The sequence below is a fragment of the Paenibacillus sp. R-74696 genome (genome assembly GCF_055814915.1).
This window is the reverse complement of record NZ_JBPULM010000001.1, coordinates 1-55,698: the sequence shown is the minus strand read 5'-3', so window position 1 is coordinate 55,698 and position 55,698 is coordinate 1. Positions and strand designations below refer to the sequence as shown.

The 55,698-nt window shown below is 47.7% G+C and carries 68 protein-coding genes, 1 rRNA gene and 1 other annotated feature (1 of these 70 only partly in view); of the genes, 1 reads left to right on the top strand and 68 read right to left on the bottom strand.

Features of this window, described 5'->3' with window-relative positions:
- The 58 genes from ACSR9A_RS00345 to ACSR9A_RS00060 form a co-directional block, all read right to left on the bottom strand.
- On the bottom strand, positions 1-573 hold the 5' portion of the coding sequence (locus tag ACSR9A_RS00345; RefSeq protein WP_046234251.1) for a DNA-directed RNA polymerase subunit alpha. The gene continues 372 nt to the left of window position 1, outside the view; only the first 573 of its 945 coding nucleotides appear in the window; its start codon is at positions 571-573; its stop codon lies off the left edge, out of view.
- 126 nt (positions 574-699) lie between these two features.
- Positions 700-1,095 (bottom strand): 30S ribosomal protein S11, encoded by a 396-nt coding sequence (gene rpsK, locus ACSR9A_RS00340; RefSeq protein WP_046234250.1) that lies wholly within the window; start codon positions 1,093-1,095, stop codon positions 700-702.
- Positions 1,096-1,114: 19 nt separating this feature from the next.
- Positions 1,115-1,483 carry a 30S ribosomal protein S13 gene (gene rpsM / locus ACSR9A_RS00335; protein ID WP_341279774.1) on the bottom strand — a complete coding sequence of 123 codons (369 nt, stop codon included), beginning with the start codon at positions 1,481-1,483 and terminating at the stop codon, positions 1,115-1,117.
- Between the two features lie 18 nt (positions 1,484-1,501).
- Positions 1,502-1,615, bottom strand: coding sequence for a 50S ribosomal protein L36 (gene rpmJ / locus ACSR9A_RS00330; RefSeq protein ID WP_003333770.1), 114 nt, complete (start codon positions 1,613-1,615; stop codon positions 1,502-1,504).
- Positions 1,616-1,659: 44 nt separating this feature from the next.
- The gene (infA, locus tag ACSR9A_RS00325; protein ID WP_046234248.1) at positions 1,660-1,875 is read right to left on the bottom strand and encodes a translation initiation factor IF-1; all 216 of its coding nucleotides are present in this window, start codon (positions 1,873-1,875) and stop codon (positions 1,660-1,662) included.
- A 3-nt stretch (positions 1,876-1,878) separates the two neighbouring features.
- The gene (locus ACSR9A_RS00320; RefSeq protein WP_046234247.1) at positions 1,879-2,160 is read right to left on the bottom strand and encodes a KOW domain-containing RNA-binding protein; all 282 of its coding nucleotides are present in this window, start codon (positions 2,158-2,160) and stop codon (positions 1,879-1,881) included.
- Positions 2,161-2,167: 7 nt separating this feature from the next.
- Entirely contained in the window at positions 2,168-2,929 is a 762-nt protein-coding gene (gene map / locus ACSR9A_RS00315) for a type I methionyl aminopeptidase (RefSeq protein ID WP_473755041.1), read from the bottom strand.
- Positions 2,929-3,579: an adenylate kinase gene (locus tag ACSR9A_RS00310; RefSeq protein ID WP_473755040.1), complete on the bottom strand. Its 651-nt coding sequence runs from the start codon at positions 3,577-3,579 to the stop codon at positions 2,929-2,931. Before ACSR9A_RS00310 ends, map begins: the two co-directional genes overlap by 1 nt.
- A gap of 86 nt (positions 3,580-3,665) precedes the next feature.
- Positions 3,666-4,967: a preprotein translocase subunit SecY gene (secY, locus tag ACSR9A_RS00305; RefSeq protein WP_341279777.1), complete on the bottom strand. Its 1,302-nt coding sequence runs from the start codon at positions 4,965-4,967 to the stop codon at positions 3,666-3,668.
- The gene (rplO, locus tag ACSR9A_RS00300; RefSeq protein WP_046234243.1) at positions 4,968-5,408 is read right to left on the bottom strand and encodes a 50S ribosomal protein L15; all 441 of its coding nucleotides are present in this window, start codon (positions 5,406-5,408) and stop codon (positions 4,968-4,970) included.
- Between the two features lie 44 nt (positions 5,409-5,452).
- Positions 5,453-5,632, bottom strand: a complete 180-nt coding sequence (gene rpmD, locus ACSR9A_RS00295) for a 50S ribosomal protein L30 (RefSeq protein ID WP_046234242.1) — start codon at positions 5,630-5,632, stop codon at positions 5,453-5,455.
- 13 nt (positions 5,633-5,645) lie between these two features.
- A complete protein-coding gene (rpsE, locus tag ACSR9A_RS00290; protein WP_046234241.1) occupies positions 5,646-6,143 on the bottom strand; it encodes a 30S ribosomal protein S5 in 498 nt (165 codons plus the stop codon).
- A gap of 30 nt (positions 6,144-6,173) precedes the next feature.
- Entirely contained in the window at positions 6,174-6,542 is a 369-nt protein-coding gene (gene rplR / locus ACSR9A_RS00285; protein WP_473755039.1) for a 50S ribosomal protein L18, read from the bottom strand.
- A gap of 60 nt (positions 6,543-6,602) precedes the next feature.
- Positions 6,603-7,145 (bottom strand): 50S ribosomal protein L6, encoded by a 543-nt coding sequence (rplF, locus tag ACSR9A_RS00280; protein WP_473755038.1) that lies wholly within the window; start codon positions 7,143-7,145, stop codon positions 6,603-6,605.
- A 31-nt stretch (positions 7,146-7,176) separates the two neighbouring features.
- Positions 7,177-7,575: a 30S ribosomal protein S8 gene (gene rpsH, locus ACSR9A_RS00275; RefSeq protein WP_338553282.1), complete on the bottom strand. Its 399-nt coding sequence runs from the start codon at positions 7,573-7,575 to the stop codon at positions 7,177-7,179.
- A gap of 31 nt (positions 7,576-7,606) precedes the next feature.
- Positions 7,607-7,792 carry a type Z 30S ribosomal protein S14 gene (locus ACSR9A_RS00270; protein WP_006037933.1) on the bottom strand — a complete coding sequence of 62 codons (186 nt, stop codon included), beginning with the start codon at positions 7,790-7,792 and terminating at the stop codon, positions 7,607-7,609.
- Between the two features lie 26 nt (positions 7,793-7,818).
- On the bottom strand, positions 7,819-8,361 hold the full coding sequence (gene rplE, locus ACSR9A_RS00265; protein WP_046234237.1) for a 50S ribosomal protein L5: 543 nt from the start codon (positions 8,359-8,361) through the stop codon (positions 7,819-7,821).
- A 29-nt stretch (positions 8,362-8,390) separates the two neighbouring features.
- Positions 8,391-8,744 carry a 50S ribosomal protein L24 gene (gene rplX / locus ACSR9A_RS00260; protein WP_074905002.1) on the bottom strand — a complete coding sequence of 118 codons (354 nt, stop codon included), beginning with the start codon at positions 8,742-8,744 and terminating at the stop codon, positions 8,391-8,393.
- A gap of 58 nt (positions 8,745-8,802) precedes the next feature.
- Complete coding sequence (rplN, locus tag ACSR9A_RS00255) at positions 8,803-9,171, bottom strand: 50S ribosomal protein L14 (protein ID WP_046234236.1); 369 nt, start codon at positions 9,169-9,171, stop codon at positions 8,803-8,805.
- A 44-nt stretch (positions 9,172-9,215) separates the two neighbouring features.
- Positions 9,216-9,479 (bottom strand): 30S ribosomal protein S17, encoded by a 264-nt coding sequence (gene rpsQ / locus ACSR9A_RS00250; RefSeq protein ID WP_341279781.1) that lies wholly within the window; start codon positions 9,477-9,479, stop codon positions 9,216-9,218.
- Positions 9,480-9,533: 54 nt separating this feature from the next.
- Positions 9,534-9,734 (bottom strand): 50S ribosomal protein L29, encoded by a 201-nt coding sequence (gene rpmC, locus ACSR9A_RS00245; protein ID WP_046234234.1) that lies wholly within the window; start codon positions 9,732-9,734, stop codon positions 9,534-9,536.
- Positions 9,724-10,158, bottom strand: coding sequence for a 50S ribosomal protein L16 (rplP, locus tag ACSR9A_RS00240; protein ID WP_046234233.1), 435 nt, complete (start codon positions 10,156-10,158; stop codon positions 9,724-9,726). Before rplP ends, rpmC begins: the two co-directional genes overlap by 11 nt.
- Before the next feature lie 2 nt (positions 10,159-10,160).
- Positions 10,161-10,823: a 30S ribosomal protein S3 gene (rpsC, locus tag ACSR9A_RS00235; protein WP_046234232.1), complete on the bottom strand. Its 663-nt coding sequence runs from the start codon at positions 10,821-10,823 to the stop codon at positions 10,161-10,163.
- A 13-nt stretch (positions 10,824-10,836) separates the two neighbouring features.
- On the bottom strand, positions 10,837-11,172 hold the full coding sequence (gene rplV / locus ACSR9A_RS00230; RefSeq protein WP_046234231.1) for a 50S ribosomal protein L22: 336 nt from the start codon (positions 11,170-11,172) through the stop codon (positions 10,837-10,839).
- A gap of 42 nt (positions 11,173-11,214) precedes the next feature.
- Positions 11,215-11,493 carry a 30S ribosomal protein S19 gene (gene rpsS / locus ACSR9A_RS00225; protein WP_338553285.1) on the bottom strand — a complete coding sequence of 93 codons (279 nt, stop codon included), beginning with the start codon at positions 11,491-11,493 and terminating at the stop codon, positions 11,215-11,217.
- A gap of 64 nt (positions 11,494-11,557) precedes the next feature.
- Positions 11,558-12,388, bottom strand: coding sequence for a 50S ribosomal protein L2 (gene rplB, locus ACSR9A_RS00220; protein ID WP_341279782.1), 831 nt, complete (start codon positions 12,386-12,388; stop codon positions 11,558-11,560).
- 17 nt (positions 12,389-12,405) lie between these two features.
- Entirely contained in the window at positions 12,406-12,699 is a 294-nt protein-coding gene (rplW, locus tag ACSR9A_RS00215; protein ID WP_046234228.1) for a 50S ribosomal protein L23, read from the bottom strand.
- Positions 12,699-13,322 (bottom strand): 50S ribosomal protein L4, encoded by a 624-nt coding sequence (gene rplD / locus ACSR9A_RS00210; RefSeq protein WP_341279783.1) that lies wholly within the window; start codon positions 13,320-13,322, stop codon positions 12,699-12,701. Before rplD ends, rplW begins: the two co-directional genes overlap by 1 nt.
- A 27-nt stretch (positions 13,323-13,349) precedes the next feature.
- Positions 13,350-13,973, bottom strand: coding sequence for a 50S ribosomal protein L3 (gene rplC, locus ACSR9A_RS00205; RefSeq protein WP_341279784.1), 624 nt, complete (start codon positions 13,971-13,973; stop codon positions 13,350-13,352).
- Between the two features lie 46 nt (positions 13,974-14,019).
- Positions 14,020-14,328, bottom strand: a complete 309-nt coding sequence (gene rpsJ, locus ACSR9A_RS00200) for a 30S ribosomal protein S10 (RefSeq protein WP_046234225.1) — start codon at positions 14,326-14,328, stop codon at positions 14,020-14,022.
- A 484-nt stretch (positions 14,329-14,812) separates the two neighbouring features.
- Positions 14,813-15,607: an ABC transporter ATP-binding protein gene (locus ACSR9A_RS00195; RefSeq protein WP_341279785.1), complete on the bottom strand. Its 795-nt coding sequence runs from the start codon at positions 15,605-15,607 to the stop codon at positions 14,813-14,815.
- Complete coding sequence (locus tag ACSR9A_RS00190) at positions 15,607-16,524, bottom strand: ABC transporter permease (RefSeq protein ID WP_445933765.1); 918 nt, start codon at positions 16,522-16,524, stop codon at positions 15,607-15,609. Before ACSR9A_RS00190 ends, ACSR9A_RS00195 begins: the two co-directional genes overlap by 1 nt.
- A gap of 103 nt (positions 16,525-16,627) precedes the next feature.
- Entirely contained in the window at positions 16,628-17,689 is a 1,062-nt protein-coding gene (locus ACSR9A_RS00185; RefSeq protein WP_473755051.1) for an ABC transporter substrate-binding protein, read from the bottom strand.
- Between the two features lie 198 nt (positions 17,690-17,887).
- Positions 17,888-19,078: an elongation factor Tu gene (gene tuf / locus ACSR9A_RS00180; RefSeq protein ID WP_046234221.1), complete on the bottom strand. Its 1,191-nt coding sequence runs from the start codon at positions 19,076-19,078 to the stop codon at positions 17,888-17,890.
- A 116-nt stretch (positions 19,079-19,194) separates the two neighbouring features.
- On the bottom strand, positions 19,195-21,270 hold the full coding sequence (gene fusA, locus ACSR9A_RS00175) for an elongation factor G (RefSeq protein WP_473755037.1): 2,076 nt from the start codon (positions 21,268-21,270) through the stop codon (positions 19,195-19,197).
- A gap of 56 nt (positions 21,271-21,326) precedes the next feature.
- Positions 21,327-21,797, bottom strand: coding sequence for a 30S ribosomal protein S7 (gene rpsG, locus ACSR9A_RS00170; RefSeq protein WP_046234219.1), 471 nt, complete (start codon positions 21,795-21,797; stop codon positions 21,327-21,329).
- A gap of 51 nt (positions 21,798-21,848) precedes the next feature.
- Positions 21,849-22,268, bottom strand: coding sequence for a 30S ribosomal protein S12 (gene rpsL, locus ACSR9A_RS00165; protein ID WP_473755036.1), 420 nt, complete (start codon positions 22,266-22,268; stop codon positions 21,849-21,851).
- A 157-nt stretch (positions 22,269-22,425) separates the two neighbouring features.
- A complete protein-coding gene (locus ACSR9A_RS00160) occupies positions 22,426-22,656 on the bottom strand; it encodes a ribosomal L7Ae/L30e/S12e/Gadd45 family protein (RefSeq protein ID WP_341279788.1) in 231 nt (76 codons plus the stop codon).
- A gap of 218 nt (positions 22,657-22,874) precedes the next feature.
- On the bottom strand, positions 22,875-26,504 hold the full coding sequence (gene rpoC, locus ACSR9A_RS00155; RefSeq protein ID WP_341279789.1) for a DNA-directed RNA polymerase subunit beta': 3,630 nt from the start codon (positions 26,502-26,504) through the stop codon (positions 22,875-22,877).
- 90 nt (positions 26,505-26,594) lie between these two features.
- Positions 26,595-30,161, bottom strand: a complete 3,567-nt coding sequence (gene rpoB / locus ACSR9A_RS00150; RefSeq protein ID WP_473755035.1) for a DNA-directed RNA polymerase subunit beta — start codon at positions 30,159-30,161, stop codon at positions 26,595-26,597.
- A 310-nt stretch (positions 30,162-30,471) separates the two neighbouring features.
- A complete protein-coding gene (locus ACSR9A_RS00145; RefSeq protein ID WP_338553296.1) occupies positions 30,472-31,068 on the bottom strand; it encodes a class I SAM-dependent methyltransferase in 597 nt (198 codons plus the stop codon).
- A 215-nt stretch (positions 31,069-31,283) separates the two neighbouring features.
- The gene (gene rplL / locus ACSR9A_RS00140; RefSeq protein ID WP_046234213.1) at positions 31,284-31,643 is read right to left on the bottom strand and encodes a 50S ribosomal protein L7/L12; all 360 of its coding nucleotides are present in this window, start codon (positions 31,641-31,643) and stop codon (positions 31,284-31,286) included.
- An 81-nt stretch (positions 31,644-31,724) separates the two neighbouring features.
- A complete protein-coding gene (gene rplJ / locus ACSR9A_RS00135; RefSeq protein ID WP_341279791.1) occupies positions 31,725-32,228 on the bottom strand; it encodes a 50S ribosomal protein L10 in 504 nt (167 codons plus the stop codon).
- Positions 32,229-32,288: 60 nt separating this feature from the next.
- Positions 32,289-32,441: a sequence feature (ribosomal protein L10 leader region), on the bottom strand.
- Positions 32,442-32,457: 16 nt separating this feature from the next.
- The gene (gene rplA, locus ACSR9A_RS00130; protein WP_341279792.1) at positions 32,458-33,150 is read right to left on the bottom strand and encodes a 50S ribosomal protein L1; all 693 of its coding nucleotides are present in this window, start codon (positions 33,148-33,150) and stop codon (positions 32,458-32,460) included.
- A gap of 137 nt (positions 33,151-33,287) precedes the next feature.
- Entirely contained in the window at positions 33,288-33,713 is a 426-nt protein-coding gene (gene rplK / locus ACSR9A_RS00125) for a 50S ribosomal protein L11 (RefSeq protein ID WP_046234210.1), read from the bottom strand.
- A 101-nt stretch (positions 33,714-33,814) separates the two neighbouring features.
- Positions 33,815-34,348 (bottom strand): transcription termination/antitermination protein NusG, encoded by a 534-nt coding sequence (nusG, locus tag ACSR9A_RS00120; protein WP_046234209.1) that lies wholly within the window; start codon positions 34,346-34,348, stop codon positions 33,815-33,817.
- Positions 34,349-34,371: 23 nt separating this feature from the next.
- A complete protein-coding gene (secE, locus tag ACSR9A_RS00115; RefSeq protein WP_046234208.1) occupies positions 34,372-34,581 on the bottom strand; it encodes a preprotein translocase subunit SecE in 210 nt (69 codons plus the stop codon).
- Between the two features lie 18 nt (positions 34,582-34,599).
- Positions 34,600-34,749, bottom strand: a complete 150-nt coding sequence (gene rpmG, locus ACSR9A_RS00110; protein WP_015847242.1) for a 50S ribosomal protein L33 — start codon at positions 34,747-34,749, stop codon at positions 34,600-34,602.
- A 327-nt stretch (positions 34,750-35,076) separates the two neighbouring features.
- The gene (gene sigH / locus ACSR9A_RS00105) at positions 35,077-35,727 is read right to left on the bottom strand and encodes an RNA polymerase sporulation sigma factor SigH (protein ID WP_338553300.1); all 651 of its coding nucleotides are present in this window, start codon (positions 35,725-35,727) and stop codon (positions 35,077-35,079) included.
- Between the two features lie 190 nt (positions 35,728-35,917).
- Positions 35,918-36,442: an NYN domain-containing protein gene (locus ACSR9A_RS00100; RefSeq protein WP_473755034.1), complete on the bottom strand. Its 525-nt coding sequence runs from the start codon at positions 36,440-36,442 to the stop codon at positions 35,918-35,920.
- A 2-nt stretch (positions 36,443-36,444) separates the two neighbouring features.
- A complete protein-coding gene (gene rlmB / locus ACSR9A_RS00095) occupies positions 36,445-37,200 on the bottom strand; it encodes a 23S rRNA (guanosine(2251)-2'-O)-methyltransferase RlmB (RefSeq protein ID WP_046234205.1) in 756 nt (251 codons plus the stop codon).
- Positions 37,200-37,706 carry a Mini-ribonuclease 3 gene (locus ACSR9A_RS00090; protein ID WP_473755033.1) on the bottom strand — a complete coding sequence of 169 codons (507 nt, stop codon included), beginning with the start codon at positions 37,704-37,706 and terminating at the stop codon, positions 37,200-37,202. Before ACSR9A_RS00090 ends, rlmB begins: the two co-directional genes overlap by 1 nt.
- The gene (gene cysS, locus ACSR9A_RS00085; RefSeq protein ID WP_473755032.1) at positions 37,703-39,118 is read right to left on the bottom strand and encodes a cysteine--tRNA ligase; all 1,416 of its coding nucleotides are present in this window, start codon (positions 39,116-39,118) and stop codon (positions 37,703-37,705) included. The genes ACSR9A_RS00090 and cysS overlap by 4 nt, the downstream gene beginning before the upstream one ends.
- Positions 39,115-39,777 (bottom strand): serine O-acetyltransferase, encoded by a 663-nt coding sequence (cysE, locus tag ACSR9A_RS00080; RefSeq protein WP_473755031.1) that lies wholly within the window; start codon positions 39,775-39,777, stop codon positions 39,115-39,117. Before cysE ends, cysS begins: the two co-directional genes overlap by 4 nt.
- 654 nt (positions 39,778-40,431) lie before the next feature.
- Positions 40,432-41,898 carry a glutamate--tRNA ligase gene (gene gltX / locus ACSR9A_RS00075; protein WP_473755030.1) on the bottom strand — a complete coding sequence of 489 codons (1,467 nt, stop codon included), beginning with the start codon at positions 41,896-41,898 and terminating at the stop codon, positions 40,432-40,434.
- 934 nt (positions 41,899-42,832) lie between these two features.
- A complete protein-coding gene (gene ispF / locus ACSR9A_RS00070) occupies positions 42,833-43,315 on the bottom strand; it encodes a 2-C-methyl-D-erythritol 2,4-cyclodiphosphate synthase (RefSeq protein WP_338553308.1) in 483 nt (160 codons plus the stop codon).
- A gap of 2 nt (positions 43,316-43,317) precedes the next feature.
- The gene (gene ispD / locus ACSR9A_RS00065) at positions 43,318-44,022 is read right to left on the bottom strand and encodes a 2-C-methyl-D-erythritol 4-phosphate cytidylyltransferase (protein ID WP_473755029.1); all 705 of its coding nucleotides are present in this window, start codon (positions 44,020-44,022) and stop codon (positions 43,318-43,320) included.
- A 56-nt stretch (positions 44,023-44,078) separates the two neighbouring features.
- The gene (locus tag ACSR9A_RS00060) at positions 44,079-45,176 is read right to left on the bottom strand and encodes a PIN/TRAM domain-containing protein (RefSeq protein WP_341279802.1); all 1,098 of its coding nucleotides are present in this window, start codon (positions 45,174-45,176) and stop codon (positions 44,079-44,081) included.
- A gap of 149 nt (positions 45,177-45,325) precedes the next feature.
- On the opposite strand from ACSR9A_RS00060, the gene ACSR9A_RS00055 reads away from it, so the two are divergent.
- Entirely contained in the window at positions 45,326-45,721 is a 396-nt protein-coding gene (locus tag ACSR9A_RS00055; protein ID WP_338553311.1) for a DUF1573 domain-containing protein, read from the top strand.
- A 192-nt stretch (positions 45,722-45,913) separates the two neighbouring features.
- Here ACSR9A_RS00055 and pssA read toward each other — a convergent pair whose 3' ends face one another.
- From pssA to rrf, 10 genes are all read right to left on the bottom strand, one after another.
- Positions 45,914-46,660 (bottom strand): CDP-diacylglycerol--serine O-phosphatidyltransferase, encoded by a 747-nt coding sequence (gene pssA, locus ACSR9A_RS00050; RefSeq protein ID WP_341279804.1) that lies wholly within the window; start codon positions 46,658-46,660, stop codon positions 45,914-45,916.
- Positions 46,661-46,747: 87 nt separating this feature from the next.
- Entirely contained in the window at positions 46,748-47,824 is a 1,077-nt protein-coding gene (gene disA, locus ACSR9A_RS00045; RefSeq protein WP_473755050.1) for a DNA integrity scanning diadenylate cyclase DisA, read from the bottom strand.
- Positions 47,825-47,834: 10 nt separating this feature from the next.
- Positions 47,835-49,202, bottom strand: coding sequence for a DNA repair protein RadA (radA, locus tag ACSR9A_RS00040; protein WP_341279805.1), 1,368 nt, complete (start codon positions 49,200-49,202; stop codon positions 47,835-47,837).
- Positions 49,203-49,358: 156 nt separating this feature from the next.
- Complete coding sequence (locus ACSR9A_RS00035) at positions 49,359-49,709, bottom strand: antibiotic biosynthesis monooxygenase (RefSeq protein WP_473755028.1); 351 nt, start codon at positions 49,707-49,709, stop codon at positions 49,359-49,361.
- A gap of 16 nt (positions 49,710-49,725) precedes the next feature.
- Complete coding sequence (locus ACSR9A_RS00030) at positions 49,726-50,151, bottom strand: ankyrin repeat domain-containing protein (RefSeq protein ID WP_341279807.1); 426 nt, start codon at positions 50,149-50,151, stop codon at positions 49,726-49,728.
- 281 nt (positions 50,152-50,432) lie between these two features.
- Complete coding sequence (gene clpC / locus ACSR9A_RS00025) at positions 50,433-52,904, bottom strand: ATP-dependent protease ATP-binding subunit ClpC (protein WP_473755027.1); 2,472 nt, start codon at positions 52,902-52,904, stop codon at positions 50,433-50,435.
- A gap of 2 nt (positions 52,905-52,906) precedes the next feature.
- Positions 52,907-53,986 carry a protein-arginine kinase McsB gene (mcsB, locus tag ACSR9A_RS00020; protein WP_473755026.1) on the bottom strand — a complete coding sequence of 360 codons (1,080 nt, stop codon included), beginning with the start codon at positions 53,984-53,986 and terminating at the stop codon, positions 52,907-52,909.
- A 24-nt stretch (positions 53,987-54,010) separates the two neighbouring features.
- Positions 54,011-54,535 carry a protein-arginine kinase activator protein McsA gene (mcsA, locus tag ACSR9A_RS00015; protein WP_046234191.1) on the bottom strand — a complete coding sequence of 175 codons (525 nt, stop codon included), beginning with the start codon at positions 54,533-54,535 and terminating at the stop codon, positions 54,011-54,013.
- Positions 54,536-54,575: 40 nt separating this feature from the next.
- Positions 54,576-55,037 (bottom strand): CtsR family transcriptional regulator, encoded by a 462-nt coding sequence (locus ACSR9A_RS00010; protein WP_341279810.1) that lies wholly within the window; start codon positions 55,035-55,037, stop codon positions 54,576-54,578.
- Positions 55,038-55,527: 490 nt separating this feature from the next.
- A 5S ribosomal RNA gene (rrf, locus tag ACSR9A_RS00005) occupies positions 55,528-55,644 on the bottom strand.
- Positions 55,645-55,698 lie beyond the last annotated feature (54 nt).

The following is a 55,698-nucleotide window of genomic DNA, read 5'->3' as shown; positions in this document are numbered from 1 at the left end:
ATAGTTAGTCACTTGACCAACACGAGTATTCTCCACACTGTAATTTACACGTGTAATTGGCGTGTAAATCGAATCAACCGGGATGACTCCAATCGGTTGATCTTCCCTTTTGTTACGGTCCGCTTGCACATATCCGCGTCCCCGATTAGCAAAAACACGCATATGGAGCCGCGCGCCGGAGGCCAAGGTGGCGATGTGAAGATCAGGGTTCAAAATCTCGACATCGCTGTCAGCACGAATATCGCCCGCCGTAACGATTCCTTCGCCTTCAGCGTCGATTTCCAAAACCTTCTCTTCATCGGAGTGGATTTTCAACGAGAGGCCCTTCAGGTTCAGAATGATTTCAGTTACGTCTTCCATCACTCCTGGAACTGTAGAGAACTCGTGAAGCACTCCGTCGATCTGAACGGAAGTAACAGCTGCACCCGGCAAAGACGACAACAAAATTCGGCGAAGCGAATTTCCAAGCGTCGTGCCGTAGCCACGCTCGAGCGGCTCAACAATGAACCGTCCGTAAGTCCCATCCTCGTTCAAATCCACGGTCTCGATTTTCGGCTTTTCGATCTCAATCACTAATAGTACCCTCCTTCAAACGTCGCTCCGTTACCATACCGTATCTTAAGTCAAATCTCGTAGTATGCCAAACCTTCACAACCATTATTCACAAGTTGCTGTCATTTGATACCACAGTGGATCTAACTATACGCGACGACGTTTTGGTGGACGGCATCCGTTATGAGGCACTGGAGTAACGTCTTTAATCAGGTTAACTTCTAGACCTGCTGCTTGAAGCGAACGAATAGCTGCTTCACGACCAGCGCCTGGACCTTTAACCATAACCTCAACGGTTTTCATGCCATGTTCCATTGCTGCTTTAGCTGCAGTTTCAGCTGCCATTTGAGCTGCGAAAGGTGTGCTTTTACGCGAACCTCTGAAACCCATGTTACCGGAGCTTGCCCAAGAGATTGCATTGCCGTGAGGGTCCGTAATTGTAACAATCGTGTTATTGAAAGTCGAGCGAATGTGAGCGACGCCAGACTCAATATTTTTCCGATCACGACGTTTTGTACGAACGACTTTTTTCGGTTTTGCCATTATCCTATTTCACCTCTTCTTATTTCTTTTTGTTAGCTACAGTCCGACGAGGACCTTTACGCGTACGCGCATTTGTTTTCGTGCGTTGACCGCGAACAGGCAAACCACGACGGTGACGAACACCACGGTAACATCCGATTTCAATCAGACGTTTGATGTTAAGCGAAATTTCACGACGCAGGTCGCCTTCCACTTTAACGGATTTGTCAATTGCTTCACGAATTTTCGCAAGCTCATCTTCTGTCAAATCACGAACACGAGTGTCCGCGTTAACGCCAGTTGTGCTCAGAATTTTTTGTGAAGTCACTTTGCCAACACCGAAAATGTATGTCAGAGCGATTTCGACGCGCTTATCACGCGGCAAGTCTACACCAGCTATACGTGCCATAGGCCGTTATCCCTCCTTCTATCCTTGTTTTTGTTTGTGTTTCGGATTTTCACAAATCACCATAACGTTGCCTTTGCGACGAATGACTTTGCATTTTTCGCAAATCGGCTTAACCGAAGGTCTAACCTTCATTGTGATTACCTCCCGAATCTTTCGCTCGCAAACCGCAATGCGGCCTACTTACGATAGGTGATGCGCCCTTTTGTTAAATCATAAGGCGATAACTGTATAACCACCTTGTCTCCCGTCAGAATACGAATAAAGTGCATTCTGAGCTTACCGGAAACATGTGCGAGAATTTGATGACCGTTCTCCAGCTCCACCTTGAATGTGGCATTCGGCAACGGTTCGATCACCGTACCTTCGACCTCAATGATGTCTTCCTTAGCCAACCGTCATTCTCCTTTCGCATGTGCAAACTTCTGTATAACATAACGTAACTTGGTATTGGTCACCCTGCCTGATTCAAGCAAGCTGTTTACAACTTCGCTGCTTATAACAGGCTGTAACTCGAGATGCAGAACGTTCTTCTTCTTCGGCGAGTCAAAGCGCCGCTTATCGCCATCTACAATCATAACGAAACGTTCGTCAATGATGGATATGACGACCGCATAGCTGTCTTCATCCTTGCCCCGAAGCACTTTGACAATTTGGCCTACCTGCGGGAATTTATCCATCTCTGGCTCATTCCGCCTGTGGCTTCGAAAGCGTCAAAATTTCAAAACCATTCTCCGTTACGGCAACCGTATGCTCAAAATGAGCACACATCGAGCCGTCTTCCGTTACGACCGTCCAATTGTCTTCAAGCGTGCGGACATATCGTTCACCGATGTTCACCATAGGTTCGATGCAAAGCACCATTCCTGGCTCAAGCTTCGGTCCGCGACCTGGCAGGCCATAGTTCGGAATTTGTGGTTCCTCATGAAGCTTAGCTCCAATTCCATGACCAACAAACTCACGTACAACCGAGAAGCCAGCCGCTTCGACAACTTGCTGAACAGCATGGGATATCGTAAATAGCTTCTCATTCGGACGGATGAGATTCACGGCCGCATAAAGCGACTGTTCCGCTACATCCAGCAGCCTCTGTATTTCAGGCGTTACTGCGCCGACCGCGTAGGTCCATGCAGAGTCGCCATGATAGCCATTGTACTGCGCCCCGATATCAATACTAATAATATCGCCTTCGTTCAACTTCCGAGGTCCTGGAAAACCATGTACCAGCTCGTCATTTACAGAAGCGCAAATGCTGGCGGGAAAACCATTGTAACCTTTAAAAGAAGGCACGGCTCCTTGACTGCGAATGTAGTCTTCAGCTAGTTGATCAAGCTCAATGGTAGTAATACCCGGCTTCACCGACCTCGCCATCAACCGATGTGCATCCGCAACAATTCTGCCAGCTTCTCTCATATAGCGCAGCTCCGATTCGGATTTGCGTATAATCATTACAACGAACCTCGCAAGATGGAAGTAATGTCGGCTGTTACCGCATTAATTTCCTTCTCGCCATCGACTTCGCGAAGAAGACCTTTATCACTGTAATAATCAAGAAGTGGAGCAGTTTTGGAAATGTACTCATCAAGACGCGTTCCAACCTTCTCCTCCGTATCATCCGAACGCTGATACAATTCGCCGCCGTCTTTATCGCAGACGCCTTCTTGCTTCGGCGGATTGAACAGAATGTGATACGTCGTTCCGCATGTTTTGCAAATGCGTCTTCCAGTTAGGCGTGCCATGAGAAATCCACGATCAACCTTTAAATTAACGACATGGCTAATGCCTCGGTCAAGTTCCTTGAGCATGCCATCAAGCGCTTCGGCTTGTTGCAATGTCCGAGGAAAACCGTCCAGCAAAAACCCTTTATTACAATCGTCTAATGCAAGACGTTCTTTTACGATACCGTTCGTAATCTCATCGGGTACAAGCAGTCCTTTATCGACATACTCTTTCGCTTTGAGACCGAGCGCAGTGCCTTCTTTCATAGCAAGGCGGAATGCATCGCCTGTCGAGATGTGTGGTACACCAAACTCGGAAACGATTCGTTCAGCTTGCGTTCCTTTACCGGCTCCCGGAGGGCCCATGAATAAAATGTTCATTCGTGTTCCTCACTTTAAACACAATAGGCTCATGCGGGTCCGTACCATCGAAAGCGACGTCACGGAAGCCCGAACAGAACCTATTGTTATTTATTGATAAACCCTTTGTAATGGCGTTTGATCAACTGAGTTTCGATTTGCTTCATCGTATCAAGCGCAACGCCAATAACGATCAGAAGCGAAGTTCCGCCAAGTTGCACCGTACGCGGCAATCCTGCAAGTGATCCAAAGAGCACTGGCATTATCGAGATAACCGCTAGGAAAAGCGCGCCCGTCAATGTAATACGCGACATAACGCGAGTCAGATAAGAAGAAGTTGGCTTACCCGGGCGAATACCTGGGATATAACCACCATTCTTTTTCATTTGATCCGCCATTTGTACCGGATTAATTTGAACGAAGGTATAGAAGAAAGTGAATCCGATAATCAACAGTACATACAAGACCATACCAAGCGGTTTGTCATAATACATATTATTGATAATCCAGTTAGCCCATACCGATCCATTCCAGAACTGAGCAATCGTAACCGGGAACATCAGAAGCGACACCGCGAAAATAACCGGAATAACACCTGCTCCGTTTACTTTCATTGGGATATGCGTCGATTGTCCGCCGTACATTTTTCTGCCCACTACACGTTTAGCGTATTGAACCGGAATTTTACGAATCCCTTGCTGAACAAAGATTACTCCGACGATGATGGCAATGATCACAATTAGGATCAGAACCATTTTACCAATATTCCAGAACAAAGCAGCTTCTTGACCAATAAATTGATCTTGCCAAATTGTACGGATGTGGCCTGGGATACCGGCAGCGATACCTGCAAAGATCAGGATCGAAATACCGTTACCAATACCACGCTCAGTAATTTGCTCGCCTAGCCACATCAAGAAAGCAGTACCTGCAGTCAAGATGATAGCAACAACCAAATAATCAACGAAGGTCGCACCAGGAATCATCTCATTGCCGTACTGGCGATTGAAGCCGATTGCTGTTGCGAAACCCTGGACCAAACCAAGAATAACCGTGCCGTAACGTGTAATTTGCGCGAGCTTACGTTTGCCGTTCTCGCCTTCCTTCGCCCACTCTGCGAATTTAGGTATAACATCCATCGACAACAGCTGCACGATAATCGAAGCTGTAATATATGGCATAATCCCAATTGCAAAGATAGAGAATTTGAAAAGCGCTCCACCAGAAAACGTGTTAAGCAAGCCGAACAAATCTGCACCTGCGCGATCAACTTGTTTAAACACTTCTTTATTGATGCCCGGCACCGGAATGAAAGAACCAATCCGGTAGATGAGCAGGATGAAAAGCGTAAATAGAATGCGCGAGCGCAAATCCGCAACTTTCCAAATATTGGACACGGTTTTGAACAATTAGATCACCTCGGTTTTACCGCCGGCAGCCTGGATTTTCTCTACCGCAGATTGAGAGAACTTGCTTGCTTTTACAGTCAGTTGGACGTTGATTTCACCGTTACCCAAAATCTTAATGCCCGCTAGTGGATTTTTTACAATCCCTTGCTCAAGAAGAACTTCTGGAGTGACTTCGGTGCCTGCTGCAAAGCTGTTAAGCTCTTCAATGTTGATTATGGCATACTCTTTACGGAAACGGTTGTTAAATCCGCGTTTCGGTACACGACGGTACAATGGGTTTTGACCACCCTCGAAACCAGGACGAACACCGCCGCCGGAGCGAGCATTTTGACCTTTGTGACCACGTCCAGCTGTTTTACCGTTACCGGTACCAATACCGCGACCTTTACGTTTTGGCGTTTGCTTGGAACCTGGTGCTGGTGCGAGTTCATGCAATTTCATCGTTCTTGCACCTCCTTGTTTATTTCTTGGTATGAATGACTATCTTATACTTCTTCGACTTTAACCAAGTGGCTAACATGTTTAACCATGCCGCGAATAGCTACAGTATCGTTCAACTCAACGGTTTGACGGATTTTACGAAGTCCCAGCGATGCTACAGTAGCACGCTGTTTCTCGTTACGGCCGATCAAACTGCGAACGAGGGTGATTTGCAATTTTGCCATCGTATACCCCTCCTTAACCTAACAGCTCTTCGACAGTTTTACCACGAAGCTTCGCAACATCTTCAGCACGTTTCAAACGTGAAAGACCTTCGAGCGTTGCGTTAACCATGTTCATGGAGTTCGAAGAACCGAGGGATTTCGTCAAAATATCGCCAACGCCAGCAAGTTCAAGAACTGCACGAACTGGGCCACCAGCGATAACACCTGTACCTTCGGATGCCGGCTTCAGGAGAACTTCTCCAGCGCCGAAATGTCCTAGCACAAGGTGAGGAATTGTTGTACCAACGATTGGAACATGAATCAGGTTTTTCTTAGCATCTTCGATACCTTTGCGGATTGCATCAGGTACTTCGCCTGCTTTACCGATTCCTGCGCCAACATAGCCGTTGCCGTCGCCAACTACTACCAATGCACTAAAGCTGAAGCGGCGTCCGCCTTTAACAACTTTGGCAACACGGTTGATGTTGACAACTTTTTCAGTAAGTTCTAACGTATTCGGATCTATACGCAAGTCGTTTAACCTCCTTATAAGTAAAGTCGATTAGAATTCCAGACCAGCTTCGCGAGCTGCATCAGCAAGCGCCTGAATTCTTCCGTGATACAAGTAACCACCGCGATCAAAAACTACTTGGTTTACACCTTTCGCTTTAGCGCGTTGTGCAAGCAATTCGCCAACTTTACGTGCAGCTTCGACGCTGCCGCCGTTGCCGATTGCTTCAGTCAGCTCTTTGTCTTGTGTAGAAGCAGCAGCAAGTGTTACTCCTTGTACATCATCGATCAATTGAGCATACATATGCTTAGCGGAACGAAACACAGACAGACGTGGGCGTGCAACCGTTCCATTGATTTTTTTACGAACACGCAAGTGTCTTTTCAGACGTGCCTTGTTTTTATCGCCTTTCGTAATCATTCAAGGTTCACTCCTTTCCAATTCCTCATACCGCTATGTTAAGCAGCCATGTCGGACTGCTTATTTCTTCTTACCAGCTTTACCTTCTTTGCGAATAATGCGCTCGCCTTCGTACTTGATACCTTTACCTTTATACGGCTCAGGCTCACGTACAGAACGGATTTTGGCAGCAAATGCGCCAACGAGTTCTTTATCGATTCCGCGAACAGTAATTTTCGTGTTTGCTGGAACGTCGAACTCGATTCCGCCTTCAGGAGCGATTTCCACTGGGTGAGAGTAACCAACGTTAAGAACGATTTTCTCACCATTTTTGCTTGCACGATAACCTACGCCAACGAGTTCAAGATTTTTCGAGAATCCGTCAGTAACTCCGCTCACCATGTTAGCGATGATGCTGCGAGTAGTACCGTGCAAAGAGCGATGCAATTTATTGTCAGAAGGACGTTCAATGACGATTTCAGTTTCACTCACATTGACTTTCATATCTTTGTGAAATTCACGGGAAAGCGTTCCTTTAGGTCCTTTAACAGTAATATTAGTGTTTTCCAAGTTGATTGTTACGCCGTTAGGCACTTGGATTGGCTTGCGACCAATACGGGACATCGTTACACCTCCAATCTTTGTGACTTGTTAATTACCAAACGTAGCAGACGACTTCGCCGCCAGCTTTGCCTTGACGTGCTTCTTTATCAGTCATAATCCCTTTGGACGTGGAAATAATAGCAATTCCCAGACCGCCCAGTACACGAGGGATCTCATTAGATTTTGTATAAACGCGAAGTCCTGGTTTAGAAATACGTTTCAGACCAGTGATTACACGCTCTTGGCTCGGGCCGTATTTCAAGAAAATACGGATAATCCCTTGCTTGTTATCCTCGATATATTCAGCATCGCGGATGAAACCCTCACGCTTCAGAATTTCAGCGATTTCCTTCTTCACTTTCGAAGCGGGCATTTCAACGGTTTCATGACGAACAAGGTTCGCATTGCGAATGCGTGTCAGCATATCTGCAATCGGATCAGACATAACCATTTGTGTTAACCTCCTTCCCGAACTAGGCTTATTACCAGCTTGCTTTCTTAACGCCAGGGATCTGGCCTTTGTATGCTAACTCACGGAAACAAATCCGGCAAACTTTAAACTTTTGCAAAACAGAGTGCGGACGGCCACAACGTTCACAGCGCGTGTACGCACGCACTTTAAATTTCGGTGTACGCTGTTGCTTCACTTTCATCGAAGTTTTTGCCACTGGGTATTACACCTCCTAAAAGTGGATTACTTCGCAAACGGCATACCCAATTGGGTGAGCAATTCGCGAGATTCTTCGTCCGTTTTTGCCGTCGTCACGATGACGATATCCATACCACGAACTTTATCAACTTTATCGTATTCAATCTCCGGGAAGATCAATTGCTCTTTCAAACCCAGTGTGTAGTTACCGCGACCGTCAAATGCTTTTGAAGATACGCCGCGGAAGTCACGAACACGTGGGAGGGAGATGTTGAACAGCTTATCCAGGAAGTAATACATACGCTCGCCGCGCAGTGTTACTTTAACCCCGATTGGCATGTTCTCACGAAGTTTGAAGCCGGCAATGGACTTCTTCGCGCGAGTTACAACCGGTTTTTGACCGGCGATTTGACGAAGCTCATCAACAGCAACATCAAGTACTTTCGAGTTAGCAACAGCTTCGCCGACACCCATATTGATGACGACTTTCTCGATTTTAGGCACTTGCATAACTGTTGTATAGTTAAACTTCTGCATCAGAGCAGGAGTGATCTCGTTAAGAAAACGATCCTTCATTCTTGCAGCCATGATTCATGGTCCTCCTTCCTACAGTAACGTTAGTCGATTACTTCGCCGGAACGTTTTGCGATCCGAACTTTTTTGCCGTTATCAAGCACTTTATATCCAATGCGAGTTACTTTACCGCTCTTCGGATCAATGTGCATCACGTTCGATACGTGGATCGGCGCTTCTTGCTCGATGATACCGCCCTGCGGGTTAGCCTGCGATGGACGAGTATGCTTTTTAACCATATTGACGCCTTCTACAAGTACGCGGTTTTCACGCGGATATGCAGCGATTACACGGCCTTTTTTGCCTTTATCCTTACCGGAAATGACGATGACCGTATCATCTTTTTTAACGTGCAATTTATTGTTATGCGATTCAAGAATTTTTTTCAATCTTGGCATGAGTTACACCTCCTGCATGCTTGATGATCAAGCTATTGCAATCCCTTGGGGACTTTTATTAGATAACTTCTGGTGCAAGCGATACGATTTTCATGAAATCTTTATCGCGCAGCTCACGAGCAACTGGTCCAAAAATACGAGTACCACGTGGGCTCTTGTCTTCCTTAACGATTACAGCTGCATTTTCGTCAAATGCGATGTAGGAACCGTCTTTACGACGAACCGTACGCTTTGTACGAACGATAACTGCTTTAACAACATCACCTTTTTTGACAACGCCGCCTGGTGTTGCTTGTTTAACGGAACAAACGATTAAATCGCCGATAGCCGCTACGCGACGACCAGTTCCACCAAGTACACGGATACACATCAGTTCTTTAGCTCCTGAGTTGTCAGCGACACGCAAACGGGAAAATGGTTGAATCATGTCAACGTCCTCCTTTCGGACAAAACTAGATTACATTTTCAAACTTAAAGGACAATCGCTACTTCAACAATCTCCACGAGTCTGAAGCGTTTGTCTTTCGAAAGCGGACGAGTTTCCATAATTTTTACAACATCACCGATTTTAGCAGTGTTGTTCTCATCATGGGCTTTGAACTTTTTCGTGGATTTGATACGTTTATGGTACAGGCTGTGTTTTTTATATGTTTCAATAGCAACAACAACTGTTTTATCCATTTTGTCACTCACCACTTTACCGACTAACACTTTGCGGGCATTACGTTCGCTCATGTTCTTCCTCCTTCCTTAAACCTTGGCAATTTTTCCTTAGTTAAGGACTACTATTTAGCTGCTGATTCCGAGTTCTCTTTCACGCAAGATGGTTTTAGCACGAGCAATTTCTCTCCGTACGTCACGAATCCGTGTCGGATTGTCCAGTTGGCCAGTAGCCAATTGGAAACGAAGGTTAAATAGCTCCTCTTTAAAACCATTTACCTTTTGTTCGATCTCAGCAGAGGTTAGGTTACGAAATTCACTAGCCTTCATTTGCTTCACCACCTACTTCTTCGCGTTTCACGAACTTCGTTTTAACAGGCAGTTTGTGTGACGCAAGACGCATTGCTTCGCGAGCAACCTCTTCAGGCACTCCAGCAAGCTCAAACATAATTTTGCCTGGCTTAACGACAGCAACCCATTTCTCAACGTTACCTTTACCGCTACCCATACGAACCTCGAGAGGCTTTTGAGTGATTGGCTTAGCAGGGAAAATCTTGATCCATACTTTACCACCACGTTTGATGTAACGAGTCATAGCAATACGAGCCGATTCGATTTGACGGTTCGTAATCCATGACGGCTCAAGCGCTTGAAGACCGTATTCTCCGAAAGAAACTTCAGTACCGCCTTTAGCGCGACCTTTCATATGTCCGCGTTGTTGCTTGCGGTGTTTGACACGTTTAGGTACCAACATGATTAGTTGCCTCCTTCCTGGGGAGCTTTCTTCTTAACCGGAAGGACTTCGCCACGGTAGATCCAAACTTTTACACCGATACGACCATAAGTCGTATGCGCTTCAGCTGTACCATAATCGATATCAGCACGAAGGGTATGAAGTGGAACTGTACCTTCGCTATAGCCTTCTGAACGAGCAATTTCAGCACCACCGAGACGTCCGCTAACAGCGGTTTTGATCCCTTTAGCGCCAGCACGCATCGAACGTTGGATCGCTTGTTTCAAAGCACGACGGAAAGAAACACGACGCTCCAGCTGTTGTGCGATACTTTCTGCTACAAGAATAGCATCCATATCTGCTTGTTTAATTTCAGAAATATTGATGTGAACTTTTTTGCCTTTAGTGATTTTACCAAGCTCCGTGCGCAGGTTCTCCACTTCGGAACCGCCTTTACCGATAACCATACCCGGCTTAGCAGTTTGAATCGTCACGTTAACACGGTTAGCCGCGCGCTCGATTTCGATATGGGATACTGCCGCATCCTTAAGTTTGTTCTTTAGGTATTCACGAATTTTTACGTCTTCAATCAGAAGATCGCCGAAGTCTTTGCCTGCGTACCATTTGGATTCCCAATCACGGATAATCCCAACACGAAGACCGACCGGATTTACCTTTTGACCCACACGTTATCCCTCCTTATTTCTCAGATACCACCAAAGTGATGTGGCTGGTTCTTTTGTTGATTTTGCTTGCACGTCCCATTGCACGTGGGCGGAAACGTTTCATAGTTGGACCTTGGTTAACGAAAGCCTGGGAAATAACCAGCTTGTTAACGTCCAATTGATAGTTATGCTCAGCGTTAGCAATAGCAGAGTTCAGCAGCTTCTCCAAAATCGGGGAAGCAGATTTAGGCGTGTGACGCAGAATCGCGATTGCCTCGCCAACTTTCTTGCCGCGAATCAAATCCGCAACGAGTTGAGCTTTACGAGGAGCAATACGTACGAATCTCAAATGCGCTTTAGCTTCAGACATGTGTGAACCTCCTTTCAATCGATAAAGATCTTATAGGCAAAATTATCTTCTGCCCGTTTTCTTATCGTCATCATGACCTTTGTACGTACGAGTTGGTGCAAACTCACCGAGCTTGTGTCCAACCATATCTTCCGTTACCCATACTGGTACGTGCTTGCGGCCGTCATAAACGCCGAAAGTGTGGCCAATAAATTGCGGGAAAATTGTCGAGCGGCGGGACCAAGTTTTGATCACGACTTTTTTGTTTGATTCATTCAAATCCTCGACTTTTTTGAGCAGGTAGCCGTCAACAAACGGTCCTTTTTTCAAACTGCGACCCATGTGGAGTCCTCCCTTCGCGGAACATAACGTGACTCTATGTCACGCAGCTTCATTTAAGCAGTTATTACTTCGTACGACGACGAATAATATATTGGCTCGAAGCTTTTTTCTTCTTGCGGGTTTTGAAACCAAGTGTTGGTTTGCCCCAAGGAGACATTGGCGATTTACGACCGATAGGAGCGCGACCTTCACCACCACCGTGTGGGTGATCGTTAGGGTTCATTACAACGCCGCGGACTTCTGGACGTCTGTTCATCCAACGGGAACGGCCGGCTTTACCGATTTTCACGAGTTCGTGATCTTCGTTACCAACAGAACCGATTGTTGCACGGCAAGTTCTCAGAATGCGACGAACTTCACCGGAAGAAAGACGGATCGAAACGTAAACTTCTTCTTTACCAAGAAGCTGAGCTTCAGTACCAGCAGCACGAACCAATTGTCCGCCTTTACCTGGTTGCAATTCAATGTTGTGGATAACCGAACCAACAGGAATGTTACCAAGTGGAAGAGTGTTACCTACTTTAATATCAGCAGTAGGACCGGACATTACTTGATCTCCAACTTTAAGACCTTTTGGAGCGATAATGTAGGCTTTCTCACCATCAGCGTAGTGGATCAGAGCAATGTTGGAAGTACGGTTCGGATCGTATTCGATCGTTGCCACTTTACCAGCAATTCCATCCTTAAGACGCTTGAAGTCGATAATCCGATATTTACGTTTGTGTCCGCCGCCTTGATGACGAACCGTAATTTTACCTTGGTTGTTACGACCAGCTTTTTTGAAAAGTGGTGCTAGTAACGATTTCTCCGGTGTGTCTGTTGTGATCTCTTCGAAAGTCGAGACCGACATACCACGACGTGCAGGAGAGGTCGGTTTATACTTTTTAATTGGCACTTGAATTTCCTCCTTTTCTAAACAGACGTTTCAAAGAACTCAAGTTCTTTGCTATCATCGCTCAGTTGAACGATTGCTTTTTTCCATTCGGATCTATAACCGCTATATTTACCATAGCGTTTAGGTTTACCAGCCACACGCATTGTGTTAACGCTAGTAACCTTAACTTTGAAAATTTGCTCAATAGCGTTTTTGATTTCCGTTTTGTTAGAGCGAAGATCAACTTCGAACACGTAACGTTTGGAAACCATGTATTCGCTAGTACGTTCTGTAATAACAGGACGTTTAATAATATCGCGAGGGTTTTTCATTACGCAAACACCTCCTGTACTTTCTCAACAGCATCTTTAGTGATGATGAGCTTGTCATATACAAGTACATCCAGAACATTAATGCCGTCAGCTGCAACGAATTTCACACCTGGGATGTTACGAGCAGACAATGCTACATTGTCATCATAGCTAGGCAAAACAACAAGCGCTTTACGAGCCACTTTCAGATTGTTCAGAATCGCTACGAATTCTTTCGTCTTAGGAGCCGAGAACGACAATTGATCAAGAACGATAATTTCGTTAGCGATCACCTTCGAAGATAGAGCCGATTTGATTGCCAAACGACGAACTTTCTTAGGAAGCTTGAATCCGTAAGAGCGTGGAGTCGGTCCAAATACTGTACCGCCGCCAACCCATTGCGGGGAGCGAATGCTACCTTGACGAGCACGGCCAGTTCCTTTTTGTTTCCAAGGCTTACGACCGCCACCACGTACTTCAGAGCGTCCTTTAGTTTTGTGAGTTCCTGCACGCTCAGCAGCTTGCTGAAGCGTAACAGCGCTGTGTAGAACGTGTTTGTTAGGCTCGATACCGAATACGCTATCTGCCAATTCCACTTCGCCTACTTGCGAACCGCTCACATTGTATAATGTTACTTTAGGCATTTATTGTTCCTCCTTTCTTCTAAGAATTTATTTCTTAACGGTAAGTTTAACTTTCACAAAACCGTTTTTAGGACCTGGTATAGAACCTTTAACTAGCAACACGTTACGCTCAGCGTCTACGCGGATAACTTCAAGCTTTTGGATCGTGATAGCTTCAGTACCCATGTGACCTGGAAGGCGTTTGCCTTTCGGTACGCGGTTCGCTTGAATCGAACCCATGGAACCTGGACCACGGTGGTAACGGGAACCGTGAGACATAGGACCCGTGCTTTGTCCCCAACGTTTAATAACGCCGGCAAAGCCTTTACCTTTAGAAATACCTGTTACGTCAACGAATTCGCCTTCTGCGAAAAGGTCAGCTTTAACCACTTGACCTACTTCGTAGTCACCCAATTGAATGCCGCGAATTTCACGAACGTAGCGCTTAGGAGTAGCTCCCGCTTTTTTAGCGTGGCCAATTTCCGGCTTAATAGTTCTGCTTTCTTTCTTGTCGGCATAGCCGAGTTGAACAGCTTCGTAACCATCAGTTTCCTGGTCTTTCTTCTGCAAAACGACACATGGTCCAGCTTCGATAACCGTAACCGGAATTACGTTACCTTCAGCAGTAAACACTTGAGTCATTCCAAGTTTTTTACCTAAGATACCTTTCATGTTGACACCTCATTTCCCTTCTATATCACATATACTGGTGTTGCTTTTACAGTTTGATTTCGATATCTACACCGGATGGTAAATCCAGGCGCATCAACGCATCAACCGTTTGCGGCGTAGGGTTAACAATGTCGATCAAGCGTTTATGTGTACGCATTTCGAATTGTTCCCTGGAATCCTTGTACTTGTGCACCGCACGGAGAATGGTGATGATTTGCTTTTCCGTTGGAAGCGGAATCGGCCCGGAAACACTCGCTCCGGAACGTTTTGCAGTTTCCACAATTTTCTCTGCGGATTGATCAAGAATCCTATGATCGTACGCTTTCAAGCGAATACGAATCTTTTGCTTTGCCATATAAGTCCCTCCTTCTATCGCCCAATTTATTATCGGACATACTCCATGAGAAAACCCGGCACATGCCCCATGGCAAAGGGGCCGGGTGTGTCGGCAACCTCTCACATCATCGCAACGTCACAGACCAACAGACATTATTATAACGAAATGAATAGGCAAATGCAAGCAGAACTTTGCTTTCATGCTAATTTCAATTAAATTAGCGGCCATTCATCCTTTTATGAAGGAATATAGAGCCTCTGATGCTATTAGCTTAGACATTTTGCCAGCCCCATAAACAAAAAGATTGCAGTACCTTCTATATATAATAGAAGAAACGCATCCGAACACCTTCATCTGATGGCAGCAAACCGCTAAAACAGCAGAAGATCGCACTTCTGTCAGTACATTGGCAAGCTTTCACCCATGACCCGACAGAAAAGCGATCTTCTATGCTTTATTAATCATGTATTGCTCCGATCAAACATCCACCCTATGCCTGTTGCTAGCCTAGCACAATCCGATCGTCGGCCAGTTTCTTGCCGCTAATTTGCTCGAATTCGTTGAGCAGCTGCGCTACAGTCAGATCCTTCTTGCGCTGCTCGTTAACATCAAGAATGATTCGGCCCTTGTCCATCATAATAAGCCGGTTGCCTAGACGGATTGCCTGCTCCATATTATGCGTCACCATCAGCGTCGTCAGCTTCATTTCGTGTACAAGCGAATCCGTGAGCGCTGTAATCAGCTCTGCGCGAGCAGGATCAAGCGCGGCCGTGTGCTCATCAAGCAGCAATATTTGAGGCTTTGTAAAGGTCGCCATCAGGAGGCTAAGCGCTTGCCGCTCTCCACCTGATAGAAGGCCAACCTTTGCGCCCAGGCGGTTCTCAAGCCCAATGCCGAGCCTTGAAAGCTGCTCCTTGAAAAAAGCGCGCTTGGCCGGCGTCACTCCTAGCATGAGCCCACGCGGCTTGCCTCTTTTATAAGCCATCGCCAGATTTTCCTCAATCGTCATGCGCGGCGCTGTGCCCGCCATTGGATCTTGAAATACTCTGCCGATCCATTTGCTGCGTTTATACTCGGGAAGCAGTGTCATTTTATCCCCAGCAATTTCAACATCGCCGGCATCTGGGCGCATGACACCCGATATAATATTCATCAAAGTAGACTTGCCTGCTCCATTACTTCCAATGACCGTAACAAAATCGCCCGGCTTCAGATGAAGATTAATGTTAATTAAAGCTGTCTTTTCATCAACAGTTCCTGGATTAAAAAGCTTGGACACCTTTGAAATATTCAGCATCACTGCCCACCTCCACGTTGTACAGGATCAGTAAGCAGCTCCGCCGAGCGTTTGCGGGCCATTTTTTTCTGCTTAAACGATTTCTGAATGGTTGGAACAACAAGGGCAACAATAACGATTACCGCAGTAATCAGCTTTAAGTCAGAAGCTTTGAGCCACTCGACCCGGTAGGCAATCGTAATAATGATTCGATACACAATGGAACCAAGAACGACAGCCAGCGTGGCCCAAAAAACTTTACGAGCTCCAAAAATAGCCTCGCCAATAATAACGGAAGCCAAACCGACGACGATAACGCCGATCCCCATGGAAATATCAGCAGCAGTGGACTGCTGTGCGAATAAACCGCCTGATAAAGCAACGAGCGCGTTGGAGAGGGATATACCGATGATTTTAGTAGTTTCCGTGTTGGAGCCAAAGCTTCGAATCATCCGCTCATTATCTCCCGTTGCGCGCAGGCTTAGCCCTAAATCGGTATGCAGAAATAAATCGAGGAGCAGCTTGGTCACAATAACAACGATAACGACAATAACAAGTACGTTGCTAGTCGTAAAAATCGTATCCATGCCATATACGGACACATTAGGCTTGCCCATGATCCGCAGATTAATGGAATAAAGGGCTATCATCATAATAATGCCGGATAGCAGGCCATTTATTTTACCTTTTGTATGCAAAAGCCCGGTAATGGCTCCCGCCACTGCACCGCCAGCAAAAGCAGCAATAGTAGCTACCCAGGGTGATGCACCATTCGTAATCAAAATCATAGCAATGCCGCCACCCGTAGTGAAGCTGCCTTCTACAGTCAAATCCGGAAAATCTAATATACGATACGTAATGTAGACGCCAAGCGCCATCAAAGCATAAATTAAACCAAGCTCAATTGCACCAGGCATCGATTTCAATAAACTAAGCAATTGGGAACCTCCTCATGGCAAACGGGGGAATTGTAAACGGCTACTGCCGTCTAATGGCGACAATAGCCGTTACATTGTAAAAAAATGCCCGTTAAGTTACAAACTATTCAATAATGTTGGAAGCAGCATCCTTGACTTGGTTTTTCATCTCATCGGTTACGTTAATGCCTTGTTCCTTAGCTGCCTTCATGTTCAAAATAAGATCCAGCTTGTCCGGCACGGTTACTTTCATTTCGCCCGGCTTTTTGCCATTTTTCAAGATATCCACAGCCATTTGGCCTACTTGGTAACCATGGTCATAATATTTGAAGCCAATTGTTGCAAAAGCGCCGCGCTCAACCGTATCACGGTCACTCGCAAAAAACGGAAGATCATTATCATTAGCTGTTTTAATTAGTGTATCCAGACTACTCACTACTGAATTATCCAAAGTAATATACAGTGCGTCTACTTTACCCACAAGGGAAGCAACTGCTTGCTGTACTTCTGATGTGTTGCTCACAGCTGCACGAACAAGCTTAATGTCATGCTTAGCAAGCGCTTCTTCTGCAATTTTTGCCATGACAACTGCATTAGGCTCACCTTCATTAATAACAAGGCCAACATTTTTCACTTTCGGGAAATTAGCAGCTACAAAATCCATTAGCTCTGTAATCGCTGAAGGATTTGTATCGGACGCTCCAGACACAAGACCGCCTGGGGCATCAAGATTTGTAACAAGCTTCGAATCAATTGGATCGGTAACCGCTGCAAAAAGTACAGGACGATCAGTCACTTCTTTCACTAGCGCTTGTGCTGATGGTGTAGCAATACCTAACGCCAAATCACTTTTATCGGCCGCGATCTTTTGAGCCAGCGTTTGGTTGTTCGCTTGATCTGCTTGCGCCGTATTAAAATCAATGGTCAAATTCTGACCTTCAACCAAGCCCGCATCCTTCAAGGCCGCTATAAATCCTTCTCTCGTAGCGTCTAGCGACGGATGCTCTACATATTGTGAAATCGAAATTTTATAATTTTCTTTCGCTCCACTGTCTGTTGCTTCAGCAGAACTGCTTGGTGCAGTTGAAGCCTGCTCCCCTGTATTACCCGATCCTTTATTGCCCCCACATGCCGAAATGACCAAAACGAGTACTAGCATTAATCCTACCCACATATTTTTCTTCATCATCTCTAAAATCCTCCCCTACATAATAAGCTGCATTTGTCTAAGTTCCCATAAGGTTTCCTTCTATTGCAGCTGTATACATCTTATCTCATATTAAAGGTGATACAGCAGCGCCGTCAATGACTTGTCCATGGAAAATAAAAAACCTCTCACCGAGGTGAGAGGTTCAAGTCGTGCGCGGCTTAAAGCCGCACGCGATTATTTTTGAATAGTTGCTACAGCGCCAGCGCCTACAGTACGGCCGCCTTCACGGATGGAGAAACGAGTTCCCTCTTCAACCGCGATTGGAGCGATAAGCTCAACAGTAACTGTGATGTTGTCGCCAGGCATAACCATTTCAGTACCTTCTGGAAGGTTGATGATACCAGTAACGTCAGTTGTACGGAAGTAGAACTGTGGACGGTATCCAGTGAAGAAAGGCTTGTGACGGCCACCCTCTTCTTTAGTCAGAACGTAGATTTGTGCAGTGAAGTTAGTGTGTGGTTTAACCGAACCCGGTTTAGCCAATACTTGTCCACGCTCAATATCTTTACGGTCTACACCACGAAGCAATGCGCCAACGTTGTCGCCTGCTTGAGCGGAATCAAGCAATTTACGGAACATTTCAACGCCAGTTACAACGGATTTGCGGGACTCTTCAGCAAGACCGATAATTTCGATCTCGTCGCCTACTTTGATAACGCCACGCTCAACACGGCCAGTTGCTACTGTACCACGGCCAGTGATTGTGAAAACGTCCTCGACAGGCATAAGGAAAGGTTTCGCAACATCGCGCTCAGGAGTTGGGATGTAAGTATCAACTTGCTCGAAGAGCTCGATGATTTTGTCAGCCCAAGGACCTTCTGGGTTTTGCAGAGCTTCACGAGCAGCACCGCGGATGATTGGAGTGTCGTCGCCTGGGAACTCATACTCGGAAAGAAGGTCGCGAACTTCCATCTCAACCAGTTCAAGAAGCTCTTCGTCTTCAACCATGTCGCATTTGTTCAGGAATACAACGATGTAAGGAACGCCAACTTGCTTGGACAGCAAGATGTGCTCACGAGTTTGTGGCATAGGACCATCAGCTGCGGAAACTACTAGGATTGCTCCGTCCATTTGTGCAGCACCAGTGATCATGTTTTTTACATAGTCGGCGTGACCTGGGCAGTCAACGTGAGCGTAGTGACGAGCTGGCGTCTCATACTCAACGTGAGCTGTCGAGATCGTGATACCGCGCTCGCGCTCTTCTGGAGCTTTATCGATTTGGTCAAAAGCAATAGCAGCACCGCCGTATTTTTTGGAAAGTACAGTAGTGATTGCTGCAGTCAGAGTCGTTTTACCGTGATCGACGTGACCAATAGTACCGATATTAACGTGCGGTTTGTTACGTTCAAATTTAGCTTTTCCCATTGAACTTAATCCTCCTCAATATTTAAAAGGTTTTATATGGTGGCTGAGCACTTGCTTGCTTAGCAAGCTGTAATGCCAACCGGAGTAAAAAAGACCAGCCTAGACAAAGGCAAAAATTATTCGCCTTTGTGTTTAGCAATAATCTCTTCAGAAATCGATTTAGGAACTTCTTCATAGTGAGAAAGCTCCATCGAGAATACGCCGCGTCCTTGTGTACCGGAACGAAGTGTTGTGGAATAACCGAACATCTCGGAGAGAGGCACCTTAGCACGGATAATTTGCGCACCTGCGCGAGTATCCATACCTTCAATACGACCACGACGGGAGTTCAACATACCCATAACATCGCCCATGTACTCTTCAGGAACAGTAACTTCAACTTTCATGATTGGCTCAAGCAGAACTGGCTTACATTTTTCTTTGGCAGCTTTAAGCGCCATCGAACCTGCAATTTTAAACGCCATCTCCGAGGAGTCAACATCATGATAAGATCCGTCGAAAACAATCGCTTTAACATCAACGAGCGGGAAGCCAGCGATAACGCCGTTCTTCATCGACTCTTCGATACCAGCTTGGATTGGAGCGATAAATTCACGAGGAATCGATCCACCCACAACCTTGTTCTCGAACACGAAACCGTCACCCGGCTCTTGTGGAACGAATTCAACCCAGCAATGGCCATATTGACCTTTACCACCGGATTGACGAACGAATTTACCTTCGACTTTTGCAGCTTGACGGAACGTCTCACGATAAGCAACTTGAGGCTTACCAACGTTTGTCTCAACCTTAAATTCACGAAGCATACGGTCAACTAGAATCTCAAGGTGAAGCTCACCCATACCAGAGATAATTGTTTGGTTTGTTTCTTCATCCGTATGCGCACGGAAAGTAGGATCTTCTTCCGCAAGCTTGGAAATCGCGATACCGAGTTTGTCTTGGTCAGCTTTCGTTTTTGGTTCGATAGCTACCGAGATAACTGGATCAGGGAAATTCATAGATTCAAGAATAATCGGGTTTTTCTCATCGCAAAGCGTATCGCCTGTAATGGTATCTTTCAAACCAACTGCAGCAGCGATATCTCCAGAGTAAACCTCGGAAATTTCTTGACGGCTGTTCGCATGCATTTGCAGAATCCGACCAATACGCTCACGTTTGTTCTTTGTACCATTCAGAACATACGAACCTGATTTTAGGACGCCGGAATACACACGGAAGAACGTCAATTTACCAACATAAGGGTCCGTCATGATTTTGAATGCCAGAGCCGAGAACGGTTCTGAATCTGAAGATTGACGAATTTCCTCAGTACCGTCATCAAGAGTACCTTTGATAGCTGGTACATCAAGTGGCGATGGAAGGTAGTCAACAACAGCATCCAACATCATTTGAACGCCTTTATTGCGGTACGAGGAGCCAACGATAACTGGGAAGATTTTAACTTCACAAACGCCTTTACGAAGCGCTGCTTTAATTTCTGGAATTGTAATTTCTTCGCCTTCCAGATATTTCATCGTCAAATCTTCGTCCAGTTCGGCAACTTTCTCGATCAATTCCGTACGGAGTTCTTCGACTTGGTCGGCATACTCAGCAGGAATTTCGATTTTCTCAGGGTCTTTTCCGAGATCATCTTTGTATTTGTATGCTACGCGTTCAACGATATCGATAACGCCGACAAAATCACTCTCAGCGCCAATCGGAATTTGAATCGCAACAGCATTTGCTTGTAGACGTAAACGCATATCCTTGATAACATTCAAGAAATCCGCGCCGATAATGTCCATTTTGTTGATATAAGCAATCCGTGGAACACCGTAACGGTCAGCTTGACGCCATACGGTTTCGGACTGAGGCTCAACGCCTTCTTTTGCACTGAAAACGCCAACTGCCCCGTCCAATACGCGGAGGGAACGTTCAACTTCTACTGTGAAGTCAACGTGTCCCGGGGTATCGATGATATTGATGCGGTGACCATCCCATTGAGCAGTCGTCGCGGCAGACGTAATCGTAATACCGCGCTCTTGCTCTTGTTCCATCCAGTCCATCGTAGCGGCGCCTTCATGCACCTCTCCGATTTTGTGAGTCCGGCCTGTGTAGAACAAGATACGCTCAGTTGTAGTAGTTTTACCCGCATCGATATGCGCCATAATCCCGATATTCCGTGTATTTTTCAAGGAGAACTCTCTAGCCATGAACTGGTCTCCTCTCATTAAATGAGATTATTTGTTGATTCAGCGTTAGCCGAATCCTACCAACGGTAGTGAGCAAACGCTCTGTTTGCTTCTGCCATTTTGTGTGTATCTTCGCGCTTCTTAACGGATGCGCCAGTGTTATTGGAAGCATCAGTAATTTCAGCAGCCAAACGCTCTACCATCGTTTTCTCACCGCGGTTACGTGAGTAGTTCACGAGCCAACGGAGACCAAGCGATGTACGGCGCTCAGGTTTAACTTCGATCGGCACTTGATAGTTGGCACCGCCGACACGGCGTGCTTTAACCTCAAGTACTGGCATGATATTTTTCAAAGCTGCTTCGAACACTTCCATCGGATCTTTACCCGTGCGTTCTTGGATCAGTTTGAAGGCATCGTACAACAGCGTTTGTGCTGTTCCGCGTTTACCGTCGATCATAATGCGGTTGATGAGTCTCGTTACCAGTTTGCTATTGTAAACCGGATCCGGAAGCACATCACGTTTTGTTACAGGACCTTTGCGTGGCATGAGAAAGTCCCCCTTTCCTGAATGATAATTTCATTAGTGGTAAAGCAATTATTATTTCTTAACTTTAGGACGTTTAGCACCGTATTTCGAACGAGATTGGTTACGGTTGTTAACTCCCGCTGTATCCAAAGCGCCGCGAACGATATGGTAACGTACACCTGGAAGGTCTTTTACCCGTCCGCCACGGATCAATACTACACTGTGCTCTTGCAGGTTATGTCCGATACCCGGAATGTAAGCTGTAACCTCTACGCGGTTAGTCAAACGTACACGCGCGTATTTACGAAGTGCAGAGTTCGGTTTTTTCGGAGTCATTGTACCTACACGAGTGCACACACCGCGTTTTTGCGGAGCACTGATGTTTGTAGCTTCACGTTTCAAGGCGTTGAAACCTTTTTGCAAAGCTGGCGATTTCGATTTTACGACTTTAGCTTGGCGTCCTTTACGGACTAGCTGGTTAATTGTTGGCATGTTGCCACCCCCTTCCGTTATTCATGTCATTTAATATGGTAGACATTACACCTAATTTTAAAGCCCACAGATCCAGGTGGTTCATAAAAGAACAAATAAAAATTCTTACCAGTCCATCATCAGGTTGAAGTTGCACCAGCAAAAATGCTTTTTTCCTTTATTCATCATCGGTTACGAGCGCTGCCATAGCAGCTCCGACATCAATTCCGCAGGTTTTCCCAAGGTCTTGCATCGTTTCTACCCATTTGACCGGGATACTCGACCGCTCACACAAATGAAGTACCTTCTCTTTCATTCGTGGATCTGCATCTTGAGCAATGTAGACTTCGATTGCTTTATCTTGCTCAAGCATCTTCGTCGTCTGTTTCGCGCCAACTTTAAACTGCATGGAATCACCTATCCTTTAGCGGTAGAAGATCACACAATTAGGCACACTTCGATATAGTATCACCTGTACACCTAGAGTGTCAAGTGGCTTTATCAGAAAAGCCGCAAATGTTAGTCATTACCTCTTCTGAAAAGCTGCTAGAATCTCGATATACGCATACGCAGGCAGCTTCCCCTCACTTGCAAGGGGAGGCCGCTGCAGCATGCATGCTTCAAGTTTTAGTCAACGGTAACTGCTTCTGACTCCAGTTCGCCTTGGTTTACAACAGTTTCCTGCTCATCCTCAAGACCTACCAGACGGATATTGCGATAACGCGGCATACCCGTACCAGCCGGAATCAACTTACCGATAATAACATTTTCCTTCAGACCAAGCAACTGATCGACCTTGCCTTTAATAGCAGCGTCAGTCAAGACGCGAGTCGTTTCTTGGAAAGAAGCTGCCGACAAGAACGAATCCGTCTCAAGAGACGCTTTCGTAATACCGAGCAATACAGGTTTCGCTACTGCTGGCTCTTTATCAGCAAAGATTGCTTCGCGGTTGGCAGACTCATATTCATGAATGTCTACGAATGCGCCTGGCAGAAGCTTCGTTTCTCCCGCATCAACGATACGGATTTTGCGGAGCATTTGCTTAACCATGACTTCAATATGCTTGTCATTGATTTCTACCCCTTGGTTCCGGTAGACGCGCTGTACTTCCTGCAAAATATAGTTTTGAACACCACGGATACCTTTAATCCGAAGCATATCTTTAGGGTCAATTGAACCATCTGTCAGCTCGTCGCCGGCTTCAAGATGCTGACCTTTTACAACACGGATACGCGAACCGTAAGTGATCGCATAAGTTTTGGATTCCGCTTCACCTTGAACTTCGATTTCACGGCGATCCTTCGCTTCACGAATTTCTTTGACCACACCATCAAGCTCGGTGATAATCGCTTGACCTTTCGGATTACGCGCCTCGAAAAGCTCCTGGATACGCGGCAAACCTTGCGTAATATCGTCTCCGGCAACACCGCCGGTATGGAATGTACGCATCGTGAGCTGTGTTCCTGGCTCACCGATGGATTGAGCAGCAATGATACCGACTGCTTCACCGATCTCAACATGCTTGCCTGTTGCCAGGTTGCGGCCATAACAAGTTTTACATACGCCATGACGAGCGCGGCAGCTGAGTACAGAACGGATTTGCAGTTTTTCAATACCTGCATCAATAATCGCATCGGCTCTATTGGAATCAATCAGATCGTTGCGGCTTACGATAACTTCGCCAGTCTTCGGATGACGAACGGTCTCGAAAGCGTAGCGGCCTTCAATACGGTCGTAAAGATCCTCAATAACCTCTTTACCGTCTTGAATTTTGCTGACTGAGAAGCCTTTGTCGGTTCCGCAATCTTCTTCACGAACGATAACATCCTGTGCAACGTCAACGAGCCTACGAGTCAGGTAACCGGAGTCAGCTGTACGAAGAGCTGTATCCGCGAGACCTTTCCGCGCTCCATGCGTCGAGATGAAGTACTCGAGTACTGTCAGACCTTCGCGGAAGTTCGATTTGATTGGCAACTCGATAATCCGGCCCGATGGATTGGCCATCAGTCCACGCATACCGCCCAGTTGGGTGATTTGCGATTTATTACCCCGTGCTTTCGAGTCAACCATGAGCATAATATTGTTGTAACGATCCATGGACTTCATCAAGATTTCCGTCAGCTCGTCTTTACATTTGCTCCAAATGCTAATAATCCGGTCATAACGCTCCTCATTCGTAATCAGACCACGACGGTACTGATTCATAACGATAGCAACCTGATCATCTGACTTCTTAAGAAGCTCTGTTTTCTCCGGCGGCACGATAACGTCCGATACGGCGATCGTAATACCAGCACGCGTGGAGTAAGTGAAGCCAAGCTGCTTGATACGGTCAAGGATGACAGCCGTCAGCGTCGTATGGTAGTTTCTGAAGCACTCAGCAATAATATTACCGAGATAATCTTTACCAACACCGCCTGCTATCGGCAATTCATCAATGATTTTTTTCAAATCACTGCCTTTTTCGTATACAAAATATTTATCCGGCGTTCCGTTCAAGAGGTTCGTTTTCGTAGCCTCGTTGATATAAGGGAAATCCTCCGGGAAAATTTCGTTGAAAATAACTTTACCAACCGTCGTTGACATCAACGACTGCTGTTGTTTTTCGGTGAACACTGTCTTTTTCAAAACTTTCACCGGAATAAAGACACGTGCATGCAGCGAAACAATACCGCGTTGGTACGCTGATACCGCTTCATTCACCGTTGCAAACACCGAACCCGTACCAAGCGCTTCCTTGTTGTCCATCGTCAGATAGTAACTGCCGAGAACCATATCCTGGGAAGGCGTAACGACTGGCTTGCCATCTTTAGGGTTCAAAATGTTACCTGATGCAAGCATAAGCAAGCGAGCTTCCGCTTGTGCTTCTGCAGACAAAGGAACGTGAACGGCCATTTGGTCACCGTCGAAATCCGCGTTATAAGCGGTACATACGAGCGGGTGAAGCTTGATGGCGCGACCTTCAACCAAAATCGGCTCAAATGCTTGAATACCGAGTCTGTGAAGGGTCGGGGCACGGTTAAGCAGAACCGGGTGCTCCTTAATTACTTCTTCAAGAACATCCCATACTTCAGGGCTTACGCGCTCAACTTTGCGCTTCGCGCTCTTAATATTGTGCGCAAGTCCTTTGTTGACGAGTTCTTTCATAACGAATGGCTTAAACAGCTCAAGCGCCATTTCCTTCGGAAGTCCGCATTGGAACATCTTGAGGTTAGGTCCTACTACGATAACGGAACGGCCAGAGTAATCGACACGTTTACCGAGCAAGTTTTGACGGAAACGTCCTTGCTTACCTTTCAGCATATGGCTGAGCGATTTGAGCGGACGGTTACCCGGTCCAGTCACTGGACGACCACGACGGCCGTTATCAATCAGCGCATCAACTGCTTCTTGAAGCATACGTTTCTCATTTTGCACGATAATGTCAGGAGCACCCAGATCAAGCAGACGCTTCAGACGGTTGTTACGGTTGATTACACGACGGTACAGGTCATTAAGGTCAGACGTCGCAAAACGTCCGCCATCCAGTTGTACCATCGGGCGAAGTTCAGGAGGGATAACTGGAAGCACATCGAGAATCATCCATTCCGGCTCATTGCCGGAGTTGCGGAATGCTTCAATGACTTCAAGACGCTTGATCGCACGGTTACGGCGTTGGCCCTGAGCCGTACGAAGCTCTTCTTTAAGCTGTTCAAGCTCTTTCTCCACTTCAATGTCCTGCAGCAGTTTTTTGACTGCCTCAGCACCCATTCCAGCGTGGAAGCCGTAGCCATATTTCTCACGGTAGCTGCGGTATTCCTTTTCGGACAGCAGCTGTTTTTTCTCCAGCGGCGTATCACCAGGATCGGTTACAACATAAGATGCAAAGTATATGATCTCCTCAAGCGAACGAGGCGACATATCCAGTGCCAAGCCCATGCGGCTAGGAATCCCTTTGAAATACCAGATATGAGATACAGGAGCTGCAAGCTCAATATGTCCCATACGCTCACGGCGAACTTTCGCACGTGTTACTTCAACGCCACAGCGATCACAGACGACGCCTTTATAGCGAACGCGCTTGTACTTGCCGCAGTGACACTCCCAGTCTTTGGTAGGACCAAAAATTTTCTCGCAGAAGAGGCCTTCCTTCTCCGGTTTTAACGTCCTATAGTTGATCGTTTCCGGCTTTTTAACTTCTCCGCGGGACCAGGAACGAATTTTCTCAGGCGAGGCAAGCCCAATTTTCATATACTCGAAGTTGTTCACGTCCAACAAGGAGCAACCCTCCTTCGTCATGTATGGCTATTTCATGCATACTAGCGGCTGCGTATTCGCTAGTAGCGTACACGCAGCTCGGCTAGGTTTTTATTCAAGAGCGCTTGCTTCAGCGCCTTCTAGATTAAGGTTCAGCTTATCTCCTGCTGCGTCATCATCGTCATCCGACTCTCTTAGCTCGATCTCTTCTTCATTTTCGGTCAGGATTTTAACATCCATACCCAAACTTTGAAGCTCTTTGATCAATACTTTGAATGACTCTGGTACGCCCGGCTCTGGTACGTTCTCGCCCTTGACAATCGACTCATACGTCTTCACACGACCAACAACATCATCGGATTTGACGGTAAGAATTTCTTGCAAGGTGTAAGCAGCACCATAGGCTTCAAGCGCCCATACTTCCATCTCACCGAAACGCTGTCCGCCGAATTGAGCTTTACCACCCAATGGCTGTTGCGTAACGAGCGAGTAAGGACCTGTGGAACGAGCATGGATTTTATCATCAACCATGTGCGCAAGTTTGATCATGTACATGACACCAACGGTAACTTCACGTTCAAAGTTTTCACCCGTACGGCCATCATAAAGTACAGTCTTACCATTACGCTGCATGCCTGCTTCTTCCATTGCATCAAAAACGTCATTCTCCCGCGCGCCGTCAAATACCGGCGTCGCAGCATGCAAGCCAAGACGTTTACAAGCCAGACCCAAGTGAACTTCAAGCGCTTGGCCGATGTTCATACGGGAAGGTACGCCCAGTGGGTTGAGAACAACTTCTACTGGTGTGCCATCCGGCAGGAAAGGCATATCTTCTTCCGGCATAATGCGGGCAATAACCCCTTTATTACCGTGACGTCCGGCCATTTTATCACCCTCGGAAATTTTCCGTTTTTGAGCGATATAAGCACGAACGAGTTGATTTACACCAGGAGGCAGCTCATCGCCGTTCTCGCGGGTAAATACTTTTACGTCCACAACGATTCCATCGGTACCATGCGGTACGCGAAGCGAAGTATCCCTTACTTCACGAGCTTTTTCACCGAAAATCGCATGAAGAAGACGCTCTTCAGCTGTCAGTTCCGTTACACCTTTAGGTGTTACTTTACCAACAAGAATATCGCCTGCACTAATTTCTGCGCCGACACGGATAATACCGCGCTCGTCGAGATTTTTCAGTGCTTCTTCACCGACATTCGGAATGTCGCGTGTAATTTCTTCTGGTCCAAGCTTCGTATCACGGGCTTCCGACTCATATTCCTCAATGTGAATCGAGGTATAAACGTCTTCTTTAACAAGCTTTTCACTAAGAAGAATTGCATCCTCATAGTTGTAGCCTTCCCATGTCATAAAGGCAACGACCACGTTGCGGCCCAGTGCCAATTCACCTTGCTCAGTCGACGGTCCATCAGCGAGAATATCGCCTTTTTGGATAACATCGCCTTTGTGAACAAGAGGGCGCTGGTTAATACATGTTCCTTGGTTGGAACGCGTAAACTTGTGAAGCTTATGTTTAACGAGATCGCCAGTTACCGACTTGCCGTCAATTTGCTCCACACGGCGCAGCCAAATTTCATTGGCAGATACACGTTCAATAATTCCATCGAATTTGGAGACAATACATACACCGGAGTCTTTAGCCGACTTATGCTCCATACCCGTACCGACAAGTGGTGCTTTCGGGATCAAGAGAGGTACAGCTTGCCGCTGCATGTTGGAACCCATAAGCGCACGGTTGGAGTCATCGTTCTCCAAGAACGGAATAAGCGCCGTCGCAACCGATACAACCTGCTTAGGAGATACGTCCATGTAGTCAACGCGCTCGCTTGGCATCGTAAGAATGTTATCCGCTTGTTTATTATAACGAACGATAACACTGCTATCTTCGAACTTGCCTTCTGCAGTCAGCTTCGCATTCGCTTGCGCGATTACATAGTTGTCTTCCTCATCGGCAGTCAAATAAGCAATTTGTTCCGTTACAATTCCTGTCTTCGCATCTACCCAACGATAAGGAGCTTCAATGAAGCCATATTCGTTAATGCGGGCAAAAGATGACAAGGAGTTGATCAGACCGATATTCGGTCCCTCTGGCGTCTCGATCGGACACATCCGCCCATAGTGGGAGTGATGGACGTCACGGACTTCAAAGCCCGCGCGCTCACGCGTCAAACCGCCGGGTCCGAGTGCAGACAGACGACGTTTGTGCGTCAGTTCAGCAAGCGGATTCGTTTGGTCCATAAACTGCGAGAGCTGTGAGGATCCGAAGAACTCTTTAATCGAAGCAATAACGGGACGAATGTTAATCAAAGCCTGCGGCGTAATCGCGTTCGCATCCTGGATCGACATCCGTTCACGCACTACTCTTTCCATACGGGACAGACCGATACGGAATTGGTTTTGCAGAAGCTCCCCTACGGAACGCAGACGACGGTTACCCAAGTGGTCAATGTCATCCGTGCTTCCTACACCTTGAAGTAGGTTAAGGAAATAGTTAATGGAAGCAATAATATCTGCCGGCGTGACATGCTTCACTGCTTTATCAATAATCCCGTTTGCAATAACCTTAATGACTTTAGTTTCATCAAGTGGCGAGAATACACTGATTGCTTGCAGTGGAATACTATCTGCATCAAGTACGCCATTGGCAACATGATACGTTTTGAAGCCGACATTTGTTTCAAGCTTCTCCAAAATGTCATCCAACAAACGGCGGTCAATCATCTGACCTGCTTCAGCAATGATTTCACCCGTCGATGGATCGACAAGCGTTTCAGCTAAGCGTTGATTGAACAGACGGTTTTTGATATGAAGCTTTTTATTAATCTTGTAACGTCCTACATTCGCTAGATCATAGCGTTTCGGATCAAAGAAGCGTGCTACGAGCAAGCTCTTCGCGTTATCAAGCGTAGGCGGCTCACCTGGACGAAGGCGCTCATAAATTTCAATCAGCGCTTTCTCGGTGGAATCCGTGTTGTCTTTATCAAGCGTATTGCGAATATACTCGTCATGGCCGAGCAATTCCAAAATTTCCGCGTCAGTGCCGAAGCCTAACGAACGCAAAAGTACCGTAACCGGAATTTTCCGAGTGCGGTCGATACGAACGTAGACAATATCTTTAGCATCCGTTTCCAGCTCTAACCAAGCTCCACGATTCGGGATAACGGTCGCTGTGTAGTTTTTCTTCCCGTTTTTATCAACCTTCGTGCTGAAGTACACACTTGGGGAGCGCACCAATTGGCTGACAATAACCCGTTCCGCTCCGTTAATGATAAACGTGCCGGTCTCGGTCATCAGCGGGAAGTCACCCATGAAAACTTCCTGTTCCTTCACTTCGCCAGTCTCTTTATTAAAGAGCCGAACTTTCACGCGTAGTGGAGCAGCATACGTCACATCGCGTTCTTTTGATTCATCGACCGAATATTTCGGTTCGCCCAAGCTGTAGTCGATAAACTCAAGCGATAGATTGCCCGTAAAGTCCTGAATCGGCGAAATATCTTGGAATAATTCAATCAAATCCGTTTCCAAGAATTTTTCGTACGATTTTTGTTGGATTTCAATCAGGTTCGGGACTTCCAGCACCTCGTTGATTCGGGCATAACTTCTCCGCGTGCGCCGACCATACTGAACAAGTTGTCCTGCCAACTTAACCTCACCCCTCATGTCTGTCTCACAGCAACGAAACGTACTGCGTAACTGCTTACTTATTCAAATAAAGAAAAGCCCTTATCGAATAGTTCGAAAAAAGAGCATGTTCCACGAGCCAACCATACGCAGCGCAAGCGTATAGATTCCATATCAAGTAATTTTGCCCAAAATGTAAACATTATACGTCAACTACGCATTTTATATGCATTTTGCGCTAAAAATTCGCACTTGACATTTTAGTTGACTAAAGAGATTTAGCCCAATTTAATGCTGACATTTTATAATCTTACCACATATAGAAAGTCAAGTCAAGAAATCAAATGACTCATTTAACAGCTTTGTAAATTCGATAGCCCTTATCTTTCGTCACTTCGATTACTTCACTGAACAACGACTCAAGCTTCGCTTCCGCTGATGCGGCGCCCTGCTTTTTCTGAATGACGATCCACATCGTTCCGCCAGGAGCCAGCAGCTCATAGCCTTCTTCAAAAATACGATGTACAATCTCTTTCCCGGCCCGTATAGGCGGGTTAGTGACGATCATATCAAATACGGACTGCCGAACCGCTTCATACACGTCGCTTTGATAAACCGTTATATTCTTTATGCCGTTGTTGTGCGCATTTTCTTTGGATAGCGCTACCGCTCTTTCATTCACATCAATCATTGTTACATGACTTTCCGGAGCAAGCCGTGCAATGGTAAGACCGATCGGCCCGTATCCGCACCCAACATCCAATACGCTGCGTTCGCCCTTCAGCTCCAGTGCATTCAGCAGCACACGCGTGCCGTAATCGACGCCTGTTTTCGAAAAAACGCCAGCATCCGTCATAAATTTCAAAGCTATACCGCGCAGCTGTTCTTCATGAATGCGACGGTCATTTTTCACGCCGGGGCTTGGCGAATAGTAATGGTCTGACATGCGAATCCCCCTGACCTGATAAAGTCGAACCTTTATATATGCATCGATTCAAGCGTAAACGGCTGCCGCCGTCCTCTGGCGGCAAAGCTTCCGTTTCGCGATGAAATATAAGCATTTATAAGTGTGCAACTTATAAATGCTTATATTTTAAACATAGAACGAACCCCTTGAAACGTAGCGTTTCAAGGGGCCCGCTATCTTCTAAAGAAGAGATATTACTTAACTTCTACAGCTGCGCCAGCTTCTTCAAGCTTAGCTTTAACTGCTTCTGCTTCTTCTTTAGCAACGTTTTCTTTGATTGCTTTAGGAGCGCTATCAACCAGATCTTTCGCTTCTTTCAGGCCAAGACCTGTGATTTCGCGAACGACTTTGATAACGTTGATTTTGGAAGCACCAGCGTTGTTAAGGATAACAGTGAATTCAGTTTGCTCAGCTTCAACAGCTGCGCCGCCGCCTACAGCAGCTACAGGAGCAGCAGCAGTAACGCCGAATTCTTCTTCGATTGCTTTAACAAGATCGTTCAGTTCAAGAACGGTCATAACTTTAATGGCTTCCAAGATTTGATCTTTAGACATGGTTATACCTCCAGAAGTGGTTTTAGTTTTTTTTAGGCTGCAAGTTTAAACGAGCAGCAGATTTGATAAGTGTGAAAAATATTAAGCTTGAGCTTCTTTTTGCTCGCCAACTGCTTTAACCGCAAGTGCGAAGTTGCGCACTGGGGCTTGCAATACGCTGAGGAGCATGGAGAGCAATCCATCGCGGGACGGAAGTTCCGCCAGCGCTTTGATTTGATCCATATCAACAATTTTACCTTCAACAACGCCGCCTTTAAGTTTCAAAGCCTCGTTCTTTTTAGCAAAATCATTAAGGATTTTTGCTGGAGCAACTGCATCTTCATTACCGAAAGCAATAGCTGTCGGACCAGTAAGAATGCTATTCAACTCAGCAAGACCTGCTGCTTCAGTAGCACGGCGAACTAGCGAGTTTTTCAGAACTTGAAACTCGATGCCAGCCTCACGCAGTTGTTTGCGAAGTTCTGTAACTTGCGCAACGTTCAATCCGCGATAATCGGCAACGACTGCGCTGGAGCTATCACGAAGCTTTGCTGTAATAACTTCAACCGCTTGTTGTTTCTCTTGGATGATATTTGCGTTTGCCAAACTGTACACCTCCTGTATTATTTGTACATTCCGTTATTTGACGAGTCAGATCTCTTGCCGCGATGCATGAGAAAAGCCTCCGCTATAAGTAGCGAAGGCCATGATGGTTCGTTAGTACGACCCAAGGCCGCACACAAACGCTTTATCATAACACCTCGGTAGGAAATTAAGCCTTTCGGCACCTACTGTCTACGGTATGCGTGTTCGAATTTAGTTCCGTTCCTTGCTATTAGCGGTAGCTAGCAGCGGAGACGCGAGCGCCAGGGCCCATTGTCGAGGAAACGGCGATGTTTTTCAAGTATACACCTTTAGCTGCAGCTGGTTTAGCACGAACCAAAGCTTCTACAAGAGCGCGAAGGTTAGCATCAAGCTTCTCAGCATCAAAGGATACTTTACCGATTGGAGCGTGGATTTGACCAGCTTTATCCAGACGGTATTCAATTTTACCGGCTTTAATCTCTTGCACGGCTTTAGAAACGTCAAACGTTACTGTGCCGGCTTTAGGGTTAGGCATGAGGCCCTTACCACCGAGAATACGACCAAGTTTACCAACTTCAGCCATCATATCCGGCGTTGCTACGCAAACGTCGAAATCGAACCAGCCTTGTTGGATTTTGTTAATCATGTCTGCATCGCCGACAAAATCAGCGCCAGCAGCTTCCGCTTCCTTCGCTTTATCGCCTTTTGCGAATACGAGGACGCGTTTAGTTTTACCAGTACCGTGCGGAAGTACAACGACGCCGCGCACTGCTTGGTCTTGTTTACGTGGGTCTACACCCAGACGTACAGCAACTTCAACGGATTCGTCGAATTTAGCTGTTGCTGCTTTTTTCACAAGCTCAATCGCTTCTAACGACTCGTAAGTCGCTTCGCTATCGATCAGCTTGGAAGCTTCTACATACTTCTTGCCATGTTTAGCCATTGTAAATATCCTCCTCAAGTGGTTATAGCGGAAAATCCTCCTAGGGAAAATCCTCCCACAGTGAAGCCTAAGCTTCACAGTCGGGCATCCTTGTAACAGTCAGCCCTTCGTTTGTTATCCTAACGGATCAAACGCAATTAGTCAACGATTGTAACGCCCATGCTGCGTGCAGTGCCTTCGATCATAAGCATTGCTGCTTCAACGGAAGCTGCATTCAAGTCGGGCATTTTTTGTTCCGCGATTTCACGGACCTTAGCGCGATTAACGGTAGCTACTTTCTTCTTGTTCGGCTCGCCTGATCCTTTTTCGATACCTGCTGCTACGCGGAGCAATACTGCTGCCGGTGGAGTTTTAGTTTCGAAAGTGAATGAACGATCCTCAAATACGGAAATAACAACCGGAATAATCAAACCTGCTTGATCTGCTGTACGAGCGTTAAACTCTTTACAGAACGCCATAATGTTAACGCCTGCTTGACCGAGCGCCGGACCGATAGGTGGAGCTGGATTCGCTTTACCTGCAGGAACTTGCAGTTTGACCATCTTGATGACTTTCTTAGCCATGACTATACACCTCCTTACCCTGGTAATCCACAACATACAACTAACGAGTTTGGTGTTTCTGCATGACCCCAGAAAACTGGTGTACTACAGAAATACCGGAACTAGATCTTCTCCACTTGAGTATAATCCAACTCAACTGGCGTTTCTCTGCCAAACATGTTGACATGAACCTTGAGCTTCGCTTTGTCCAGCAAAATCTCTTCTACTGTACCAACGAAATCCGCGAACGGACCTTCCTTGACCCGTACAGTTTCCTTCAGATCGAATTCGATCTTCGGCTTCGGTTCCTCCATACCCATATGCTTCAAAATCTGTTCGACTTCGTCTGGCATAAGAGCGATCGGCTTCGAGCCTGATCCTGTCGATCCTACGAATCCTGTAACACCCGGCGTATTGCGAACAACATACCAAGAATCGTCAGTTTGAACCATTTCTACGAGAACGTAGCCTGGATAAACTTTACGCTGAACGGTTTTTTTCTTGCCGTCCTTCTCGACCACTTCTTCTTCCATTGGAACAAGTACGCGGAAGATTTTGTCTTCCATGCCCATTGATTCCAAACGGCGCTCCAAATTGGCTTTTACTTTGTTCTCATAACCGGCGTAAGTGTGTACGACATACCATCTTTTTTCCATTTCAATTCACCTTTGGACCCTTCTTAAACAATCAGTTCAACTAGAGACGAGATCCCGATGTCAAGAAGCCAAAAGTAAATCGTCACAGCCGTAATCGTCAAAACGACAACGATTGAATAGCTTGTCAACTCTTTACGGTTTGGCCAACGAACCTTCTTCAGTTCTGCCCAGCTGTCAGCAAAGAAACCAAACGTTGTTCCGAAGCTTTGCTTCACTTTAGCCAAAAATGCCACGGTCACACCTCCATTTGACTATCTCGTCTCGCGATGAGGAGTCTGCTCGTTACAAAACTTGCAAAACTTCTTCAACTCGATGCGGTCGGGGTGATTGCGTTTGTTCTTGCTGCTCGCATAGTTTCTCTGTTTGCAGTTTGTGCATGCCAACGTGATAATAACCCGCATTGAATTACACCTCCCGAACTGCTACTAAATACCTGTTCACCCTGAAACATGCAGTACTTCAAGATGAAATGAAGGCCAACACGAAAAAAAACCTCATATTTAGGCCTACCCGAACACTTTATCACACGACATACTGGATGTCAATGTAAAAGATAGAATGCGAGCTTGTATAAAAGCTGGAAGCAAGGCGGCATCGGGTCCGCCCTGTTTCTACAAGTATAGGCAGCATTTTCCGATTTAAAACGGAAATGAGCCATCCTCTTCTACAATTACAGAGAAAAGGACAGCTTCTGCATTCTCACTTAAGCTATAAGTATGATGACACTGTTACCCGCTTATGTCCCGGACTTCCAAATAACGTTCGAGCTTCCGCTTCACGCGCTGTAGTGCATTATCAATAGACTTCACATGACGATCCAGATCAACTGCTATTTCCTGATAGGACCTTCCATCCAAATAAAGCATGAGCACCTTGCGTTCTAGATCACTCAAAATCTCGGACATCTTGTCTTCCAGACCGTTAAACTCTTCCTGGTTAATGATCAACTCTTCCGGGTCTGATACCCGGGTCCCGCATATGACATCAAGCAAAGTACGATCGGAATCTTCATCGTAAATCGGCTTATCGAGCGAGACATAGGAATTGAGCGGGATATGCTTCTGCCTGGTGGCCGTCTTAATCGCCGTTATAATCTGCCGCGTAATGCACAGCTCTGCAAATGCTTTAAAGCTTGCGAGCTTGTCCCCTTTAAAGTCGCGAATAGACTTATACAGTCCGATCATGCCTTCCTGCACAATATCTTCCCGGTCCGCACCGATAAGAAAATAAGAGCGTGCTTTAGCTCGAACGAAATTCTTATATTTGTTAATCAAATATTCGAGCGCCAGACTGTCGCCATTGCGAACCGCTTCTACGATTTCCTCGTCCGTACTGCAGTCATATTCGAGCGTACTCCATTCTTTGAGGTCGATGCTCACAAACTATCCCTCCGGCCTGCAAGGCGTACGCCGCTAGATTCATAGCCAGCAAATATAGAGCCAGTATACATTATGTAACCTGACAACGTCAACCGATTTAGACCCCGAATCGATAACAAAACCGATTCTGGGTGTCGAATTATTTACATATACATCCAAATAATAATTTGGCGCCGCCTTCGTGCAGCCGTCATTTCTTGCCTCGCCTAAGCCTTTCCAGCTGCGTGCGAATTTCAAGACTGAGACTATTGTCCACCGTATTGCGGCGACTCTTCGTTTCTTCCATCAGCGTAAGCTCAATTTGCTTGCGGTTCTGCTCAATTTCAATTAACAGCTCGCGGGCCGAGAGGCGAAGCGCCCCATGAGCGAAAGCGACATGCTGTTCGACGAGATCAGAAGTAGCGACATACAAATGCCGTCTTTTTTTATACAGCTCAACAACCATGCGCTCAATGCATTCATCTGCTGTTTCCTTCTCCTTCGTATACACAATTGTCAGCTTGTGATGCTTGAAGGTCGCTCCCAGCCCAGGCACCTGATGCGCATCGAAAATGATATAGACCGCCATGCCGGTAAAGCCCTGATAATCCGCGAGCATATCAAGCAGTTTATCTCTTGCCTCCTCGAGATCGATGGCTTTCAGCTTTTCCAGCACGGGCCAGGCCCCAATCATGTTGTAGCCATCCACCAGCAAAATATCGTCACGCCGTTTCATGTCTAAACGCTCCGGCGCTGTCTGACCACTTCGTACATGAACACGCCCGCAGCAACGGAGGCATTCAGCGAATTAAGCTGGCCCTGCATCGGAAGCTTCACCAGAAAATCGCATTTTTCTTTGATGAGACGGCCAATGCCTTTGCCTTCATTGCCGATGACGACAGCGAGCGGCATGTCGAATTTCATCGAATAAATTTCCTGCTTGGCGCTGACATCCGTACCCGCTATCCATATGCCTTCTTCCTTCAGCCGATCGATCGTTTGTGCCAAATTCGTCACGCGTGCAACAGGCACATATTCCGCTGCTCCCGCCGATGTTTTGGAGACGGTTGCTGTCAGTCCAACCGCACGGCGCTTCGGAATAATAACGCCATGAACGCCGGTGCATTCCGCTGTCCGCAGAATGGAACCCAAATTATGAGGGTCCTCAATTTCATCCAGCAGCAAAATAAAAGGCGTCTCGTTGCGGCTGCGCGCTGCTTCTAATATCTCTTCAATCTCGGCGTAGCGAAAAGCAGCCGCCTGCGCGATAACGCCTTGATGCTGAACGCCCTCGGCCATGCCATCGAGCTTCCTTTTATCGACAAATTGTACGATAATTCCACTTTTTTTCGCCTCAGCCGTAATCGGCTGCGTCATGCTCTTCTGGGCGCCTTCGGCGATCCAAATTTTATTAATTTCACGCCCGGATCGAAGCGCCTCCAGTACGGGATGCTTGCCAGCAATAATTTCATCTTGCGGGTTAGTCTCAGTCATTATTCGCCCTCCTTTGTTTTCTTGGCTGCGAGGGAAGGAGCGGCTGGCTGTGCCTGCCGTTCCTCCCCCTCTTCTCTTGCTGCAATCGCACAGGCGAATAACTCATGCAAGCGCTGAATGCGACCTTCATAATATAAATACCCAACGAGACATTCAAGCGCGGTAGCTTGACGGTAATCGGCGGGATCAGTATTTTTAGGTGGCGCGCCAGATTTCGTATTGCGTCCGCGCCGCACCACATCTGCCTCTTCCTCCGTCAGCAGCGGCTGCCAATGCTCCAGCAAAATCCGCCGCTGCGCTTTTGCCGAGACGATGCCCGTCGCTTCCCGGTGCAGGTGATGCGGCTTATGATTCGGCAGCGACACCAAATATTGGCGTACCAGCAGCTCGAACACACTGTCGCCAACGTAGGCGAGCACAACGGGATTCAGCAGGTTTGTTTTTTTCGAAGGCGTGTAAAACAATAAGTCGCTTGCTAACGCCTCGCTGTTATGCGGCTCACTCATAGGCGGCGCCAACGGATGCCTTGCGGCGTATCCTCAAGAGCGATGCCTTTCTCTGTCAGCAAATCGCGAATTTCGTCCGCTCTAGCCCAATTTTTCGACTGGCGCGCTTCTGTTCTATCGACAATCAGCTGTTCAATTTCCTCATCTAGCAGATCCGCTTCGGCGGACTGTGGCGGGATTAGACCAAGCACCTCGTCCATTTGCTCCAGCACATCAAGAAAAGCCTGCACGCCCTCGGTGCTCACATCTGCGCGATTCAAGTATTGATTCGCTTCCCCAACCAGATCAAAGACCGCGGTAATCGCATCCGGCGTATTAAAGTCATCATCCATTTTCGCCTCAAACACGCTCATAATTTCCGCCAAGCGGGCATCAAGCTCGAACGCCGCAGCTCCCGTCTGCTCCTCGCTCTCCAGCACTTGCAGGCGATGACGCAAGTTGGACACGCTGTTTGCGATGCGCTCCACACTGTTTACCGCTTGCTTCAGCGCTTCTTCGTTGAAGTTAAGCGGACTGCGATAATGTCCGGACAAAATAAAATAACGAATCGCTTGCGGCTTCACCTGCTTCACCAGTTCGTGCACCGAAATACCATTGCCCAGAGATTTAGAAATTTTCACATTATCAATGTTAATATAGCCGTTATGCATCCAATAATTCGCGAGCGGCTTGCCGGTCAATGCTTCCGACTGTGCAACCTCGCACTCATGGTGCGGGAACTGCAGGTCATGTCCGCCGCCATGAATATCGAGTGTGTCCCCGAGATACTTGCGCGCCATTGCCGAGCATTCGATATGCCAGCCCGGACGGCCCGGTCCCCACGGCGTATCCCAGAAAATTTCACCCGGCTTTGCACCTTTCCACAGCACAAAATCCTGCGGATTCTCCTTCCGGTCACCTACTTCAATCCGGATGCCGAATTGCAGCTCCTCCAGATTTTGGTGCGACAGCTTACCGTATTCCTCGAACTTCGCGGTACGGAAGTAAATATCACCTTCACTCTCATAGGCAATGTCTTTGTTAAGCAGGCCTTGAATAAAATCGACGATTTCCGTAATATGCTCGGTTACGCGCGGGCTCAGCGTTGCCTTATGCACGGCAAGCGCTTCGAGATCCGCATTGAATGCCGCGATAAATGTCTCCGCCACTTCTGGAACCGTAGATCCCAGCTCCTCCGCTTTACGGATCAGCTTATCATCCACGTCCGTAAAGTTGACGACATAGTTCACCTCATAGCCTGTGCTCTCCAAATACCGACGAACGACATCGAAGAAAACAACCGGTCTGGCATTTCCAACGTGAATATAATCGTATACCGTCGGCCCGCATACGTACATTTTAACTTTACCCGGCTCCTGCGATTCAAAAGCTTCCTTCTTACGGGTCAACGTATTATATAGATGTAACGTCATTTTCGAAATTCCCCTCCAGTTACAGGCTCCCTGAGCTCTTTCAACTCTGTTTTCAAACGATCAATTTCATTTTGCATATCCCGCAGCATTTCAATGACTGGGTCAGGCAGCTGGTTGTGCTCCAGTCTGTCCTTCACCCGCTCACCGTTCCGTTTCACCACTCTGCCGGGGTTGCCAACGACGGTACAATTATCCGGCACCTCGCGCAGCACAACCGCATTCGAGCCTACATTTGAATTATCGCCAATTTTGAACGATCCCAGCACCTTCGAGCCCGAGCCAATGACAACATTATTGCCGATGGTTGGATGACGCTTGCCCTTCTCCTTGCCTGTACCGCCAAGCGTAACCCCCTGATAAATGACGACATCATTGCCAATCTCGCATGTTTCTCCGATGACAATGCCCATGCCGTGGTCAATAAACAGCCGCTCGCCGATAGTGGCCCCTGGGTGAATTTCGATGCCCGTCATAAAACGACTGAATTGGGATATGATACGCGCAACCGTAAACCATTTGTTACGAAAAAAATAATGCGCCGCCCGATGCGCCCAAATCGCATGCAGGCCGGAATAAGTGAAGACGACCTCAAAACGGCTTCTGGCGGCCGGATCATTTTCAAATACCGCTTCAATATCTGAACGAATATGGCGAAACATCAGCTTATCTCCTCTCAAGCCAGCAGGCCGCTGCCCCTCTTAGTCCTGCCTTGCTGGCTGCCGAATGTCCATATAAAAAAGCCCCCACAGCATTTGCATGCTGCAGAGGCGTGTGTTCAATCGCGGTCCCACTCTGCTTGAACAGCCTGAACACCTATCTGCGCCGCTCGCAGCAAGCTTCGGCATGTCTGCCTTCGCCCGCTTCAACCTATGGCTGCCAGATAGCTCAGTTGCTATCCATCTCAAAGCCTTTAACGCAGGCCTACGTTGCCGCCTACCCCACAAGCGCCTCACCTGCTGCCCTCGAACGAAGCCTCCTTCGATTCAAAAACACAGCTGCTGGGCCTTATGGCTCGGAACAAAGCTCCCAGGTGCAATTTTCCGCCCGCCGAATTAGACAACTTGCAGCTACATTGTCCAATAGCCGCGGGTAACCCGGCCTGGATGCAATGACGGTTGTCCTCTCTGCAAATCCAGCAAAACGTACTTTTCCTGTTCATAGCTTGTTAACTGTAAACTTCCTAATAGTAGCCCTAGTATACCCAATCCACCCTTATGTGACAAGAGGCATTGTGTACGGGCGTAACCATATGGTGAAAAAGAGTACGCCCAGCGCGAACACTCGCGCCAAGGCAAGCTCCCCGTACAGCCAGCCTAGCGGCCCAATCGCTCGTTCAGCCTCGCGATGACTTTGGCTTGGCCAAGCAGCACGATGGATTGATTCAAGTCCGGGCCATGTGTCTGGCCGGTCAAAGCGGCGCGGATTGGCATAAACAGCTGTTTGCCTTTGAAGCCGGTATCCTTTTGCACCGTTTTAATGGAAGCCTTCACGCTGCCTTCATCAAATGCCTCTGCTGGCGTTGCTTCAACTTGTGCGAGGAAGGCAGCAAGCACGACCGGCACCTGCTCTTCTGCAAGAACCGTCGTCGCTTCTTCTTCATCCTGGGCAGCCTCTTGGAAGAATAGCTCCGTATGCGGCACGATTTCCGCTGCATAACGCAGCTTGTCCTGATACAAAGCAACGAGATTGCTCACCCATGCGCGGCCAGCTTCATCCAGTTGCTCAGACACGCGGCCAGCCTTAACCAAATGCGGCAGACACATCTCGACGACACGCGCCAGATCTGTTTTTTTCAAATATTCGTTGTTCATCCAGCTCAGCTTCTGCGTATCGAATACGGCAGGGCTTTTGCTGAGACGCTCAGCATTGAATACTTCAACCAATTGCTCACGCGTAAAGATCTCTTGCTCGCCTTCCGGCGACCAGCCGAGCAGCGTAATAAAATTGAACATCGCCTCTGGCAAATAGCCTAGCGAATCGTATTGCTCAATAAACTGGATGATCGACTCATCGCGCTTGCTTAGCTTTTTGCGGTTTTCGTTAACGATCAGCGTCATATGGCCAAAGCGAGGCGGTTCCCAGCCAAATGCTTCATAAATCATCAATTGACGCGGCGTATTGGAAATATGGTCCTCGCCCCGCAGGACGTGGCTAATTTTCATTAGGTGGTCATCCAACGCAACCGCAAAGTTGTAGGTCGGGATGCCATCTTTTTTCACAATAACAAAATCGCCCGTCTCCGCCGTATCAAAGCTGATTTCGCCTTTTACGACGTCATCAAATTTATAGGTGCGGCCTTCCGGCACGCGGAAACGTATGCTTGGCACGCGGCCTTCCGCCTCGAATGCTGTGCGCTGCTCATCCGTCAGATTGCGGTGCAGTCCGGAATAACGCGGTGTTTCGCCCCGGGCCGTCTGCTCCTCGCGCTCACGCTCCAGCTCCTCCTCGGTGCAGTAGCAGCGGTAGGCGAGGCCGCGATCCAGCAGGTCCTGCCAATACTTTTCATAAATATCAAGACGCTCCGTCTGACGGTATGGACCGTAGTCGCCGCCAACGTCGATGCTTTCATCCCAGTCAATGCCGAGCCATTTCAAATAAGTGAGCTGGCTTTCTTCTCCGCCGGCAATATTGCGCTTCACATCCGTATCTTCGATGCGGATAATAAACTTTCCACCCAAATTGCGGGCATACAAATAATTGAATAAGGCCGTTCTTGCATTGCCAATATGCAGATGCCCCGTCGGCGACGGTGCATAACGCACGCGAATTTCTTGTGTCATTGTTTTCTTGCCCCTCCCTAGTCGCTTACAGCCTTGCGCTTTTAGTACAGCCTGATTCATAAAGAAGTATAGTGAAAAAGAGTCTGCGCTGCGCGAAAAGAGCCTGCTTCCGATCGCCATTACCCTTAAGTTTCCTTCATTTAACCAGCTCAGCCGATGAAACTTAAGGGTACAAGCATAAGCTTACGATGCTGCTTTCCTACGGAAAGCTTTAAACGAACGCTACCGCTTCTCCAGCAACCCCTTTTCTCTCCACTACGACTTTTTCACCATACTTCTTACATCAGTGCAGTAAATCAGCTATTGCTAAGCTTTCCTTCAAAAAAAACAGCTACGTTTCTTAAATATAAACTTCGCCTTACCTTTAAACAAAATGCTTTTGCTGTATCTTCAGCAAAACACTTTAGGACATGTATGCAAGCGTAAGCAAGCCACATTATAATCTTGATTGATTATAGCATCAAATATGAGCAGCAGCCTGCGTATCGAAAGTCAGCTTCATGCATAGGCTTTAGGCGGACACAGCAGCCGCTATTACAGCCGAAACACGGGTTATGGCAGAGGACGCGGACTCAGAAGACGCTAATGTGCTTCCGATCGTTATTTTGACGGGAAAATCAAGGACATAACGGATTTCCTGTCCGCCCAAGACCTCAAATCCTCTCAAAAGTCAGAATAACGGAACCTCAGTCCTCAAGGTGAAACGGCTCTCGCTGTCATTTGGCGGCGTGGCGCGTTTCATTCCGAGAAATATAGAGAAAGTATGGCGAAATCATATACTTTCCTATATTTCAAGCGTAACGGCTGTCGCCAGCCTCTGGCTGCAAAGCTACCTAAGCATGAGTATCCGGATTCTGGTTTGCATACACACCCTAGATAAACCAACAACGTGAAGAAGTCTTTTTCTCATCCCAGCGCCAAAAAATTATTGTGATTATATCACATCTTTAATCAAGCAAACAACGGATTGCGCCGCGATTCCTTCGCCGCGCCCAGTGAAGCCGAGCTGCTCCGTCGTCGTTGCCTTCACATTCACCTGGGACACATCCGCCTCCAAGGCTCCTGCGATAATTTCCGCCATCTGCGGAATATAAGGCAGCATCTTGGGACGCTGCGCAATAATCGTCGAGTCAATGTTGCCAAGCTTATAGCCGCGCTCCTTGACGAGTCCCCATATATGTACAAGCAGCTTCAAGCTATCGGCATCCTTGAACTCAGGGTCCGTATCGGGAAAATGCTTCCCGATATCGCCAAGCGCCAATGCGCCCAAAATCGCATCGCTAATCGCATGCAGCAGCACGTCAGCATCAGAATGCCCCAGCAGCCCTTTTTCATATGGAATAGTTACACCGCCGATAATGCACGGCCTGCCTTCTACCAATTGATGAACGTCAAAGCCTTGTCCTACACGAATCATAGTCAGCCTTCCCCTCTCTCCCGCTTCGCGAGCAAAAACTCCGCCCATGGCAAATCCTCAGGCGTCGTAATTTTTATATTTGTATAATCGCCTTCCGCTACGGCAACCGGTACACCCATTCGCTCGACAACCATCGCGTCGTCCGTCCCCAAAAACCCCTCTTCTTGGGCCTGCTCATGCGCACGCACAAGCAGTTCACGACGAAAAGCCTGCGGCGTTTGAATCGCCCACAAGCTTCGGCGGTCAGGCGTCGAAACGATCAAGCCGTTATCGCCCACCTGTTTAATCGTATCCTTCACAGGCACGGCCAGCACGGCTGCACCCACACGCTCCGCCACGGAGCAGCAGGTGCCGACCGCAGCTGCCGTCACAAGCGGCCGCACGCCATCATGCACCATGACCCACTCTATAGTAGGCGAAAGCGCCTGAATGCCGCTGTACACTGAATGCTGCCTTTCGCTGCCTCCTGCGACAACCGCCTTCACCTTGGCGATGCCATAGCGGCTGACCAGCTCTTCTACTCGCCCCACATCATCAGCGCCGACAACGACGATTATTTCTGCAAGGTTATCGAGCGAAGCGAACAGCTCAAGCGTATGTACAACAATCGGCTTGCCCTGCATTTCCAGGTACTGCTTGCTTTCTTTTGTCCCCATTCGCGAACCGCGTCCGGCCGCGACGACGACAACTCCCCATTTTGCCCCCATGTCGTATTCCCCTCAAATCTCTGTGCCGGTATTGTATCCCCTCTATCATACCTTTTTTACTGTGCTTTTTCCAACAGCTTCGGCTTGGCGAAAATCATCCGTCCCGCAGACGTTTGCAGCACGCTCGTTACAAGCACTTCCATCGTCGTGCCGATGTATTCGCGTCCACCCTCCACAACGATCATCGTGCCATCATCGAGATAAGCGACACCTTGTCCATGCTCCTTGCCGTCTTTAATGACCTGCACAATAATTTCTTCACCTGGCAAAACTACGGGCTTCACGGCATTCGCCAAATCATTAATGTTCAAGACGGACACACCTTGCAGCTCGCACACCTTGTTCAGGTTAAAATCATTCGTCACCACTTTGCCATGCAGTGCCTTAGCCAGCTTCACCAGCTTGCTGTCCACCTCGCTGATTTCCTCAAAATCTCCTTCATAGATAAGCACACGCACATCAAGCTCTTTCTGGATTTTGTTCAAAATATCCAGCCCTCGGCGGCCGCGGTTGCGCTTGAGCAAGTCCGAAGAATCGGCAATATGCTGCAGCTCCTCCAGCACAAATTCGGGAATGACCAGCGTTCCCTCGATAAAGCCGGTTTTGCAAATGTCGGCGATCCGCCCATCAATAATAACGCTCGTATCCAAAATCTTATGCTCCTCGAAGCCGCTCGTCTCATCAATAGCGGGAGCCGCTTTGCGCTGGTTCCACAACTCAATGAGCTTTTCTGTCAGCTCATCCCGCTTGTTCCAGGAAATTCGCACGCCCAGATAGCCAAAGAACAGTGCCATAATGGCCGGCAGCATAACACCTATGCCTCCAATGTCCGACACCGCCGGATACAGCAGCACCGACAGCAGCAGCCCTACGAACAATCCCGCTGCACCAGCAAGCAAATCCTTGACCGGCATGGCCGAAGTCTGCTCCGCCCCACGCTGCATTAAACGAATGAGCGGATTTGCTGCCAAGGTCGCGAGAATGACCCCGCACAATGCGCCGATTCCGACATTCATGTAATAAGTGCCGGAATGCTCAAGCATCCCAATAGATGGCTCAGCCCATAATCCCGATAAACTGGTCATGCTGTGAAGCTCGCGTCCTGCCATTGCACCTAACATTATTCCAATTAATTGAATGATACGTCTTACCATATTCATCCACCTCCATTACAATTATGTTCCAATTGGGAACACTCTAACCGTCAAAGGTGAATGATTTTTCATTTTGAAATGCGGACCAAGTAAGCTTATAATGGAAACAAGATCAGAAGTTGCTAAAGTTGATGAAAGAGGTGTAACCGATGAGCGCACCAACATTGGATCAATTTCAACAGCAAGTATCCGAGTTACTGCTAAGGCATCGGAGCCTGCTGGATGTAATGTCAAAGTTTGGGCAGGCTGGAACGTCCGTCAATCGTGCGGTAACGAAAGCCGTGACCGACTGCGGCTGCATTGAGCTTGCGGCCCGCAAGCAGCACTATTCCGATGAACCGAACCTGAAGAGCGCGAAAGAAACATTGCAAAGCCACCTTTCTGGCGAGCTATGCGAGCACTGCCGCGATGTGCTTAAGGCCGATCTCGGACGCAACCTGTTCTACATGACCGCGATGTGCAATCTGCTGGATATCCAGTTGGATGAAGTCATCGCTGATGAGTATGACAAATGCTCAACGCTTGGCCTATTTAATTTAACGTAAAGCGAATGCCTGCAAAGCCATTGCTACCTCCACATAATGATGCAAGATGCCAAGCGTAAACGGCTGTCGCCGTCCTTTGGCGACACAGCCCATTTCAACAACAAAACAAGCTGTAAACCACGCTTACATGGTTTACAGCTTGTTTGTTGTTTCCTGTGTATTGATGAAAAATGCTTCTACGCTAGCTGCACGCTAGGCAATCGTCTCCGATTGCACCTGCTCCTCGCTTAACTCCGCATGCTTGTTTTTACGTCTGCGCGGTTTTATGCGCCGATCAACGTTTTTTTTTAAGCCCCACAGCGCGTATAGCAGAAGAGGGATGAAAATCAGCTTCGACAAATATTGATTGAACCAAATACCGATAACGAGCGAAAACACGACGATAATCGGCACGACCCAAATCGCGCTCTTCGGAATGCCAAACTTCTTAAAATTCGGGTAACGAACCGTGCTCACCATAAGAATGGAAAGAGCAAGCGTGCTGATTAACAGCACAATAACCGAAATATCATTTTTGAATAGAGCCAGCGTTGCCAAAACACCACCAGCTGCTGGAATCGGCAGCCCGATGAAATAACCGCTTGGCGTCTTCGTTACAACATTAAATCTAGCCAGCCGCAAAGCCCCGCAAATCGGGAATAACGCGGTAATTATCCAAGCCACTGCTGTATTTAAATCCTGAAAAGCGACTACATACATAATGAACGCTGGAGCTACTCCGAAGGAAATAACATCGGATAACGAATCGAGCTCCTTGCCAAATTCGCTCTGTGCATTAAGCGCACGTGCCACTCTGCCATCTACGCCATCAAGCAGCATTGCGATAATAACCATCATCGCTGCTATTTCAGGTTTCTCATTAAACACCATAATAATGGCGATTACGCCAAGAAACAAATTCCCCACCGTGAAAAGGCTCGGTATTGACTTTATAATCATCTGTTCCACCTCTTCTCTACTATGCCCTAAGACCAAACACAAATGTATGATGATCGGGCCGTTCACATTCCATCAATTGTATGGGATTTAGATTTGCCTGTCAATGAACATTTGATCCTGGATCCGTTTCAAACCTTCCTTGATTGCCCTCGCCCGGACTTCTCCAATTCCGTCAACATCATCCAGTTCACCGATTGTCGCCATCATAATATGCGGCAGTCTTGCGAAGCGCTCGACCAGATTATTCATAATAATGAGCGGCAAGCGCGGGATTTTGTTCAACAGACGATAGCCCCGCGGTGAAATGGATTCTTCCGCCATAGACGCGGTATGCGGATAGCCTAGAAGGCGGATAAATGGCGAAGCATCGAGCAGCTCATCCGAGCTCAGTTTTTTCATCGCCACCCGGATTTCCCGAATTTTCTCATCTGAATTGTCTTTCGCATAATCCTTCAGCAAGTACCAAGCATCCTCATCCACACCATCGACCAGTTCTTCCAGCTGCATGGCAATGAGGCGTCCTTCCGTTCCCAGCTCGGTCACATAACGCTTAATTTCCATTTTGACGCGCAGCACCATTTCTACACGCTGTACGACATGAGCAACCTCCTGCAGAGTGACCAACTCTTCGAACTCAAGTACGGACAAATTTTTAAACGATTGGCCCAGCACCGCCTTATATTTCTCCAGCGTCTGAATCGCCTGATTCGCTTTGGTCAAAATGTTGCCCATTTCCTTGAGCGCATACCGCAAATTGCCTTGATACAGCGTAATAATATTTCGGCGCTGCGAAATGGATACGACAAGCTTACCCGTCTGCTTGCCTACCCGCTCCGCAGTACGGTGGCGGATTCCCGTCTCAATCGACGGAATGGAGCTATTCGGAATAAGCTGCGTGTTCGCATACAAAATCCGCCGCATATCCTCGCTCAAAATAATCGCACCATCCATCTTCGCAAGCTCATACAAATAGTTGGGCGAGAAGTCGCAATTGATGGAAAAACCTCCATCTACAACTTCCATCACCTCAGGACTATATCCGACAACGATTAATGCCCCCGTCTTCGCCCGCAGCACGTTCTCTAAGCCGTCACGGAACGGGGTACCGGGCGCGACTAGCTGCAAAAGCTGGTTCATCGTTTCTAGCTGGCTCTGTTCCTTCATCATCTTCCCCCTATCCTAGTGCTGCCGAGAGCGCTTCCGCTACGGTGTTTACACCAATGATCTCAATAGATGCCGGCGGCTTCCAGCCCTTCAAGCTTCTCTCCGGCATAATAACGCGTTTGAAGCCCAGCTTCTCGGCTTCCTTTACCCGCTGCTCAGCACGCGAAACAGCACGCACCTCGCCTGTCAGACCAACTTCTCCGAACACAACGTCGTAAGGTCTCGTTGGCGCATCCCGAAAGCTGGAAGCGAGACATACCGCTGCTGCTAAATCAACGGCTGGCTCATCCAGCTTAATGCCGCCTGCTACATTCAAATAAGCATCCTGCGTCTGAAGAAACATGCCGTTTCGCTTCTCAAGCACAGCAATGATCAACGCCATGCGATGATGGTCAAGCCCAGCCGTCATGCGCCTCGGTGATGGGAAATTCGTCGTCGCCACCAGCGCCTGCAATTCCACCAATACAGGACGGGTTCCCTCCATGCTCGCAACAACAATAGAACCTGCTACGCCAAGCGGACGCTCAGATAAAAACAACTCAGAAGGATTCAGCACCTCACGCAAGCCTTCCTCGCCCATTTCGAAAATTCCGATCTCATTCGTTGACCCGAACCGGTTTTTCACCGCGCGCAGCAGCCTGTAGGTGTGATGACGCTCACCTTCAAAATACAGCACGCAATCGACCATATGCTCCAGCATCCGCGGCCCGGCAATGGCGCCTTCCTTCGTCACATGCCCGACCAGCACCGTTGCAATCCCTTTGATTTTGGCTACTCGCATGAAATGCGCTGTGCATTCCCGAACCTGGGATACGCTGCCCGGCGCTGATTGCACACCCGGATCATAAACCGTCTGGATGGAGTCAATAACGAGAAAATCGGGGTCCACCGATTCAATCGCCTCGTTAATATGATCCATGTTCGTTTCGCAAAGCACATACAAGGATTCCGTCAGCGCACCAAGCCGATCCGCTCTTAGCCTCGTTTGCCGCACCGATTCCTCACCCGAAATATAGAGAACCTTCAATCCCTTCGTTGCCAGTGCATGCGAGGTTTGCAGCAGCAGCGTGGATTTTCCGATACCGGGGTCGCCCCCTACCAGCAAAAGGGAGCCCGGCACAACGCCTCCGCCAAGTACGCGGTTGAGCTCCTTCAAGCTCGTTTCAATGCGCGGTTCCTTCCCGCTCTCTATATGTATGATCGATTGTGGCTTTTCTTTCGTTTGCGCAACACGCAAACCGACTCCCTGCGTCTTGACAACGGTTTCCTTCTCTTCAATCATGGAATTCCATGACTGGCACCCTGGGCATTTGCCCATCCACTTTGGCGACTCTGTTCCACATTCATTGCATACGAATTTCGTTTTTATTTTTGCCATGTCCGGCTCCTTTTACTAAAAAACACTATCATTAAAAGTTTACCATTTAATGTGGATTGTATAAACCCCTACTTCCTTATACGCAAGAAAGTTCCCTGTCATCCTTATGAGGAAGAAGGGAACTTTCTGAAAAAGACAACCTATATACGCTATCCTTTAAGTTTGAATAGCCGCTTGCCGCGCCACAATAACGCGATGGGTTGAAAGCTGAGAACCGAGCATAATGACTTCATTTTGTTGGCTGTGGCAGCCTTCGCCTGCCTTCTTTTGACGATGTGCATGGGCCTGACGGAAGGAGTCGCTGTTGACCCAGCCTTCAAACGACGCTTTATTTTCCCATGTAGTGCCCACTCTCAGCTCATCATAGTCCACCAAGTTTTCCATAAGCAGCACTTCCATCCGGATAAAGCCGGGAGAAAGCTCAATTCCCTTCGTATGCTGGAATCGCTCGGCTACGGCTTCCCCGTGCCCTTTTTTAACTTTAATGGTGTTCGTAACCACGATCATGATGTTACTCCTCCTATCAAGCCTGAAGGCTTTCCAAATAAGCATAAACGCAGCGCGACTCCTCGCCACCCATCTTGGCATGAACGATGAGCGGAATACCATGCGAGCCAATGGCATCTTTCGCCGAGGGGTCGTCACTTAAAATCGCATGAACCACTTCCAGCTTGCCTAACATCGCCGCAGCAAACAAATCAAGTCTTGCTCCACGCTCCAGCAAATACAGCGCAATATCCCTGCGCCCGACATGAGCGGCTGCGCCTAGCGCATTTTCCCAATCACCATCGCCCCAGTCACAGGCAGCGTGCAGCAGCTCCGGCTCTTCATTCAGCATTTGCTTTACCTTGTCAAAATCCATATGCGCTGCTCTAACGAACTGCTTAATATATTCATTTGATAAATATGACGCCTCTTCAGCCGTTATTCTGGCCGCATGCAAACCCATACCCTATTACCGCCTTCCGTCATCTATTTACGTTCTTTGTCTTTTTATATGAAAGAGTTTATCGTTAAAATATCGCCTACTCTTTATAAGATACACGATAATGATTCTCATTGTCAAATAAAAAAAGAATAGAATCCATCTGCCGAGCACATAAAAAAGCTTCCAGAATCCGTCATGTTCACGGGTTCTGGAAGCTTTCTTTTGTTGTGCCAAGCTGCATAAATCTAGCTCATCGGTTGTGCTGATAAGCTGTGATCAGTTGTGCAGCATCCTCACTTTTTTTATGATTTAGCTGCCGGCTCTTCGGATGCCTTCTCCAAATCAAGAGGCTCCGCTTTCGTAACCGTCAAAGCGCCATCTTTCTCATCAATCGTGAATCGGTCACCTTTTTGAATGCTGCCCATGAGCAGCTCCTCGGACAACCGGTCCTCGATATGCTTCTGAATCGCACGACGCAGCGGACGCGCACCATATTGCGGATCAAAGCCTTCCTTCGCCAAAAATGCTTTCGCTGCGTCGGTCAGCAAGAAGTCAACATCTTGCTCACGCAGGCGTTTGCGCAGATCGTCGGACATCAAAGTCACGATTTCGGCGATATGCTCCTGCTCCAGCGAATGGAAAACGATTGTTTCGTCAATCCGATTCAGGAACTCAGGGCGGAAGCTCTTTTTAAGCTCAGCCATTACTTTATCCTTCATTTGGATGAAGTCACGACCAGCGTCGTGAACAGCTGTGAAGCCCAGCGAAGAATTCCGTTTAATTTGATCCGCGCCCACGTTCGACGTCATAATGATCAGCGTATTGCGGAAATCGACTACACGGCCTTTAGAATCAGTCAGACGACCATCTTCCAGCACCTGCAGCAAAATGTTGAATACTTCTGGGTGAGCTTTCTCAATCTCATCGAGCAATACAACCGAATAAGGCTTACGGCGTACTTTCTCGGTCAATTGACCGCCTTCCTCATAACCAACATATCCCGGAGGCGCCCCAACGAGACGGGAAGTCGAATGCTTCTCCATATATTCCGACATATCGATGCGGATAATCGCATTTTCATCGCCGAACATCGCTTCTGCAAGCGCACGAGCAAGCTCAGTTTTACCTACACCCGTTGGACCGAGGAAAATGAATGAACCCATCGGGCGCTTCGGATCCTTCAGGCCAGCACGAGCACGGCGCATAGCGCGCGAAACCGCTTTGACTGCTTCTTCCTGGCCGATGACACGACCGTGAAGAATCGATTCCATTTTCAGCAGACGCTCGGTTTCTTCCTCTGCCAGCTTGCTTACCGGAATGCCGGTCCAGCTCGCTACTACCTGTGCAATATCCTCAGGTGTCACTTCGGAATCCGTACGTCCTTGTTTTTCTTTCCATTGGTTTTTCGTAATATCCAGCTCTTCGCGCATCTTCTGCTCGGTATCGCGAAGCGCAGCCGCTTTCTCAAACTCCTGACTTTGAACAGCGGAGTCTTTCTCCTTGCGGATATCCTCCAGACGGTTTTCCAGCTGCTTAAGGTTTGGCGGAATCGTATACGAGTTGAGGCGAACTTTCGAGCCCGCTTCATCAATCAGGTCGATCGCCTTATCCGGCAGGAAACGATCCGTAATGTAGCGGTCGGACAGCTTAACCGCTTGAACAATTGCTTCATCGGTAATTTTCACCCGGTGATGGGCTTCATAACGATCGCGCAGGCCGTACAAAATTTGTACCGCTTCTTCTGGCGAAGGCTGATCTACCGTAATCGGTTGGAAACGGCGCTCCAGCGCAGCATCCTTCTCGATGTATTTGCGGTATTCATCCAGCGTAGTCGCACCGATACATTGCAGCTCGCCACGTGCTAGCGCCGGCTTCAAAATATTCGAAGCATCAATCGCGCCTTCAGCTCCGCCTGCACCGATCAGCGTATGAAGCTCATCGATGAACAGGATGATATTGCCGGCTTGGCGGATTTCATCCATAATTTTTTTCAGACGATCCTCAAACTCGCCGCGATACTTCGTACCAGCTACGACAGAGCCCATATCAAGTGTCATTACGCGTTTGTCGCGCAGCGTTTCCGGAATTTCGTTTGCAATAATTTTTTGCGCCAGTCCTTCGGCAATCGCCGTTTTACCAACGCCGGGTTCCCCGATGAGAACCGGATTGTTTTTCGTCCGGCGGCTAAGCACTTGAATAACGCGCTCGATTTCCTTACTGCGGCCAATAACCGGATCGAGATTGCCTTCTTTAGCAAAGGAGGTCAAATCGCGGGCAAGTCCGTCCAGCGTTGGCGTGCTCACATTAGAAGGAGCGCCATGGTTGCTGGAGATTGCTTCGCTGCTGCCAAGCAATTGCAGCACTTGCTGGCGTGCTTTATTCAGGCTGATGCCGAGATTGTTCAGCACGCGGGCTGCAACACCTTCGCCTTCACGAATGAGTCCGAGCAAAATATGCTCCGTACCCACATACGTATGGCCGAGCTTTCTCGCTTCATCCATAGAGAGCTCAATAACCTTTTTCGCACGTGGCGTATAGGCAATGTTAGTAGGCTGCTCCTGCCCTCTTCCGATCAAAGCTTCAACCTCATCCTGGATTTTCTCTAGGCCCAGGCCAAGTCCAATCAGCGCTTTCGCGGCGATGCCTTCCCCTTCACGAATCAGTCCAAGTAAAATATGCTCTGTACCAATATTGTTATGTCCAAGACGAACCGCTTCCTCCTGCGCCAATGCAAGCACCTTCTGTGCCCGTTCCGTGAATCTTCCGAACATCATCGTTACGCACCCCCATGTTCCATTTGACTTCGCAACTGCTTGCGAATAAGTTCTGCCCGGCGATAATCCCGCTGCTCCGCATTCATCGTTTCCTTAAATACTTGCTGCAAGAAGCCAGGCTGCGTCATAATCATTAATTCATTCATGACTTGAGGCGTTATATTATCCAGCAATCCCAGATCAACGCCCAACCTTACATCTGAAAGCCGCTGTGCCGCTTCCTTCGTATCCATAATAGCCGCATAGGATAAAATCCCATAAGACCGCTTTACTCTATCTTCAATGCGCAGCTTAGACTCAGCAAGAAGCCGTATTCGAGCTGCTTTCTCATGCTCAATAATTTGTCTGGCTACGCTGTACAAGTTGTCAATAATTTCAGACTCAGATTGACCGAGTGTAATTTGGTTCGAGATTTGAAACACATTGCCAAGCGCTTCACTACCTTCGCCATACAATCCGCGAACCGCGAGTCCGACCTGCGTGACTGCCTGCAAAATTCGATTGATTTGCGATGATAGCACGAGAGCCGGCAAATGTACCATAATGGATACGCGGATGCCTGTTCCAACGTTGGTCGGGCAAGTCGTTAAATAACCGCGTTTCTCATCAAAAGCATATTCGGTCTCCGCTTCAAAAATATCATCGATCCGATTCGCCAGCGTCCAAGCTTCCTGAATTTGAAAACCCGGATATAGGCATTGAATTCGCAGATGGTCTTCTTCATTAATCATAATGCTCACCGATTCATTATCGCTGAGGATGAAGGCTCCGCCTCGAGATTCATTAGCCAGATTAGGGCTAATCAAATGCTTTTCGACCAGTACACGCTTCTCCAGCTCCGTAAGATCGGCTAACACGATGGTATCAAACTGGCCGATAGGCTCGAGCTTTCCAGATGCTCCTATAGCAGCCAGCTGCTCCATAACCTCGAGCGACTGCTCCTTCGTAGCGAGCAACGGAAACGGATGATGGTTCAAATTTCTGGCAATGCGTATACGGCTGCTGATCACGATATCTGACTCTGGACCATCCCCTTTCATCCAATCGCTTAACGCTTGCTCTGAAAAACGACGACTCTCCAAGAGGTATCCTCCTTACTTCACGACTTACAGCTCTGCTATTTTACGCTCAAGCTCACGAATACGATCCCTGATTTGAGCCGCACTTTCAAATTCTTCTTGCTCAATACGATCATACAACTCGCGTCTGAGCTGATCAAGTTCTCGTTTATTTTGCAATTGCCCTCCGGAGCGTTTCGGAATTTTCCCCGTATGCACCGTACTACCATGTACCCTTTTAAGCAGCGGATCTAACTTATCTGAAAAATGTTTGTAGCAGGCGCTGCAGCCAAAGCGTCCGATCTTGCTGAACTGCGCATAAGTAAATCCGCATTCGTCACAGCGTATGACTGGGCAAGGCTTCGTCCCTGCTGAACCCGATGTTCCAGATGGATCAAAATCAAGCAGACCCGACAGCAAGCTGTGGATAGAGAAGCCATTCGCCGTTCCCGGAATACCTTCTCCCCGTTCACGCGCACAAGCTTCACAAATGTGAAACTCCGTCTTCTCTCCACCGACAATCTTCGTAAAATGAAGCGTTGCCGGCTTCTTGCCGCATTCCTGACAAATCAAGACGTATCACCCCTTTCCATGCGCGATACGCACGGTAAAGTTACTTAACCAGAAGCGATATAAGCATCGCTCTCAGCAAACGGGCCCTTAGCTCATCACGCAGCGGCAGCTTGACGGCAATGGTTTCCCGATCAATTGCTGCACGCAGCAGCTGCGCCTCGCGTTTCGTGACCATCAGCGCTTCTTCAAGCTGATAAATCAGCCCTTCCGCGACGCTCTGCTCCACGCAATCTCCAATCGTCTGCCGAATATGAAACTGAATCGTCTGCAAAGCTGGCAGCTCTACCCGTTGAATCCGGACATAACCTCCGCCTCCACGCTTCGATTCGACCATGTAACCCTTCTCCAGCGTAAAACGCGTACTAATCACGTAATTAATCTGGGAAGGGACGCACGAAAATTTCTCAGCCAGCTCATTACGCTGTATTTCCACCGAGCTTTCCGTACTTTCCTGCAGCATATTTTTTAAATACTGTTCAATGAGATCGGAAATGTTTCGCATATCACCAACCTCCCTGGTACTGCATGGAGCACAAGCTTACGCTTATTCATATGCAGCTCCAACTGACTTTGACTTTCTTTGACTTTAACTTTATTATACGCAAAATTTAAGAAAGGTCAAGAGATGGAATCTTAATTTTCTGACTATTCATCCACAAGCTATTATGCACAAGGCTACTACCTAGCATGATGCGAAAAAGCACTAATTATACCCGACTAGCCTAGATCAGTCCTATTTATAAACAGGCTGTGCATAAAAAGTGAACGAATGTGCATAACTCATGTTTACATTATGTTCATATAACGCCGATCAAACTTACCCACATGTGAACAACCGCGCTAACACGGACTTATACACGCCACAAAAAAAATACTATGCACCTCATCCACGGCTGTAGATAAGTTGTGCACAGCATTTTCAATATATGATTGTCTAACTCTTTTACAAGACAACAAAAAACCTGCCGCAATGATTGCGACAGGCTTCTCGTGCTTGGCGACGTCCTACTCTCCCAGGACCCTGCGGTCCAAGTACCATCGGCGCTGGAGGGCTTAACGGTCGTGTTCGGGATGGGAACGCGTGGTTCCCCTCCGCCATCGCCACCAAACGGATTGCATACGGGTATTGCTACCCTCAAAACTGGATGCGAAAGACAAAGTGT

Excerpts from the sequence above, each read along its gene's own strand:
- rpsK (WP_046234250.1), bottom strand. The coding sequence starts at position 1,095 with ATGGCAAAACCGAAAAAAGTCGTTCGTACAAAACGTCGTGATCGGAAA.
- rpsM (WP_341279774.1), bottom strand. The coding sequence starts at position 1,483 with ATGGCACGTATAGCTGGTGTAGACTTGCCGCGTGATAAGCGCGTCGAA.
- rpmJ (WP_003333770.1), bottom strand. The coding sequence starts at position 1,615 with ATGAAGGTTAGACCTTCGGTTAAGCCGATTTGCGAAAAATGCAAAGTC.
- ACSR9A_RS00320 (WP_046234247.1), bottom strand. The coding sequence starts at position 2,160 with ATGGATAAATTCCCGCAGGTAGGCCAAATTGTCAAAGTGCTTCGGGGC.
- map (WP_473755041.1), bottom strand. The coding sequence starts at position 2,929 with ATGATTATACGCAAATCCGAATCGGAGCTGCGCTATATGAGAGAAGCT.
- ACSR9A_RS00310 (WP_473755040.1), bottom strand. The coding sequence starts at position 3,579 with ATGAACATTTTATTCATGGGCCCTCCGGGAGCCGGTAAAGGAACGCAA.
- rplO (WP_046234243.1), bottom strand. The coding sequence starts at position 5,408 with ATGAAATTGCATGAACTCGCACCAGCACCAGGTTCCAAGCAAACGCCA.
- rpmD (WP_046234242.1), bottom strand. The coding sequence starts at position 5,632 with ATGGCAAAATTGCAAATCACCCTCGTTCGCAGTTTGATCGGCCGTAAC.
- rplR (WP_473755039.1), bottom strand. The coding sequence starts at position 6,542 with ATGATTACGAAAGGCGATAAAAACAAGGCACGTCTGAAAAGACACTTG.
- rplF (WP_473755038.1), bottom strand. The coding sequence starts at position 7,145 with ATGTCCCGTATTGGTCGCAAGCCAATCCAAGTGCCTAACGGCGTAACA.
- rpsH (WP_338553282.1), bottom strand. The coding sequence starts at position 7,575 with ATGGTTATGTCTGATCCGATTGCAGATATGCTGACACGCATTCGCAAT.
- rplE (WP_046234237.1), bottom strand. The coding sequence starts at position 8,361 with ATGGCTGCAAGAATGAAGGATCGTTTTCTTAACGAGATCACTCCTGCT.
- rplX (WP_074905002.1), bottom strand. The coding sequence starts at position 8,744 with ATGCCAAGATTGAAAAAAATTCTTGAATCGCATAACAATAAATTGCAC.
- rplN (WP_046234236.1), bottom strand. The coding sequence starts at position 9,171 with ATGATTCAACCATTTTCCCGTTTGCGTGTCGCTGACAACTCAGGAGCT.
- rpsQ (WP_341279781.1), bottom strand. The coding sequence starts at position 9,479 with ATGAGCGAACGTAATGCCCGCAAAGTGTTAGTCGGTAAAGTGGTGAGT.
- rpmC (WP_046234234.1), bottom strand. The coding sequence starts at position 9,734 with ATGAAGGCTAGTGAATTTCGTAACCTAACCTCTGCTGAGATCGAACAA.
- rplP (WP_046234233.1), bottom strand. The coding sequence starts at position 10,158 with ATGTTGGTACCTAAACGTGTCAAACACCGCAAGCAACAACGCGGACAT.
- rplV (WP_046234231.1), bottom strand. The coding sequence starts at position 11,172 with ATGTCTGAAGCTAAAGCGCATTTGAGATTCGTACGTATTGCTCCTCGT.
- rpsS (WP_338553285.1), bottom strand. The coding sequence starts at position 11,493 with ATGGGTCGCAGTTTGAAAAAAGGACCGTTTGTTGACGGCTACCTGCTC.
- rplW (WP_046234228.1), bottom strand. The coding sequence starts at position 12,699 with ATGAAAAACCCTCGCGATATTATTAAACGTCCTGTTATTACAGAACGT.
- rplD (WP_341279783.1), bottom strand. The coding sequence starts at position 13,322 with ATGCCTAAAGTAACATTATACAATGTGAGCGGTTCGCAAGTAGGCGAA.
- rplC (WP_341279784.1), bottom strand. The coding sequence starts at position 13,973 with ATGAAAGGTATCTTAGGTAAAAAACTTGGAATGACTCAAGTGTTTACT.
- rpsJ (WP_046234225.1), bottom strand. The coding sequence starts at position 14,328 with ATGGCAAAGCAAAAGATTCGTATTCGCTTGAAAGCGTACGATCATAGG.
- ACSR9A_RS00195 (WP_341279785.1), bottom strand. The coding sequence starts at position 15,607 with ATGCTGAATATTTCAAAGGTGTCCAAGCTTTTTAATCCAGGAACTGTT.
- ACSR9A_RS00185 (WP_473755051.1), bottom strand. The coding sequence starts at position 17,689 with ATGAAGAAAAATATGTGGGTAGGATTAATGCTAGTACTCGTTTTGGTC.
- tuf (WP_046234221.1), bottom strand. The coding sequence starts at position 19,078 with ATGGGAAAAGCTAAATTTGAACGTAACAAACCGCACGTTAATATCGGT.
- fusA (WP_473755037.1), bottom strand. The coding sequence starts at position 21,270 with ATGGCTAGAGAGTTCTCCTTGAAAAATACACGGAATATCGGGATTATG.
- rpsG (WP_046234219.1), bottom strand. The coding sequence starts at position 21,797 with ATGCCACGCAAAGGTCCTGTAACAAAACGTGATGTGCTTCCGGATCCG.
- rpsL (WP_473755036.1), bottom strand. The coding sequence starts at position 22,268 with ATGCCAACAATTAACCAGCTAGTCCGTAAAGGACGCCAAGCTAAAGTC.
- ACSR9A_RS00160 (WP_341279788.1), bottom strand. The coding sequence starts at position 22,656 with ATGCAGTTTAAAGTTGGCGCGAAACAGACGACGAAGATGCTTGAGCAA.
- rpoB (WP_473755035.1), bottom strand. The coding sequence starts at position 30,161 with ATGAGGGGTGAGGTTAAGTTGGCAGGACAACTTGTTCAGTATGGTCGG.
- ACSR9A_RS00145 (WP_338553296.1), bottom strand. The coding sequence starts at position 31,068 with ATGTCAGACCATTACTATTCGCCAAGCCCCGGCGTGAAAAATGACCGT.
- rplL (WP_046234213.1), bottom strand. The coding sequence starts at position 31,643 with ATGTCTAAAGATCAAATCTTGGAAGCCATTAAAGTTATGACCGTTCTT.
- rplA (WP_341279792.1), bottom strand. The coding sequence starts at position 33,150 with ATGGCTAAACATGGCAAGAAGTATGTAGAAGCTTCCAAGCTGATCGAT.
- rplK (WP_046234210.1), bottom strand. The coding sequence starts at position 33,713 with ATGGCTAAGAAAGTCATCAAGATGGTCAAACTGCAAGTTCCTGCAGGT.
- nusG (WP_046234209.1), bottom strand. The coding sequence starts at position 34,348 with ATGGAAAAAAGATGGTATGTCGTACACACTTACGCCGGTTATGAGAAC.
- rpmG (WP_015847242.1), bottom strand. The coding sequence starts at position 34,749 with ATGCGGGTTATTATCACGTTGGCATGCACAAACTGCAAACAGAGAAAC.
- ACSR9A_RS00100 (WP_473755034.1), bottom strand. The coding sequence starts at position 36,442 with ATGAAACGGCGTGACGATATTTTGCTGGTGGATGGCTACAACATGATT.
- rlmB (WP_046234205.1), bottom strand. The coding sequence starts at position 37,200 with ATGACTGAGACTAACCCGCAAGATGAAATTATTGCTGGCAAGCATCCC.
- ACSR9A_RS00090 (WP_473755033.1), bottom strand. The coding sequence starts at position 37,706 with ATGAGTGAGCCGCATAACAGCGAGGCGTTAGCAAGCGACTTATTGTTT.
- cysS (WP_473755032.1), bottom strand. The coding sequence starts at position 39,118 with ATGACGTTACATCTATATAATACGTTGACCCGTAAGAAGGAAGCTTTT.
- cysE (WP_473755031.1), bottom strand. The coding sequence starts at position 39,777 with ATGTTTCGCCATATTCGTTCAGATATTGAAGCGGTATTTGAAAATGAT.
- gltX (WP_473755030.1), bottom strand. The coding sequence starts at position 41,898 with ATGACACAAGAAATTCGCGTGCGTTATGCACCGTCGCCGACGGGGCAT.
- ispF (WP_338553308.1), bottom strand. The coding sequence starts at position 43,315 with ATGATTCGTGTAGGACAAGGCTTTGACGTTCATCAATTGGTAGAAGGC.
- ispD (WP_473755029.1), bottom strand. The coding sequence starts at position 44,022 with ATGGGGGCAAAATGGGGAGTTGTCGTCGTCGCGGCCGGACGCGGTTCG.
- ACSR9A_RS00060 (WP_341279802.1), bottom strand. The coding sequence starts at position 45,176 with ATGGTAAGACGTATCATTCAATTAATTGGAATAATGTTAGGTGCAATG.
- ACSR9A_RS00055 (WP_338553311.1), top strand. The coding sequence starts at position 45,326 with ATGAGCGCACCAACATTGGATCAATTTCAACAGCAAGTATCCGAGTTA.
- pssA (WP_341279804.1), bottom strand. The coding sequence starts at position 46,660 with ATGATTATAAAGTCAATACCGAGCCTTTTCACGGTGGGGAATTTGTTT.
- disA (WP_473755050.1), bottom strand. The coding sequence starts at position 47,824 with ATGAAGGAACAGAGCCAGCTAGAAACGATGAACCAGCTTTTGCAGCTA.
- radA (WP_341279805.1), bottom strand. The coding sequence starts at position 49,202 with ATGGCAAAAATAAAAACGAAATTCGTATGCAATGAATGTGGAACAGAG.
- ACSR9A_RS00035 (WP_473755028.1), bottom strand. The coding sequence starts at position 49,709 with ATGATCGTGGTTACGAACACCATTAAAGTTAAAAAAGGGCACGGGGAA.
- ACSR9A_RS00030 (WP_341279807.1), bottom strand. The coding sequence starts at position 50,151 with ATGGGTTTGCATGCGGCCAGAATAACGGCTGAAGAGGCGTCATATTTA.
- clpC (WP_473755027.1), bottom strand. The coding sequence starts at position 52,904 with ATGATGTTCGGAAGATTCACGGAACGGGCACAGAAGGTGCTTGCATTG.
- ACSR9A_RS00010 (WP_341279810.1), bottom strand. The coding sequence starts at position 55,037 with ATGCGAAACATTTCCGATCTCATTGAACAGTATTTAAAAAATATGCTG.